This is a genomic window from Segetibacter aerophilus (assembly GCF_007991655.1).
GTDB classification, from domain to species: Bacteria; Bacteroidota; Bacteroidia; order Chitinophagales; family Chitinophagaceae; genus Segetibacter; species Segetibacter aerophilus.
Genome location: NZ_BJYT01000034.1, coordinates 1 through 43,335 on the forward strand (window position 1 = coordinate 1; position 43,335 = coordinate 43,335).

Below are 43,335 nucleotides of genomic sequence, written 5' to 3' on the forward strand. Positions count from 1 at the left end.
AATTAGGGTTTAGGGTTTAGGGTTTAGGGTTTAGGGTTTAGGGTTTAGGGTTTAGGGTTTAGGGTTTAGGGTTTAGGGTTTAGGGTTTAGGGTTTTGACTTTTGACTTTTGACTTTTGACTTTTGACTTTTGACTTTTGACTTTTGGTTAAAGTACAAGAGAGTGACACAACGATGTTGAATAACCTACAGAAGCCTGACCAAAAAAATAATAATTAATTAAGACTAGATGTTAGATAAACTTGATGCTATAAAAGGTCGTTTTGAACAGGTTGGAGTTGCATTAACCAACCCTGAGATTATTGGCAATCAAAAAGAATTTCAGCGGTTGAGTAAAGAATACCGTAGCCTCGAACGAATAATGCAACCGGCCGAGGAATATCGAAAGGTGCTGGCTGACTACGATTTGAGCCGTGAAGCTTTGAACAGTAATGATGAGGATATGAGAGAATTGGCAAAAATGGAAATGCCGGAGCTCGAAGAAAAGAAAGAGAAACTCGAAAAGGAATTAACAAAGCTGCTAATTCCAAAAGATCCGCAGGATGATAAAAATGCAATTCTTGAAATAAGAGCCGGCACCGGCGGAGACGAAGCAAGTTTGTTTGCTGGTGACTTATTAAACATGTACCTCCGCTATGCAAGCAAGCGTGGCTGGAAGACCTCTTTGGTTAGTGAAAATGAAGGTACTGCCGGGGGCTATAAAGAAGTTTTGGTAGAAGTACAGGGAGAAGATGTGTATGGGACAATGAAATTCGAAAGCGGTGTGCATCGCGTGCAACGAGTTCCAAATACAGAAACCCAAGGACGAGTACATACTTCCGCAGCCACGGTTGCAGTAATGCCGGAAGCGGAAGAGATTGATTTTGAACTAAAAGAGAGTGACGTAAAAATGGAAACTGCCCGAAGTGGCGGTGCCGGCGGACAAAACGTAAACAAAGTGGAAACGAAAGTTTTACTAACACATATTCCTACAGGTACAGTAGTGGTTTGCCAGACTGAGCGAAGCCAATTAGGTAATCGTGAAAAAGCTATGAATATGTTACGTACCCGGCTTTATGAGGAACAGGTCCGCAAACAAGAAGATGAAATCAGCCGTCATAGAAAAACGCTTGTTAGTACCGGAGATCGTAGCGCAAAAATTCGCACCTATAACTGGCCCCAGGGAAGGGTAACAGATCATCGAATTGGTTTAACTTCCTACAATCTAGATGCAGTCATAAATGGTGATATTGATGAATTTATCGAGCAGTTGCAAATGGCGGAGAATGCAGCGAAGATGACGAACCAGGAAGGTTAATTGTTGGATATGGGATTAAATTACCATGGCTCAATCTTTTCACTAATTATATAAAAATTGTTATGCTCGAAAATCTTCAAAACTTAATAAGGGAACATGCCGGTGATGCTATTATTAATAATCCTGCAATCCCCAACGAAAGAAACGAAGAAGCTGTTGCTGATGCTTCAAGCTCAATAATTAGCGGCTTAAAGACTGCAGTTGCAAACGGAAATACAGAGGAGGTACAAAGTCTTTTTAAAAATGGACCTGCGGCAGCATCTGCTTCACCGGTTGCTCAAAATATACAAACAGGCTTTGCACAAAACCTGATGCAGAAGTTTGGATTAGACTCAGGCAAAGCGGGGGGAATAGCAGCATCTTTGATTCCAATAGTTCTTCAGAAATTTGTACACAAGACAAATGATCCTAACGATAAAAGTTTTGATTTGTCTAGTGTGTTGGGAAGTTTAACCGGAGGCGGTGGGCTTGGTAGTATTATGAACGGACTGGGTGGGGGCGAAAAAGATGGCGGTGGAATAATGGGTAAAATAGGCGGCATGTTTAAATAAAAAAGCTTTTTTAGAATTCCTTTGACACTTAGAAACTGTTTTCCTGGCTTATTTTGTACTGTAATTATAAAACGATAAGCGGTATAATAGTTAACAATTAAACAGGCGAGGTTGGCATAGACTTTGTCTTAAACATATAAGATTACTATAAGAAAGTAGTCAAATTTTCTCATAAGCAGTTAGTTTTGGTTGCGGCCCCGATTTCTATTGGGGCCTATTTTTTTACTGTAGTATAGCGTTATTAAAGCCAGTCCGGCTAAACTTCCTAAAGTATCGAAAACAATGTCAATAAGGTCAAAAGAACGGCCGTATACCAAATACTTCTGAACAAACTCCATTGCAATCCCGTATAAAACAGCAAAACCTACTATTTTAAGAAACCACGATTTTATTACTGGCTCACTGAATGATGAGAAAATAAAAGGATAGCAGAATGCCGCAGTTAGCAATAGGAACATCGTTAAATGGACGTATTTATCAAAAAAAGGAATGTCGAAGAAATCGCTATGCGGAAGATCGCTTCCTGGAAGGGCAAGTAAAATAGCGGAAATGATAAACCAAATAATCCCAGGCAGAAATAAACTAAATCTCATAATCTTATAACCAGTTTTTTAAAAAATAACCGGCTAAAGTTAAAGGGATATTAGAGTAAAAATAAAAAAGTGAAGGAGCTATGTATTTCCAAGCACGAAAAGAGCTTTCAAATTCGGAATTTTGTTTCCGCCTTCTTTTTCGAGAGTAATAGCGAAGGCCTCAGCTTTTGGAATATTTTTCATTTTGCACACGCTTGTGCATGAGGGATCAAGAACTCCTGCATCTACAGGTTTTCCATCCACCATTGCCCAGAGTTGGTATTGCCTTCCAACTTTTGGTTCAGGTAGTCTATTTACCATCACGAAAACATCTTTGTTTCTACGATCCCAGAAGACTGTGGCAACGTCATCTTTTCCCTTTGGACTAACCATCTTTATCATGGCCATGCCGGTATCTGCAATCATTGCTGCAGCGGACTGCCACTCTTTTAATTGGGTTTGATATACATCGTTCTTAGCCTGGAGTATTTCCCTTTGTAACAAAAGCGCCTGGTAATCCTCTTCCTTATTGCTATACTTGTTATATAAATAAAAATTTAGCCCAGCGCTTACAACAAATAAAATAACTGAGGCAGCAGCAATCAATCTCCAATTTGACCCGCCCTGTAGCTGAACAACCTGTGCTCGCTCATTTGGCTCGGTAGGTGTAACAAGAGTTCTCTCTTTTTGAAGATCCTTAATAGCAGACAATACCTTCGACTTCAATTCGGGCGGCGGAGCAATAGCATGTTCAAAAGCACTTTCCTCAAGCGATTGAGAAAACTCTATGATAGCGTTCTCTACCTCGATGTATTCTTTGCGCCGTCTTTCGACTTCAGCAGTTTCGTCACTGCTTGTAAGTCCAAGTACGTAGCTTTCGATAATTCCACTTTGTATGTAAGCCTGTATATCCACTAAGGTTTAATCACTTGTTTTAATTGTAATAGAGCACTTCTAAGCCGCGTTTTTACTGTCCCCAATGGAATTTTCAGCATCTTGGAAATTTCGTCTTGCGTATAGCCTTCGAAATATGACAGCTCGACCAAGACCCTGTATTCTTCTTTTAATTTATGAACTATTTTGCGTAGCCCTATCCTGTCGGTATTCATCTGCACACTTCCACCCTCTTCATAGACATTCTCTGTCAACTCCCTGTTTTGTTGGCCTTGCTGGTAACTCTTACTTCTAACCGCATCAATGCTTGCATTTCTTGCAACATTCAACATCCAGGTAAATAACCGGCCTTTTTCATTATCGTAGCTTTCAATTTGACGCCAGATTTTTACAAAAACTTCCTGTAATAAATCATTAGCCAATTCCCGATCCGGAACAATACTGACAATTACAGAATACAAAGAGCCGGAATAATGGTCATACAAATAATTGAATGCATGCTCATGGCGCTGTTTGAGCAACGACACTAATTCGCTTTCATGATATAAATTGCCCGTGTTCAAATAGCAGCGGAGTTAGAAAAATAATGATGGGCGAAAGCGTACTAAAAAAATATACGGAAAGTAGTTCGCCACGGATTTTGTTTAGGAGACAAGTTTAGAATATGCTTCGGCAGTCATCAAAGATTCATAATCGCTAGCATTACTAATAGTCATTTTAATCATCCATCCATCGCCATATGGATCAGAGTTCACTAGTTCAGGTTGATTTGCCAATGCCGGATTAACCTGGTCAATTGTACCTGAAAGAGGTAAAAAAAGGTCACTAACTGTTTTCACAGCTTCAACGGTACCAAATATCTCTTCGGCGTTTACCGTTTTACCAACGCTATTGATGTCTACGTAAACAATATCTCCCAGCTCACTTTGCGCGAATTCGGTGATGCCGACCGTAGCAGTACTTCCTTCTAATTTAATCCACTCGTGATCTTTTGTATACCTCAAATTCTCTGGAAAAGTCATACTTTCAATTTTATATTTACAAATATTAAATTATTTTTCTCAATTGCGCCTAATTTAAAAGCCTGATTTTCATGCGTATATTCTGAATTGGTCGGTCTGTTGCGTCTTTTGGTGCTTTTGCAATTTTATCAATTACATCTAATCCGCTCACCACTTCTCCAAACACTGTATAGCTCTGATCTAAAAAAGGCGTTCCACCAATACGACTATACACCTCGCGTTGACTTGCTGTATAGCTAAATGATGGATTGGAGGTTTTTATCCGCTGATCGTATACGTTATCCAATTCTTGCTGACTCATGCTTTTCCCCTGTACGATATAGAATTGACAATTGCTGCTTGCCTTAGTTGGGTTCTCATCTCTTGCAGCAGCAAGTGCCCCTTTCTTATGGAAGAGAGACGTTTTGAATTCTGCAGGAATTCGATCACCACGGACAGAGCCGGCACCAAGACGAGCTCCCTCTGCTGCCGTTTTGCTTGTGGGGTCGCCCCCTTGTATCATAAACTGGTCGATGACGCGGTGAAACAGTAAACTGTCGTAAAACTTCTGTTGTACAAGCTTTACAAAATTGTCACGGTGCAAGGGCGTGCTGTCATAAAGTTTTGCAATCATGACCCCGTAGTCAGTAGTTATCTCTACCAACCTTTCTTTCGTTCCAAGTTTCCTCCATGGCTCATTCGCTCCTATCGATCCAGGATTTACTAAATTCGATTTCCCAACTACAGACTTCCTTACCTCGGCTTTACTCTTTGTTTGTGCAAGAGATCCTTCTGCTAAACCGGCAAAAACAATCGCTATAAGTAGTAGCTTCCTAAACAAATTATCCATTTACAATCCGTGTTTTTCAAAGTATAACAATACATGATCCTTCAAAAAATTCTCTTGTTCTATAACATGCAACGAAGGAATTTCTTTCAACTGCTTAAAGTGAGGCCACCCCTCCTCGTCTTTCCCCTCTACCAGGTAATAGCCGCTTTGACTAAGTAGAGTACAGACAGCCACGTGCATTAGGTCCTGCTTTTGTTCTTTTGTAATTTTAGACTGCACAAACCCTGTTTCCTGCATTCCAATTAAAAACAATATGGCCTCCATATCAGGCTTTTTTCCGAAACGTTCCACCAGCTTTGCTTCGAGACCCCACCAGCGACTTTGCAAATCATCACTTATATTCATAACGCTGCAAAAATACAGTTTACATTGTTTAGTTTTTGAAGGGTGATGATCTCTCTTCAGTTAGAATCTGTATTTGTGATATTTGAAAAGACCTGTGTTAATCTTCTAAACCTCTTCTCTTATGGTAAGATTTTTGTTTTCTCCTGTAAACTTTAATATTTGTAACTAAAATCGTTGATGAAACAATTAGCCATATTCCTGTTGTTGTTTGCTTACTCATTAATTTCTAAAGTCTCTAAAGCCCCGGTTACTAAACCTGAAAAGCAAGCCAAAGCAATAACAGAATATCCTAAAGGCTATTTTAGAAACCCCCTCGATATTCCTATTAAACTTGCTGCAAATTTTGGTGAACTGAGGCCTAACCATTTTCATATGGGTCTTGATATTCGCACCAATCAGCGGGAAAACCTGCCGGTATATGCAGCGGCCGAAGGATATGTTAGCAGAATAAAAATTGAGCAATTTGGCTTCGGACGTGCAATATATATAACTCACCCAAATGGCTACACCACGCTTTATGCTCATTTAAATGAATTTTACACTCCTTTAAATAATTACTTAAAAGAGAAGCAATATAGCGATCAACAATGGGAGCAAGAGGTAGAGTTCGAACCCAGCCAATTCCCTGTCACCAAAGGACAATTCATCGCTTTCAGCGGTAACACGGGTGGTTCGGCGGGACCCCATTTACACTTTGAAATCAGGGATACAAAAACGGGCAACAACCTAAACCCATGGCTTTTTGATTTAGGATTAACAGACAATATAAAACCAACTATTTTTAGGCTTTACTTATATGACAGAAGATATAGTACTTATCAAACCAGTCCTGTCTCAATCCCAATATCGGGGATCAATGGAAATTATTCTTCTGCAAGTGGCGTTGTAACACTTCGGTCACCTGAAGTGAGTTTTGGAATTTCTGCCGGAGATAAAATACATCCTGTGTCTAATTATTATGGCATTTATGAAGCTGATATTTCTGTAAACAATACCTTAAAGTCTGCATTCAAGTTAAACGACTTTTCGTATACCGATACAAGGTATATAAACGCAAGTATTGATTACAAGACAAGACTTTCGGGTGGCAGTTTCATTCAACACCTGAGCAGGCTTCCGGGCAACTATAGTTTGATCTTTTCACAAGACGGAGACGGTAAAATTCTCCTAACGGATACTTTAGTACACGGCGCAGAAATCGTAGTGAAAGACGTAGCAGGTAACACGTCAGTGCTAAAATTTAAGTTTCGATGGGATAGGTCAGCTACTAATGAGTTGACGCTTGCTGGTCAAAGCGTATCCATGACTCCGGAAAGGGAGAACACGTTTAAAACCGATGATATTGAAGCTGTTTTTTCCAGCAGGGCTTTTTATGATACTGTTCCTTTTGTTTACAAGTCAGCGCCTGCTACTGATAGTAAAGTTGTATCTCAGATTCATTATTTGCATAATCACACGGTACCTGTACATGACAGCTTTACTGTTCGAATAAAACCTTCTGCTTCCCTCGCTAAGGAAGACAAGGAAAAAGTTGTAATGCAATTGGTAAGTAATCGGAAAACAGAGGTGGTAAAGGGTACATGGGTCAATGATTGGATGGAAGCAAAATTCAGGGACTTGGGAATAGTAAGACTGCTTGTAGATAATGTTGCTCCCAGAATAACAGCCACAGGTTTTGTAAACGGAGGATCTGTACGCAACAAAAAGTCAATCTCGCTACTGGTAACAGATAATCTTGGTGAACTTAAAAGTTTCAAAGCTTTGCTTGATGGAAGCTGGTTATTGTTTAGCAGAAAAAATGACTCTTTCATTCATACGTTTGACGAACGAACATCTCCGGGACGGCACGAGTTGGTAGTAACCGCTGAAGACCTTGCCGGAAACGTCAGCGAGAAAACTTTTACTTTCAACAGGTGACCAGTTAGTATATAAAACTGCGTCGCTGAAATGCAGTGCGTGAACCAGCTTCAAGGTTTGGATCAAAATCGGCCGAATAAAAAAATGCAGCACAAGTGAGTGACACAACAATGCCCCATCTTTATTCACTGCTTGCAACCAAAGTCTTGCATTTTTCTTCTTTATGAATTCTTGTTCTAAAAAGATTGAAAGCTTAGGTACGCCAATTGTTAGGTTAAACAATTTGTAGACAACGCATGTTAGTTGCATTATCATTAAAACCTACAATTATGACACAGTTGACAGAAGGAAGTCAGGCGCCGGTTTTCGAGGGAGTTGATCAAAACGGTAAAAAAATATCACTTAACGATTTTAAAGGCAAAAAAGTGATTTTATATTTTTATCCGAAAGACGACACACCGGGATGTACGGCGCAAGCTTGTAATCTTAGAGACAATTACCAGGAATTAATTAGTAAAGGTTTCCAGGTAATCGGTATAAGTACAGACAGCGTGAAAAGCCATAAAAAGTTTGAAGACAAGTTTCAGCTACCCTTTCCTCTAATTGCCGATGAGGAAAAAAAGATCGTTGAAATGTATGATGTATGGGGAGAAAAAACTTTTATGGGCAATACCACAATAGGCACTATAAGAACAACTTTCTTAATTAATGAAGAGGGGAAAATAAAAAAAATCATCACTAAGCCTGACACAAAGAACCAAACGGAACAGGTTTTGGAAGCATGGAAATAACCGGGGCAAATGAAAGATTATAAGGGGTGAAAAAATGGTTGGGAGAAAATCTATTTGGTTTTGACATTATAATATTGATCATATATTCGTGGATCCCCTTTGTTTTTTGCAACCCCTGAAACATTTTAATAGTGACCAAAGTAAAAATTAAAGAAAATTCGTGGCTGGCAAAAATTGCTGCCAGAAAGTTAGAAAGCTCTTCTATGGCTATGGTAGTGGGCAAAACAATTCATCTACACAATTCGTCGAAGGAAGACTTTCTAAGAAACAAAAGGTGGGTGAGACATGAGGTTGCTCATGTAAAGCAATATGCTAAGCTGGGTATATTTCGTTTTATCTTTTTCTATCTTCTCGAAACCTTTAATAAAGGCTATGAGAACAATAGCTTCGAAGTTGATGCAAGGCAAAAGGAAAAAGACGTCTCAATACTTTCGGAAGTACATTTTAATTAAGGTAGTACCCAATTTACCGTACTATAAGATGTCGCGGCGTGGTTGTCTTGACTTATAAGAAGTTCACCGGTTTTTGTGACTCCTCTAATGATACCAGAAAAAAAATTGCCGTTTTTTTCAAAGTTTGCAGACTGGTTAAGTTTATAAAGATGAACACTGTATTCCTTTAGCAGATGGGAGGCTGGCAAAAGCAGAAGTTGTTGCCAACGAGTTTCCAAACTGATACATAACTCTTTTGCAAGTTTGATTATATCGTATGTCTTTCCTGTAATTTGCTTTAACGACACCGGGTTTCGCACCCCTACAGGAAACAAAGTTTGGTTAATATTTATTCCAATTCCTATGATCGAATACCTCCACCGTTCTCCGCTTAAAACGTTTTCAATTAACACCCCGCCTGCCTTTCTGTCCTCCCAATAAATATCGTTTGGCCATTTGATACTAGTCTTATCAACAGCGTATAGTTTAAAGAAGTCATGGCAAGCCAAAGCAACTGCAGCGTTTAAAAGAAACTGATTGTCAACTGAAAGCAGGGCTGGTTCAACTACGCAGCTCAACATTATGTTTTGACTAGGTTCGGCTTTCCATTCTTTTCCGCGCTGACCTTTTCCTGCTTTTTGAAAATGAGCAAACCATGTTGTTCCGTGTACTGCCAAATGGGCTTGTACCTTTTGCATGGCATAGTTGTTGGAGCTTTCTACTTCACTTAATTCAAAAAACGGCTCACCGATAGGATTATCACTTGGCAAAGAATTAGTATTTTTGGCAAAGATAGAATCTGGAGTTGTTTTCTGGATAAAACCCGGAACTGTTTCAAGTAGAGTGGAATTTGTTTCCGTTTGAACTTAAAGTATAAATCCTACGTTTTATCCTATATCAAACAGTATTATTAATTTAAAGATTTGCATTTATTGGAACCACTTTCATTATTATCCACCCGTAAAAAAAATACGGCTACAAAACTCACCCGAAGCTCCAGGCTTTTTAAGACGATTATAAAGGCTATGCAGGAGAAAAAAGGCGAACACATTGTTTCGCTTGATTTACGTAAAATTCATGAGGCTGTTGCTGATTTCTTTATTATCTGCGAGGCGAGCAATCCACAACAGATAAGAGCAATCGGAGAATTTATAGAGGAAGAAGTTAAGAAGAACTGCAATGAGGTAGCTTACAAACACGAAGGTTACCAGGCTTTGCAATGGGTATTGATAGACTACGTAAACATCGTCGTGCACGTTATGCTTCCTGAACCAAGGAAATTTTACCAGTTAGAGGAAATGTGGAGTGATGCACAGAGAGAAGAGCATGAGGGTTAAGATCACGATCAAAAATTTAAAAAAAGGAAGTTTCTACCTTACAGAGATGAAGAATTATGGCACAAGACGATAAAAAAGTAAAAAAAGATTTTAGAAATATCCCTGGTCTTCCTTCGTCGGGAGATGATAAGACCGGTCGTAAAGGTCCTAAGTTTAGCATTTATTGGATTTACGCTATAATAGCAGTTGTATTAATTGCAGCTAATCTATTTAACATGTCTGCTGATGCGGTCAAAACAAACGAGCTTGAGTTCAGGCAGCAGATGTTGGCTAAAGGAGATGTTGAAAAGCTTGAACTGATTAAAAATAAAGAGTCGGTTCGCGTATATATTAAACCCGAAAGTCTAGGTAAGCCTTTTTATGTAAGTAAATTGAAAAGGCCGGCAACCGGTAATAACAGTAAAGCCGGACCACACTTTGAGTTTACAGTTACTGACTGGGAAAGCTTTAATGCTACCCAAAATGCTTTTTTTAGAGATTCGGTAGCTAATCCGTTAGGCATACAAAAAGTCCCTGAAATCGTAACTAATGAAGGTGAGTGGTACGGACCTGTTTTAAACACGTTTGTAACGATAGCATTATTTGTGGGTTTATGGATTTTGTTAATGCGTAAGATGGGCGGACCAAGTGGCGGCGGCGGACCGGGCGGAATTTTCAATATTGGAAAATCAAAAGCTACTCTATTTGAAAAAGGTACGCGGGTAAACATAAATTTCGGCGACGTCGCCGGGTTGGACGAAGCCAAGGTGGAAGTAATGGAAATTGTTGATTTCCTTAAAAACCCCAAAAAATATACTGCACTAGGCGGAAAAATTCCAAAAGGTGCACTGTTGGTCGGACCTCCCGGTACAGGTAAAACTTTGCTTGCAAAAGCTATGGCCGGTGAGGCGCAAGTCCCTTTCTTTAGCTTAAGCGGTAGCGACTTTGTTGAGATGTTTGTGGGTGTTGGAGCAAGTCGTGTAAGAGATCTGTTTAAGCAAGCGAGAGAAAAAGCACCCTGTATAATTTTCATTGATGAGATCGACGCAATAGGTCGTGCAAGAGGCAGAAATGCTATAATGAGTAACGATGAAAGAGAGAATACTTTGAACCAGTTGTTGGTTGAAATGGATGGTTTTGGAACTGATATTGGTATTATCATACTTGCTGCTACTAACCGCCCTGATGTATTGGACACGGCTTTACTTCGCCCGGGTCGTTTCGACAGGCAGATTTCAATTGACAGACCGGATGTAAAAGGACGCGAGGCAATTTTCAAAGTACACCTTAAGCCAATTAAGATTTCTCAAACTTTAGATATTCATAAGCTTGCTGAGCAAACTCCAGGTTTCGCCGGTGCTGACATAGCCAACGTATGTAACGAAGCTGCCCTGATTGCAGCCCGTAAGAACAAGGACGCAGTTGATATGAGCGACTTCCAGGACGCGATTGATCGTGTAATTGGAGGTTTGGAGAAGAAAAACAAGATTATTCTTCCTGAAGAAAAAGAGATTATCGCTTACCATGAAGCCGGCCACGCTATTTGTGGATGGTTTTTAGAACATGCTTATCCATTGTTGAAAGTAACCATCGTTCCTCGCGGAACTGCTGCTCTTGGATACGCGCAGTACACACCGAGAGAGCAGTACTTGTACAATACAGATCAGCTTTCTGATCAGATTTGCATGACTTTAGGCGGCCGTGCTGCTGAGGAAATCATATTTGGAAAGATCTCTACTGGCGCAAGCAATGACTTGCAGCAGATTACCAAAATGGCCTACTCTATGGTGACTGTTTATGGAATGAACAATAAGATTGGCAACATCAGCTACTACGATCCTACGCAGGAAAACACGTTTACAAAACCTTTCAGCGAGGAAACAGGTAAGATGATTGACGAGGAAGTAAGAAACCTTATAGCGGAAGCTTATGTTAGAACTAAAAATCTGTTGACGGAAAAAAGAAGAGAGGTTGAAATATTGGCTAAAGAGCTTTTAGAAAAAGAGGTATTATTTCAAAGCGACGTAGAAACGTTGATAGGAAAAAGACCTTTTGAAGACAAAAAAATTCTTGATGTTCAACCGGAAGTAAACGCAGAACTTAGCGCGCCTCCGGAAAAAACAGTGGTAGATATGTAATTTTATCAAGTAGAATAATATGCAGATATCTTCTTCTAAAGAAAATGTTTTAAAAAAAATACGGCAGGCACTGGCAAATCCAGTGCCTGTTCCTTTTTCACAAAGTGAAGGAAATACAAGTGTTTTTCAACCTTCCACTAAAGAGCTGGAAATTGAGTTCGCCGAGAACTTCACAGGGCTTTTGGGCAAGTTCTCTTTCTGCATTAATGAAAAAGAATTGGCCCAACAACTACAGCAATTGGCTTTTGCAAAAAAGCTCAAATCGATTTATTGCAACGAAAAGGATATCAAGCAGAAGTTGGTAACCGCTGGGTTCGATAATTTTACAGCAACTGACGTGGCGGCTTGTGATGCAAGTATTACTGGCTGTGAGTTGCTGGTTGCAAGAACCGGTAGCCTTCTAATGAGTTCTGCACAAACAAGCGGAAGAACAGTAAGCGTATATGCGCCAATTCATATTTGTGTAGCTTATACAAGTCAATTGGTGTATGACATCAAAGAAGGCTTATTGCATTTAAAAGAAAAATATGCAAATAAACTTCCTTCTCTAATAACCCTTGCAACTGGACCTAGCCGCACGGCTGACATAGAAAAAACGTTGGTTGTTGGTGTTCACGGACCTGCTGAAGTGTATGTTTTTTTAGTTGAAGGATAGGTTAAGATAATTAATTCGTTATCTAAACTTGATACTTAAACTTTACTCCTACTAAAAGTTCTCAACCATTTTCAATTGATTATTATTGATCCCTTATTGAGGGGTTATAATAATTGTCACTTGCTTATTTACCTTTAGCACCATGAATAGTAACATCACACGGTTGTTTGTATATGGAACTTTGAGACGAGGGTTTCACAATCCGGCTTACAAGTATATTAGCAAGCACTTTGTAGAGGTTGGAGAAGCACAGGTAAAAGGGAAGTTATACGACTTAGGTGAGTACCCGGGTGCTGTAGCAACTGACGAAGAGTCTTTCGTTAAAGGAGAATTGTATGAATTGAAAGAAGCAGGCGAGTTTGAATGGGTTATTGAACAATTAGACGACTATGAAGGCTTGAACCCTGAGGAAGGTGAGGCGCCTTTATATAAACGGCAATCCGTAGAGGTTCGTTTTAACGACCAAAGATTTCAAGCCTGGATTTATTGGTACAATGGAAATATCTCTGAAAATGCTTTAATCCCTTCAGGCGATTATTTTGATTCTATTACAACCAAAAGCACTTAGTAAGGATGGAAGTACCCGCAGGAAAAAAAATTTACTTCTTATCCGACTTTCATCTTGGCGCGCCTGATCATGCAACTAGCCTACAGCGAGAAAAAAAAATTGTTGCTTTTCTCGAATCCGTCCGACCTGATGCTGCGTCCATTTTTATTGTTGGCGATATGTTTGATTTTTGGTTCGAATACGAACAGGTAACGCCCAAAGGATACGTTCGCTTACTTGGTAAACTTGCAGAAATAACTGACAGTGGTATTCCCGTTCACTTTTTTGTTGGCAATCACGATATGTGGATGCAGGGTTACTTTGAAAAAGAGTTAAACATCCCTGTCTACTGTGAGTCCAAAACCTTTGAATGGAATAATGTACGCTTCTTTATTGGTCATGGAGATGGCCTTGGCCCAGGTGATCACGGCTACAAAATGATGAAGAAAGTGTTTAGGAACAAGGTAAGTCAATTTCTGTTTGGCATGTTACACCCAAGTTGGGGTATTGGATTGGCGAACTTTTTTAGCCGTAAAAGCAGAAAGAAAACTGGCAGTTCGGATGAGGTATTTCTAGGCGAGGAAAAAGAATGGCTGGTAATTTTTTCGAGAGAGGTGTTAGCCAAAGAACATTATGACTACTTCATTTTTGGCCACCGCCATCTCCCTTTAGATATTAAGCTTTCTGAAAAGAGCCGGTATATCAACCTCGGCGATTGGATAAAATATTTCACTTATGCAGAATTTGACGGTAAAAGAACGGAACTAAAAACATGGACCAATTAGGTTGAGAAAAATCTTTACGATACTTACCTGCTTGTTTATTACCACGCTCTCTATGGGGCAGGACCGGGATGTTTTAAACGTGTCCCTAATACAAACGCTGAAGGAAAATGTGAAAGATTTTACTACCGACAACCTCGGAAACATTTACCTTCTAACTGGTACAAACCAAGTGAAAAAAGTGAATGAAAAAGGTGATTCAATTGCGGTGTATAACGACGTAAGAAGATATGGCAAGGTCTATTCGCTCGACGCAACCAACCCCTTGAAAATTTTAGTTTACTACAAAGATTTTTCTACAGTTGTTATTTTAGACAGGCTATTGAATGTTCGTGCGACTGTCAACCTCCGACAACAAAACATTTTACAGGCTACAGCAATTGCTACTAGTTACGATAGTAACATTTGGGTTTTTGATGAATTAGAAAACAAGCTAAAAAAGATTGATGAGTCGGGAAAAGTGTTGATGACTTCAACAGACTTCAGGCAAATATTTGACTCTGTTCCCACGCCAAATACGATGTATGATCGTGACGGGCAGTTGTACCTGTACGATCCATTAAAAGGGCTGCTTGTTTTTGATTACTACGGAGGCAAGAAAAACAACTTTCAACTGCTTCATTTTATCGACTTACAAGTCATCGACAAAAACACTATAACTGCCAGGGATAGTAATTACATCTTCTTATATAAACCTGCCAGTCTTCAGTTGTCCTCCTTTAAAGCGTTTAAAGATCAGGCGACGTATAAAAAAATAAACTTCAACGGTAGTTTGTTGTATTGCCTTACCAAAGATGGCGAACTGCAGATTTTTAAAGTCTTGAAATAGTAGAGAGTTTGAGCGAAGTAACCGTGGCGCTTACGGTTGCAGATTGGCCTTAAGGTCTAATAAAAATCCTCTAAACTTTTGTAGAGTATTTGTCAATTGTAATTGAATGTCTGCCTTTTTCTTGTTGGTCTTGATGTATTCTTTAGCTCCTTCAATTGTATATTTTCTTTGTCTAAGCAACTGATAAATGAGTTGTAAATTTTTTACATCTTCCGGTCTGAACAGGCGATCGCCCTTCCGGTTCTTTCGCGGTTTTAGTACATCAAATTCATTTTCCCAGAAACGCAGTAATGAGGTGTTTACCCGAAACCATTTGGCCACTTCACTTATGGGGTAATACTGTTTCTGAAATAAAATTTCGTCTTCAGGAATTTCAATCAAGTCTACTTCGGCATCAATTTCTTTGAAGGATTTTCTTCCTCGTTTTTGAAGCGCCTTTTTAATTTTTTCCTTTTTCTCTTTGATAAGCGGTGCAGGAAAAGGACTGGTATTTTTTATTTTGACAGTAATTTTTCCATCATCGAAAATGACTGAACCAGTTCGTTGAAGTTCGGGTACTGGCGGCTTTTTTTGTTTTGGTAATTCGTCCCTTCTTTTTAACTCTACCACGGGCTCGGCAACAATAGAAATCTCAGATGAAAGCTTGGGCTCATCTTCCAAAATCAGAACTTCGGGTATTTGAGAAACCGCTTCTAAAACATCTAAAGTGCTTGTTTCTTCTGCAATGTCTTCTAACTCCTTTCGCTCCTCAAAAGTGTTGGTTATCGTTTCAATTTCCGGTTCCTGAAAATCTTCTTCAATTACCTCCAAAGTAGTAGTGGCAGCATCTTGGGTTATTGCTGTAGGAGGAGCATCAAACAAAGAAAAAAGAGGTGTCGAATTAGGCTCTGAAGAGGGAACGCTAACCTCACCTGCTTCCTCCTCCCCTACTTGCTCCTTTGTTTTGGAGAGCATCGCTTTTTCTCGTGGGAGACGTTCACTGCGAAGGGCGTTTTTAGAATAGAGGGGTGATGGGCCGTTTGAAGCATTGGAACCCTTTTCTCCTTTTGGTGCAACAACCGCTTTTTCCGCAGGTTTGTCTTCCTGTGGCGATTTTTCTATCGGAGAACCAAACAAGTCAAGCTGCCGCATATTGTAAAAATAGTAAATGAAGCCGCAACAATAAACGGAGTTTTTCCACAGATTAGAAACAAAAACCTGATTTAATAATTTACTAACAACAGCAAAATTGTTGCAAAATAATATGCTGTAAAAGGGAGTGACACAACGATGTTGCCACAAAGTTTTAAAGCTCGTTACCTAATATTCATATTTTGAATTTTCTGCCATAAATCAATCAAAGCTTTGGTTAATGGTTGTGGCTAACTTAACGAGACGGTCGAATTGCTCAGGAGTTAGATCGTTGTAGAAGAAATAAATTGGGTTTACCTGGTCTCCGTTTTTGTGCACTTCATAATGACAATGAGGACCGGTACTCTTACCCGTGCTACCTACCCAGCCAATAACTTCGCCCCGTTTTACAGGTTTGCCCGAACGCGCTTTTATTTTAGCCATGTGGGCGTACAACGTCTCGTAACCATAGCCATGGTTTACGATTACATGGTTTCCATAACCACCTTCTTCGCGACCGGCACTCTTTACGCGGCCGTCGGCCGTGGCATAAATAGGGGTTCCAATGGGAGCGGCAAAATCGAGACCTGCATGAAACTTGGAAACTTTATAAACGGGGTCAATCCGCGAACCAAAGCCTGAAGCTATGCGCGTCAGTTCTTTATTACTCACAGGTTGAATTGCAGGGATCGAAGCCAGCAATTTCTCTTTATCATGCAGCATTACATCTATTTCCTGGTAGCTTTTATCCTGGTAAAATGCCCGCGCGTTTAAATTATTGAGTTGGTTAACGATGCTTCTGATAAGATCATTATCATTCATCTTTTGTATTACAGCTATCTCCTGCGACTTTTCAATTTGCTTTGCCCTGGCGCTATCAGGGATTGGGTTCGCTTCAAAGATTGCGCGGTAAACCTGGTTGTCTCTTTTTTCGAGTTCTGCTATTTTTTGCTGCAATTCCTGCACGCGTTTGTTTAAAAGGCTATAGTTATCCTGGTAGTCTTCTAATTGATGACGCAGTATTCGCTCGTTGGGAGACCCGATGTATTTAAAACCAACCCAAACAATTATAGCAGCAGAAACGAGGGAAGTTGCAATAAAGCCGAACACACGTAGCAGTTTGACCCGCAAGGGAACGGTAAGCTTTTCATAACGGAGGGTGTGCGTGTTGTAGAAATATTTAACTTTCTTCAAAAGACTGATTTTCCGTTTTAAAAAATACTATAGCAAACGAAGTTCAGCTAATAATTGCTTTAAAACAATTTGCCCCAGAAAGTATTGAAACCTCTACGCAAGGAAAGGCCTTTCATTTCCTACCTTTACGCCCCTCTATTTAAGGGGTTACAAATATAAATTTTGATTCTAAATAATTTTAGTCGGTTATGATGACGAGTGCAGAAATAAGGAAGCAGTTTTTAAATTTTTTTGCTCAAAAGGAACATCTCATTGTTGCCTCTGCGCCCATCGTTGTAAAAAACGATCCTACCCTGCTTTTTACCAATGCAGGTATGAACCAATTTAAGGACTATTTTCTCGGGAATAAAAAACCTGAAAGCAAGCGTGTTGCTGATACACAAAAGTGTTTGCGGGTAAGCGGTAAGCACAATGATTTGGAAGAAGTAGGCGTGGACACCTACCATCATACTATGTTTGAGATGTTGGGTAACTGGAGCTTCGGCGACTATTTTAAAGCAGAGGCAATTGCATGGAGTTGGGAGTTGCTGACCCAAGTTTACAAGCTCGAAAAGGACAGGTTATATGTTACCATATTTGAAGGAAGTGAAAAAGAAAACCTTCCAAAAGACGAGGAAGCTTTTAACGAATGGAGGAAGGTTATTGACGAAGACAGAATTATTTTAGGTAATAAAAAAGATAATTTTTGGGAGATGGGCGATACAGGTCCGTGTGGGCCTTGCACAGAAATACATGTTGATTGCAGAAGTGATGAAGAAAGAAAAGCGGTGCCGGGGAAGGGCTTGGTCAACAATGATCATCCACAGGTCATCGAAATCTGGAATAATGTATTTATTCAATTCAACCGGTTAAAGAACGGCGACCTTGAAGCTCTCCCTTCCCGGCATGTTGACACGGGCATGGGACTTGAGCGTCTGGTTCGCGTACTGCAGCAAAAGAGTAGTAACTACGATACTGATCTTTTTACAGGAACTATTGCTGAAGTAGAAAAACTAACCGGCAAGAAGTACACAAACACGGATGAGAAAAAAGATGTAGCATTTAGAGTAATAGCCGATCATATTCGGGCAATTGCTTTTTCGATTGCCGACGGCCAGCTTCCGTCTAATACTGGTGCCGGTTATGTTATCCGAAGAATTCTTCGGAGGGCCGTGCGGTATTATTATTCTTACCTCGACTATAAACAACCGCTGCTATTTGAATTAATGCCCGTGTTAGGTCTACAATTTCAAACCGTTTTTCCCGAGCTGTACTCCCAACTTGACTTTGTGACAAAGGTGGTTAAAGAAGAGGAAGAAGGATTTTTAAGAACCCTGGAAAAAGGGCTTAAAAAGATGGATGAGTTAATGAGTCAAACATCTAACAGGGTCATCGACGGAAAAGCAGCATTTGAATTATTCGATACTTATGGCTTCCCAATTGACCTAACACGTTTGATCGGATCTGAGAATAACTTACAAGTTGACGAAGAGGGATTTGAAAAGGAATTGCAACAGCAAAAGACCCGCAGCCGGGCAGCAACGGCAATAGATACTGAAGACTGGGTTGTCTTAGACGACACTTCCTCAACTGCTTTTGTTGGCTATGATAGCCTGGAAGCAAAAAGCAAAGTTGCGCGGTATCGCAAAGTAAAAGCAAAAGGCAAGGAAGCTTTTCAGCTCGTCTTAAATACTACTCCTTTTTATGCAGAAAGTGGCGGGCAGGTAGGTGATAAGGGATTGTTGATTTTTGGCCCAGAGACAATTGAGGTTATCGACACAAAAAAAGAAAACAACCTCACAATTCATTTCACAGAAAAGCTTCCGGGAGAAATTGACACAGAAGTTATTGCCCGTGTTGATAAGACCCTTCGTACTAATACTGAAGCAAACCACAGTGCAACCCATCTCTTGCATGCTGCCCTTAGAAAAGTTTTAGGAACACACGTAGCGCAAAAAGGTAGCCTTGTGAATAACGAACATTTGCGGTTTGACTTTTCCCATTTCTCGAAAGTTACAGACGCGGAGGTTGCAGAAATCGAAGCAATTGTAAATCAAAAAATAAGAGAAAATGTGCCTGTTGTAATCAAACAAATGAGCAAAGAAGAAGCTGTACGGCTGGGAGCGATGGCGCTATTTGGAGAAAAATATGGTAATGTAGTAAGAGTGGTAATAATTGATCCAAACTATTCAATTGAACTTTGTGGGGGAACACATGTAGGTAGCACAGGCGAACTAGGCTTTTTTAAAATTACACACGAAGCTGCAGTGGCGGCAGGTGTGCGACGGATAGAAGCAGTCAGCGGAAATGCTGCGGAACAGATAATAAATGAGCATTTTTCTTCTTTGCACGAAATCAAAGAATTACTTAAAAATCCGAAAGATGTAAAGAAGGCAGTTGAAAACTTACAGGCTGAAAACGCTGAACTAAAGAAAAAAATAGAAAGCCTGGAAGCAAAGCAACTTGCAGCCCTGAAACCAGGTTTATTGTTACAGATGGAGCAGGTAAATGGTATCAACTTTCTGGGTCAGACAGTTGAGGTTAGTAATACCGAAGGTTTAAAAAAATTATGTCTTGACCTTAAACAGGATTTACAGAACTACGTAGTAGTATTGGCCGCAAAAGCTGACGGAAAAGCCCACGTGGTAATTATGTTAGATGAAACTGTTGCAGCGACCAAAAACCTAGAAGCGCCAAAAATTATCAAGGAACATATAGCACCTTTAATTAAAGGCGGGGGGGGCGGACAAAAGACACTTGCAACTGCAGGTGGGCAAGACGTAAGCAACCTAATAAAAGTTATTGAGCGCGTAAAGGCATTGTTATAATAACGCTGCGTTTGTCTTACCAACCCTGCAATTGCAGGGTTTTTTGTTTATAGCCTGCATCCAATTACCATTCATCCAAACTGCTTATTTGGCCTTTTTATTTTATCACTGGTTTTAAGCTTTTTTGAATTTCTATCGAAAAAACAATCAAAGGCGCGCCAGGCTTGCTTCTTGGGCAACTTTTTTTGATTGCGCCATTACCGTTCATCAATTCATACTACCGCGAAGTCTTCTCTCATCCCATTTGCCTTCGTTAGCCTCTTCCCAACTTATACTTTTGACTAGTCAATCAAAAACAACTGACATAAATAATCAAAAAATAAAAAACAACATTATGAAAAAGTTATTCTTAGCCGCCTTACTTACGATTACAGTTGCCGCAAGCTCCTTTGCGAGAGATAACAAAAAAATTAGTAACCTGGTAATTAGAAGTTTCAGAGTTGAATACGCCCAGGCTTCTAATGTGAACTGGACTTCGACTAACAATTACTATAAAGCATCTTTCTATGTCGGCGATCAAAAAATGGAAGCTTTCTACAATGCTACCGGTGAAAAAGTGGCAACCAGCAGAGCAATAACAATAGATGAGCTGCCTGTAAAAGCAAAAAGAGCTTTCGCAAGAGATTTTAGCGATTATACTGTAAAAGAAGCTGTTGAAATGGACGGAACAGAAGATGCAGGATACTTCATATCTGCAGAAAACGAAAAAGAAACTGTCATACTGAAAGTAAACAGTACAGGGGGACTTTCAACTTTCAAAACAACAAAAAAATAAAAATAAACTCCTATGATTTTAAAAAAACCTGCGCTCCGCGTAGGTTTTTTTTATTTGATCCTATCGCATCAGAATACAGAAAAAAGATTTTCTTCTTTTCCTAAATTAACAATTCCGAAAACTTTCGTATTTAAAAATCTTTCTTACATTTGATGTACTAACACTTTCGTAAACCAATAAAAAATAAAACATTATGAAGAATTGGATAAAATATGTTGTACCGGCGGTGGCAACAGCATTTATCGGTAGCGCTGCTTTTCCCCAGGATCAAAAGGAAAAATCTTCGAAAGACAATGATGAGAAATCACAGGAGATTGTGATTCGCAAAAAAGGTGGTAAAACAGATAAAATGACAATAGTTGTCGATGGCGACAATGTTACTATTAATGGAAAGCCTGTTGATGAATTCAAGAACAATGATGTGACGATTTTTAAGAGAGATCCGTCGATGGCACTGGCTCCCAGGGTAAGAACTTTCACTAGTCCGAGGGGCTTGATAAATGCCGAAGGCCCCGATCGCTTTTTTGGTCCCGGTGCTTCTTCGAATAAAGCCATGTTAGGAGTAGTTACTTCAAGATCTGATGATGGAGTAAAAGTCACTGATGTAACAAAAGAAAGTGGTGCAGACAAAGCCGGATTAAAGAAAGACGATGTCATTACTAAAGTAGGTGACAAAAAAGTGGAAGAGCCTGCTGATCTCATTAAAGCTATTGCCGGCCTCAGCCCTAATGACAAGGTTGACATTACCTACAAACGCAATGGCAAAGAAAATAAGACCACAGCAGTCTTAGGTGAAAACAAGTCGCGCTCCTTTGCATACAACTTCAACAGAGACTTTAATTTTAGTATGCCTGAAGGGGTTATTCCTCCAATGGAAAACTTCAATTTCAACTTTAATAGAAAACCGAAAATTGGGTTACAAATTCAGGATGTAGAAGAAGGCAAAGGTGTTACAGTAAAGGATGTTGACGAAGACTCTCCGGCAGCAAAAGCTGGTCTTAAAGATGGTGATGTAATTACCGGGGTGAATGGTAAAGATGTTGCTGGTGTAGATGAATTGCGTACCGCCATCAAAGATTTAAAAGAAGGCGAAACTGTAAGGTTTTCCTACAAGAGAGGCGGAAAATCCCAAACTGCGGAAGTTAAAATGCCAAAGAGATTAAAGACAGCTGATCTGTAAATAAAAATATTTTTAGTAAGGCCGCTACCAACAGTAGCGGCTTTTTTATTTATGGGATGGCTGCAAAGATTTGTAACAAGGCTTAAACAAGGCTTTATCGTAATTCTAATACCTTTACAGCATAACACGAGGTTTTATTCTATACTATGGATGTAAATGGAAAATACGAAGCTGTAATAGGACTTGAAGTTCATGCACAGCTACAAACTCAAAGTAAATTATTTAGTGGGGATAGCGCTTCATTTGGTGCAGAGCCCAATACGCACATCAGTCCGATTACTTTGGCGCATCCTGGTACTTTGCCAAAGACAAATAAGAAAGCTGTTGAATACGCAATTATGATGGGCCTTGCCTGCAATTGCGAAATTGAACGCTACAATTACTTTGCACGTAAAAACTACTTTTATCCTGATTTGCCTAAAGGCTACCAGGTGTCTCAGCATACAACCCCAATATGTAAAGGGGGATACGTCTCTATCAAAACAAAAGATGCAGAAAGAAACGTTCAATTGAACCGCATTCACCTGGAGGAAGATGCGGGCAAGAGCATTCACGATGCGGATGATAATTACACTTGTATTGATCTTAACAGGGCCGGAGTTCCGCTAATTGAAATCGTTACAGAACCTGATATGCATTCTGCTGAAGAGGCATTTCAGTACGTGACAGAGATAAGAAAATTGGTTAGATGGATTGGAGTTTGCGATGGCAATATGGAGGAAGGGAGTTTGCGTTGTGATGCCAATGTTTCGATAAGATTAAAAGGAGAAACTACACTTGGAACTAAAGTCGAAGTAAAAAACCTTAACTCAATACGAAACGTCAAAAAAGCGATCGAATACGAAATTGACCGGATGATAGGGATGGTTGAAAAAGGTGAAACCATTATTCAACAAACAAGAAGCTTTGACGCTGATAATGATACCACCTTTGCCATTCGCGACAAAGAGGAAGCAAATGACTACCGCTATTTTCCCGAGCCCGATTTAACTCCGTTTCTTTTAACCGAAGAATTTATAGCTGGTATACAAGCAAGGCTGCCTGCATTGCCACAAGTACTGTTTGCGAAATATAAATTGTTGGGTTTAAGTGAATATGACGCTCACCAAATGTGTGATGACAAAGCAACGGCTGCATATTTTGAGCAAGCAATTGCATACTCGAAAAACTACAAAGCAATTGTAAATTGGATGACGGGTCCGTTAAGGCAAGTCGTTAATGAACAAAATATTTCTTTTAACGAACTTTCTATTACGCCAAAAACCTTGGCTGATTTAGTGACTATTGTTGAAGAAGGGAAAGTGAATTTCTCTGTAGCTTCTTTAAAGGTTTTACCGGTATTATTGTCAAATCCAGTAAAAGGACCTTTACAGGTTGCCGAAGAACTCAACCTTATACAGGTTAGCGGAAGTGCAGATATAGAAAACTGGGTGAACGAAGTATTGGCCAAAATGCCTGATAAAGTCGTCGAATACAAGAAAGGTAAAAAAGGATTGATAGGACTGTTTGTAGGTGAAATAAAAAAAGTTAGTAAGGGCAAAGCTGATCCTAAAAAGGCAACACAACTGTTGGAAGAAAAATTAAGATAACAAATAAAAGTAGCATTGAAAGATTGCTATACAGAACATGAAAAAGATAATATACCTGGTACTGTTGATAGCTACCATTACTTCTTGCGAGCAAAAAAAGCACGGGGCTTTTGTGGTAACGGGAGTCATAGAAAACGCACCTGGCAAGAAAGTAACACTTATGGAAACGCCGTATGCAAACGCACAACCGGTGGTTCTTGACTCTGCAATACTTAAGGATAAAGGCTCATTTACACTGAGAGGCAGAGCAAACGAAGAAGGTATTTACAGGCTGGTTATAGACAACGGACCAGACGTAATTGTGATTAACGACAACAATAATATTAAGGTTCATCTTGACGTGAACGATTATAGAAGTTATACGGTAGAAGGTTCACCTGCATCAGAAAGCTTACATAATTTGTTTGAAGATTACAGGTCAAAAGACTCGGCAATTTTTGCCACCTTTAAAGTGATTGACAGCATTAAAGCGACCCCCGGTCAGGATAGTTTATCAGAAATACTGCAAACCAAGAACGACCAGCAGGTGGCTGGACTTAATAACCTGCTGAAGAAATTTATCGACGGCTCTCCCAGTCCTGCAGCTTCGTTATACGCTCTTGGAATCGCCAGCCAGACAATACCAAATGAAGAAATTATTGCGATGGTAAATGCAACTGCGCAAAAATTTCCGGAGCATACAGGTTTAGCTAAAATCAAAAGTTTACTAGCTGTTAAAACACCAACACCTTCTACAAGCGACAATACTAATACGAGCTACGCTTTATTAAATAAACAGGCGCCCGATTTAACCATGAAGGATGTAAATGGTAAGGCTGTAAGCATCAGTAGCTTTAAAGGAAAATACGTGTTAATTGATTTTTGGGCAAGTTGGTGTGGACCGTGCCGTGCGGAAAATCCAAACGTAGTTGCTGCCTATAACCAATTCAAAAATAAAAATTTCACTATCCTTGGAGTGTCGCTTGACCAGGACAAGGCTGCATGGCAGAAAGCGATCGCTAAAGACCAGCTAACATGGACACACATGAGCGACCTCAAGCAATGGGAAAGCGCTGCTGTCGCCGCTTATGGTTTTGATGGAATTCCATTCAACGTACTGGTGGATCCAACCGGAAAGATTATCGCCAGCTCTCTCCGGGGGGAAGAATTAGTAAGGAAGTTAGGAGAGGTGTTAAAGTAGAAGATTTCACGTCAGCGAAAATAGCTGAGCAATTCATTGCTAAAGTGTGTTATAAAACTCGATCACTTTAATTAAATCCTTTTCATTTTTAAAGGAAAGTTTTTCTTTTGAAAGATAATCTTTCACCATCTCTTGCTTGTCAGATAAGGCTTCCAAAACTTGCTTCTTATCCAATTCGAAATGTTTCACACTTGTCGGATTGGATAGGTAGTACTTAACAACGCTTGCAAATCTTTTTACAATTCCGACGTTTATTTCATTTAATTCTCTTACAACCTTTGTATGCAGTTTATATAACTCATGTTTGCCTCCCACTAATTTTTCGACGAACTGTTTAGACGTCAATCCGCTAGCTACAATACCTTTTGTAAAATTCCTGTAGCTATTACTATCAGTGACAACAGGCATTAAAGTAAACGTCTTAATGTCATCCGAAATCTCTAAAGCCTCTCCATCTTTATTTAGAAAAAGGCTGTTAGTGAAAAGATTAAATTTCAGCTTGGTATTGAAGCGTAAACCTGTTGATGTAATCACACTTCCAGCTAACCATTCATCCTCAAGAAAAGGAGTTCCTTTAAAATCCGCATATGCTGAAGCAGAAAAATACTTGCCTGTAGCGGGATCTTTAATTGATAAATCCTGGCTATATGCAAGTGTGCAGGTCAACAACAACATGTAAACCAGAAAGTAAAATTTCTTAACCATTTTATTCTATTATTAAGGAAAAATAAACAATGTTCGAGGTATAAAAAAAGAGTCGCTTATTGGCGACTCTCTTTTTATAAGTTAGAGACAGATTAATAACCACTATTCTGCTGTGTTCTAATATTAGGATTTGCATCAAGTTCTGCTTGAGGAATAGGCAATATTCTTCTGTAATTAGAATAAGGAATAGCTCTCGCAGCAGCCGGGTAATTCGAACTTCTTACAACATCCCGCTTTAAGCGTTGCAAGTCTAAATACCTTTGTCCTTCAAAAGCAAGCTCTTTCCTTCTTTCTGTTATGATGTCTTCAAATAGCTGCGCTCCAACCGAAGCGATAGGTAAAGCATTTCTTCTGCTTGTTATTGCATTTACATAGGTAAGGGCATCTACAGGATTAGTAGTAACAGATGCTTCTGCAGCTATAAGATAAATTTCACTTAAGCGAAGAATTTTAGTATCGCTAAGCTCAGATCCAAAAGTTCCTGGAAATTTACCATTCATTGCCACACCTGCAAGACCTCCCCGGGTTATTGTAGTATAAAGCGTTTTTCTTGAGTCAGTGGCTGAATAAAGTGAATACAATTCATCAGAAGCTAGCAAATCACCATAACCTGATTGGTTGTAAATATTCGGTAAAGCATCAAAACCATTATTAGCGTTAGCATCAGAAGAAGCCTCCAATAATGTTTCTAGCTTGTCAGTTCTTGGAGTTAAGGTATTCCAATAAGTGGCTTGGTTTGTTGCCGTTACAAGAGTAAAGCCGCTGTTATTAATTACATCTAAAGCCGCAGTTCTTGCGTTAGCATAATCACCCATTGTTAGGTACACCTTTGCTTGCAATCCTTTAGCAGCATATTTGCTGAATTGGGTTGAGTTTGTAAACTGGGTGATATTAGTGTAAGCTGCATTAAGATCGCTAATAATTTGAGTATACACTTCACTTACTTTAGCCCTTGGAGGTGTAGCGTTAGCATCAAAAGTGAGCACAATAGGTACTCCTAAAGCGTCAGGACTTTCAGTATAAGGTTTAGCAAAATATTGAATCAAATAAAAATAGCTCAAGGCCCTAAGTGCATAAGCTTCTCCCTTGTACTGGTTTGTATTAGTAGTAGAAGGAAGAGAAGAGTTAATAATATTATTAGCTCTTAAAATAGTAGCATAAGCAGAGCGCCAGAAACCTAGCACATTCGCGTCTGCAACTGTAAAGTTGTTGAGATTGAAGTTGGTGTACCTGTTTGAATTAGTTAGAGATTGATATGCATTATCAGACATTACATCACCCAGTACAGGTACAGTCCGTCCAAAATAATCCACCGCTCTTAAGCTTGCGTAAGCACCTCTGAGTGCTGTAAGAAGATCAGGTTCAGATATTAGGGCCTGTTCGGGGGTTACGGACGTCTCGGGCAATAATTCTATAAAATCTTTTTTACATGCCCCAAGTAGCATCACACCTAATAAAAAAGTAGGTAGTAGCGCACGTTTATATTTTAGTATCATTCTAATATTTTTTTTTAATTAAAAGCCTAGGTTTATTCCTATTGTCAAAGTTTTAGGGATGAACACATCAAGATTGGTTTGACTTGAAACACCTTGTTCAGGATCAAAGCCTAAATTTTTATCTTTCACCCATGTAAAAAGATTAGTTCCTCTTACATACAAGAAAGCATTTGTTATGTGTGCACTTGCTAGCAAACTTTTAGGCAATGTATACCCAACCTGAAGATTTCTTAATCTGATAAAATCTCCTTTATTTAAATAAAAGCTTGAAAAACTTTGAAAGCTTTTGTTACCACCATAGATATATTTTGGCATATCAGTTACATCACCTGGATTTTTCCAACGGTCCAAAACTCTTGCTACTTTGTTGAAAGTGGCATTTGCTCCAGCACCTATAACAAAAGAACCCCAAGCATCTTGTATATAATTGCCTGTTTGATAGTTAAACTGTGCTTCTACACTAAAACCTTTGTAGTTGAAAGTATTGGTAAATGCACCAAAGAACTTAGGTGAAGCTGAACCATACCCTGTTCTAACAGCTGAAGAATAAGTATTTGTAGTTTTCGTTTGCGCAGAGTCTAAATACCACAAAGGGTCTCCATTAGCTGGATCTACACCTGCATAAACCCTAGTATAGAAAGTTTGCACATCAAGACCTTCTTTGATAATAAAGGTTCCTATGATTGGGGCAGGAATACTTAAAACTTTATTTTTATTATAAGCGATATTAAAGTTAGTAGTCCATGTGAAGTCTCTTGTTTGTACCGGTGTACCACTTACAGTAAACTCAAATCCTTTATTCTCCATACTTCCCACATTCCTCCTTTGAGAAGTAAAACCAGTGGTAGATGATAAGGGCACATCTAATAACAATCTATCTGACACTCTTCTATACCAGTCTATTGTAACTCCTAAACGACCTTTTAGCAAACCCAAATCAACGCCGATGTTTAGTGGTTTATTCAACTCCCAGGTTAAATCCAAGTTACCCACGTTTGATGGAGCACTACCAGGAGCGCTGTTATAACTTGAACCAGTAGTAACACCATAGCTAGGGAAGAAGTCATAGTTGCCAATACCAGCATTACCATTTACTCCATAAGATGCTCTAAGTTTCAGTTGGCTTATTTTCTCAAATGATGCCATAAAAGCTTCTTTGTCTATATTCCATGATCCTCCTATTGCCCAAAAATTTCCGTATTTATCATTTGATCCAAATCTTGAAGAACCATCACGTCTAAAACTTCCGGAAAGGATATACCTGTCTTTGAAATTAAAATCTGCCGAAACGAATTCTGAAAGGAATGAATAGTCAGATACACTTGCCTGGGAAGTTGTAGGAGTAGATGCAGAAACGGGGTATTGCAAATACAATGTTGGAGACAATACAAAGCCACGGCCTTGTGCAGAGATAGTGTATTGTTTGTTCTTCTGTGCTTCGTACCCTAATAATACATTTAATGATATATCCCCAGAAGTAGTGAAGTCATGACGATAATTTAATGTATTAGTCCAAACCCAGTTGAAGTAACGGGTGTAATATGCGTATGCTCTTCCGGTTGTTGTGGCATTATAAACGACATTAGGGCCAAAAGCAGGACTTCCTGCAGCTAAAACTGCACCATCTCCGTACAATGGGTTATTGTATTGATCTTCTTCCAGGTTGCTTAAATCACCGCCAATCTGCGTTTTAAATTTCAAGTTGTCCAAAATGTTGTACTCTGCATAAGCACTACCCCTAAGACTGAGTTCTCTTAAATTTCTTTTATCCATTCCTGCCAGAGCAATGGTATTGAACGAAGATGTATTAGGAAATTCCGCCGTCAGGTAATTCAATTTTCCATCAGGTAAGTAAGCCGACCGGGTAGGCAAAAGAAAGTAAGCTGACAATACAGGGTTTGCAAAAGCGCCGCCGGAACTTGGTGTTGACTGCTGTACTAAACCAGCATTGATATTCGCACCCAAGTTTAGCCTTTCGCTCGCTTTGTTAGTAACTCTAACAGCTCCGTTATATCTCTTTAAACCTGTTGCTATAGTAGTTCCGTCCTGGCTAAAATACCCTCCAGAAACATAGAAAGTAGTATTGTTGTTACCACCACTTGCACTTAAATTGTACTGCTGCTGCTTTCCTGTTCTGGTTACTGCATCTAACCAATTGAAGTTAGCATTTGTATTTCCACCAAGAGAAGCAATTTGAGCATCGACTGTCGCTTGTGGGTTACCCGCATTTACTAGTCCTTCTCTAGTTATTGCCAGGTATTCATCACCGGTCAATGGTCTGTACTTATCATTATTATACGCCCTGCTGCTTTGACCAACTTCAGTATCGAACCTAAACTTTGTTTGTCCTGCTCTACCTTTCTTAGTAGTAACAAGAATAACCCCGTTTGCTGCACGGCTACCATAGATAGACGCAGAGGCAGCATCTTTTAATACTGTAATAGTTTCAATATCATTAGGGTTTAACGTGCTTAGGATATTTGCAGAAGTAGTTAAACGCGATAAGTCGTTTGTATTAGCCGGAACTCCGTCTATTACAAACAAAGGAGCATTACTAGCGTTGATACTACTAATACCTCTAATCCTAATTTGTTGATTAGACCCTGGCGCGCCGGAAGCAGCCACCGATTGCAAACCAGCTACCTGCCCTTGCAGCGCTTTATCCACTGAAGTAAATGGCTGATTTTCAATATCCGAGCCTTTAATAGTCGCCACAGAACCAGTTAATCCTGCTCTTTTCTGGGTACCATAGGCAACCACTACCACTTCGGACAAGTTTCCGGAGGATGCTTTTAGTTGAACCGATACCTCACCTGAAGTTACAGCAACGTCTTGTGCCGTATAATTTACAGATGAAATGGTTAGAGACCTGGAATTTGCTGGTAATTGAAGTGAAAAATTGCCTGCTGCATCCGTAGTTGTACCGCCTTTGCTACCTTTAGGTTGCACTGAAGCTCCTACTACTGGGTTTCCAGCTTCGTCAGTAACCTTCCCGGTCACTGTTCTTGTTTGTGCAAACACTTGCGTGGCAGCAAATGACAGGCACAACAGCATAAACAATAAAATTTTTCTCATGTTTTTTTAAGTTTAGAAAATAAAACCCATTAATAATAAAGGCAAAAAAATAATTAGCAAGCGGGAAACCAGAGTTGCTGCTTCAAGCAGCATTTATAGAAAATCAAATATTCTGTTTAGTAGACCAAGCAGTCCAAGCAGGATAAGCAATCAAATTTTGGATATAATAAGAATAGCTACGGGAACTAACAGCACAAATCATAAAAAAACTATCTATATCTTTTGAATATGGTGCAATTTAAGTACAGAATTAATAATTAAAAAAAAGATTTTGCTCCTTCTATTGCATTTTTTTAAATTTTATCGTATAAGAAGGGATTAATTAAGGATGTGTAAATACTATTGACGAGCTATAGTTAAAAAACCTTTTCTTATAACTACCTAGAAACAGGTCTATTACAAGAACTATCGAGGATGTATGTATCACTCTACGAGCCAAGTCAAAAAAAAGTTTTATGAGTAGTAGAATAAATTGGAAAACTCTATCTTTTTTAAGACTGTTACAATCTGTTTATAATTTTTGATTTTGCTCTAGCAATAAAAGAATAGCTCCTTCAATTCATTGCAACTGCAGTCCTTATTGAAACCTCAATACAAACACTTCTTCAGTTATAAATAACTTGTTAGATCTTCTTATATCTTCGCTTTATGGAAGCATTGCTCGAACAAATTGAATCTTATAGACAAGAAATGTCAAGCTACCAGGTAGCAAATGCAGAGAATCTGGAAGCATTTCGAATAAAGTTTTTAGGAACAAAAGGCATTGTCAAAAACGTGATGGCGGAAATGAAAAACGTGCCTTCTGAAAGAAAAAAAGAGTTTGGACAAATATTGAATGCTTTTAAAATATTTGCAGAAGAACGCTTCGAAACATTAAAAGAGAGCCTTACTTCTACTTCCCAACAAACTTACCCTGACATTGACTGGTCACTTCCGGGTGATCCTATTCCTGTTGGGACGAGGCACCCGTTAAGTATTGTTCGCAATCAGATGGCTTCAATTTTTAAACGTTTGGGATTTGCAATTGCCGAAGGACCAGAGATGGAAGATGACTGGCACAATTTCACCGCGTTAAACCTTCCAGAAAATCATCCTGCCCGGGACATGCAGGATACCTTTTACCTCAACCAAAATCCTGATTACCTGTTACGTACCCATACGAGTAGTGTGCAGGCAAGAATTATGGAGAAACAAAAACCTCCAATTCGTATAATTTGTCCGGGTCGCGTTTATCGCAATGAAACCATTAGTGCACGGGCTCATTGTTTCTTTCACCAGCTGGAAGGGTTGTACGTAGATGAGCATGTGAGTTTTGCTGACCTTAAGCAAACATTGTACTTTTTTGTTCAGGAAATGTTTGGTAAAGATGTCAAGCTTCGCTTTCGTCCAAGTTATTTTCCTTTCACTGAACCTAGCGCAGAAATGGATATTAGCTGTACCGTTTGTGGCGGTCACGGCTGTAGTTTGTGTAAATATACTGGTTGGGTAGAAATTCTTGGTTGCGGTATGGTACACCCTAAAATGCTTGATAACTTCAACATCGACTCCAATAAATTTACAGGTTTTGCTTTTGGAATGGGAGTGGAACGTATATGTCAGCTAAAATTCAGAGTCAACGACTTACGTCTCTATTCGCAGAATGATGTTAGATTTCTACGTCAGTTTACGGGTGCTGTTTAAGGAGGATTTTGACGACTAATAATTCTTTCAAATAAACATCTTTAGGCAGCATTGGTGCTGCCATCCCTTGGTTTCCCCGAAGTGTTACAACTGTGACTCAAAGTAGTTTGGCACTAAATTGGCAACAAGGCGAGGAGTAACATCAACCCTGTTTTAACAATCCTTAGCTAAACACTTAAACCATCTCTGGCGTTAATCTGTTACATTTGCGCCCTCAATATTTTAATTATTTTTTTGATGTTAGCTATCCTTACATTCTTCTTCGCACATTGGTTTTTATCCTTATTTTTTCACACTTTTTTCCTGCATCGTTACGCATCTCACCAAATGTATACAACCAGCAAAACGTGGGAGAAAGTCTTTTATTTTCTTACCTGGTTTACCCAGGGATCATCTTTTTTAGTACCAAGAGCTTATGGAGTAATGCATAGAATGCATCACGAGTATAGCGATACAGAGCAGGATCCGCATTCTCCGCACTTCTTTAAAGATGTTTGGCATATGATGCTTCATACTGCTAAGATCTATCACGCCTTTCTTACTAAAGAAAGACTACCTGAAGAGAAGTTTACCAGGGAATACCTGCCGGTTTGGGAAAAATTAGATCGTATTGGTTACAGCTGGACGTCAAGACTGCTTTTTTCAGCAGCCTACATAGCTTTCTATATTTATTTTGCTCCATCGATTTTCTGGTTCCTCTTGTTGCCTTTTCACTTTCTAATGGGGCCAATACAAGGAGCCATTGTAAATTGGTTCGGACATAAGTTAGGTTATCAGAATTTCAAAAATGGTGATCATTCTAGAAACTCAACTCCGTTTGGTTTTCTTCTTATGGGCGAGTTGTTTCAAAACAATCATCACTACGCAAAAGACAGTGCAAACTTTGCCAAGAAGTGGTTTGAATTTGATATGACTTACTTAATCATGCGTGTTTTGCATACCGTTCGCATCATCCGCTTGAAGCCTGCTTCTATTGCTAGTAATAATACTTCTTTTCAGACCCAATTGTAATACTGGTTAAATTATTAGTTTTGTTTCCTGTTTTACCCTTTCACAAGGAAGGATAAAACAGGATTTTTTTTATCCTGCATTTGCCTAGCTACTATTAATGAGTGAAACATCAGACGAAACTCTCCCGGAAGCGACTAAGGTCGGCCAATCAAAGCGCCTGACAGATTCGATATTGGTTACAGGAGGATCTGGCCTGGTTGGATCGCATCTCATACAACAACTTATTAAAGAAGGTAGAAATGTAAAAGGATTGTACCGGTCCCAAATACCAGACATTCCAGGAAAAGAAAAAGTATCCTGGGTAAAAGGAGACATTCTTGATGTGGTAGCACTCGATGAAGCCTTTGAAGGAGTAGAACAAGTGTTCCATTGCGCAGCTATAGTTTCTTTTAGCGAAAAACGAAAACAAGAACTATTTCTTACAAACATAGAAGGAACGGCTAACGTCGTAAATGCTGCTCTACAGGCAGGCGTTAAAAAAATGTGTTTTGTAAGTTCTGTCGCGGCCTTGGGAAAAATTAAAAGTGGTGGCGTAACAAATGAGGACACGGCATGGGATGAAAAAAACAATGACAGCAACTACGGTAAAAGCAAATACCTAGCAGAAGTCGAAGTCTGGAGGGGAATTGCCGAAGGACTTGAGGCTGTTATCGTTAACCCGGCCATTATTTTGGGAGCGGGAAATTGGGACGAAGGCTCAACCAAAATATTTAAAACCGTTTATGAGGAGTTTCCTTGGTATACGGACGGGAGTACGGGTTTTGTAGACGTAAAAGATGTGGCTAACGCAATGATACAGCTAATGGACACTGACGTTACCGCTCAGCGCTTTATTTTAAGTACAGAGAACAAACAATTTAAAGATGTATTTACAATAGCAGCAAATGCGTTTGGAAAGAAACCTCCATACAAAAAGGTGAATAAGTTTATGGCGAATATGGTTTGGCGGGCTGCAGCCGTAAAATCAATGTTTTCCGGAGAACAACCTCTTCTTACAAAAGAAACAGCAGACGCTGCTCAACGAACTGTTCGGTTCGATAACACTAAGCTTAAACATTACCTGCCTTCCTTTGCTTATACACCCTTGGAAGAAACTATCCAACGGGTATGCGCCGAACTCAAAAAAAAATATAAGCTGGAGTACTAAACTGTCTCTGTGCGGCAAATAATGTCGCTTAGCTACAAGCGTCTTCCACACTTGATTATGGCATAGTTGTTATAACTTTTTTACATATGTCAAAGTCTCCAAAATTCATCGTTGTTGCGGGTACTTCTGCAGGAGGTATTCGTGCGGTAGAAGAGTTAGTGATGCAGTTGACGCCCGGTATGGATGCTGCTTTTTTTGTCGTACTTCATCTGTCAAGAAAGGGTATCGGCGAATTCCTTTTTCAGCGATTGCAAAAAAGCACCTCATTAATATGCAAAGTAGCTAACGACGGAGAGGCTATTGAAAAAGGGGTTATCTACCTCGCTCGTCCGGATAATCATTTGCTTGTTTCTCAAGGCCGCGTAATTGTAGGAAGAGGTGCCCGCGAAAATGGATGGCGCCCATCTATCAATAACCTGTTTAGATCAGCTGCCGCATCTTATAACTCCAGGGTGATTGCCATTATTTTAACCGGTATGCTGGATGACGGTGCTACCGGAATGAGATCAGTTAAAAGATGCGGCGGTACCTGTATCGTGCAGGATCCAAATGAAGCGGATTATCCTGACATGCCATTATCGGTGTTGAATACGATGGAGGTTGACCATGTGGTGTCATTGTCAAAAATGGGCGCTTTGTTATTCGACATTATGGATAATACTGATGATATCATCCAAACTATTGTGCCGGCAGATGTACAGTCAGAGGCATTGATCGATGAAAGAGTGTCCACAAGGATTGATGACATAAGCCAGTTTGAGAAGATTAGTGTCAATTGCCCTGACTGTGGTGGGGGCCTTTATGTCACCCAGAAAGAACCTCCAACTCATTACCGTTGCCATGTTGGTCATTCTTATTCGGAACGCGAACTTCTGATAAGAGTTTCTGAAGTAATGGAAAATACGTTTTGGACATCACTGCGAATGATGGAAGAAAGAAGAACGATTTTAATGAACTTACACAAAAAGGATCTCGAACGCGGGTATTTAAAAACGTCTGAACGTCACCTTCGCCTGGCCAAGGAGATGGAAGTACATATAGAAAATCTAAAAAGAATTTTGTTTACAGCCACAGAGGTCGACTAGTCTTACCCTCAAATGAATGCCCAAAAAAGCCGTTGTTTTAGTTTAAGACTATAGTAAGTTGTTCTTGTAACTGCTCGAACCAACTTTACTGATATTTTTATGTGGGCCTATTAATAAATCTAACTATCAAGACACTCTCATTACTCTATGGATCATTATTGATGCTAGGCCCCTATATACTTTTACTTCTACTCTTAAACTTTTCGATGGCAGCTTTGCTATGTTCGCTTAAGATCAGCCTGCCACTAATACTGGCCCTTTCTTTCAGCAATTCATCCCAGTCCTCGGTGCCGGCCCAGAACTCTCGCTTCAACTCTTTCATTGCTTCTGGGTTGCTGTGAGACAATGTGAAAGACAACCTTTCAATCGACTCTTCCATGCCAGACAATTCAGGGTGCAGCTCTGCATATAAACCTTTTCGTTTTGCCCAGTCAGCAGAACGCCAGGTATTCGAGTCAATTGTAAGTTGAGAAAAAGATGAAAGGCCAATCCTTCGTTGCACTGGGGGCCCAATGACAAATGGACCAATACCAAGTGCCAACTCAGTCAACTTGATGTCTGCACCTTCTACAGCAATAGCGTAATCAGCTGCGGCTACTATTCCTACGCCACCTCCGAGACACTTTCCATGAATCCGGGCAATAACAAATTGCGGTGTTTTTCGCATTGCATTTATAACCTTTGCAACGCCGCCAAAATAAAGAGCACCTTCTTGCGGAGTGGTAATCTTTTCGAGCTCGCCAAAAGAGGCCCCTGAACAAAACGCCCTGTCGCCGGCCGATTTTAGAATGATCACTTTTGTACTTGAATTCACCCCTTCGCTATGTATCGCTTGGGCAAGTGCTTCCAACAGTTTACCAGGCATCGAGTTGCTTTGCTCATGGTAAAATTCTATCGTTGTAATGCCGTGTTCCTTTTCTGTTTTTACGTACCCGCCATTTAATTCTGTGATCATAGTTTTAATTTTTTTCAGGTTGCAGGTAAGGAAAGCCTTTTCGTTACAACTTTCAAAATGAGACACTTTTTTTATGCCTCGGTTTAGATTGATACCAACTTCAATTTATATGCCTGCCAATTAAAGCGCTAGGAAACATCAACCAACAAAAAAGCCTTCCTAAAAAAGGAAGGCGTGCAGTTGGTATTGGTGCGATATAAAGTTATTGTTTTCTTTTATCTATTTCAGCGCAAAGGCTATCAAAAATTTCATCTACAGAACCTTCACCAGGTATGTCAATCACTTTATTAAACCTACGATAATAATCTGCTACCACCGAAGTTTTTTTATGATATTCTATAATTCTTGCCCTTATTACTGCTTCATTATTATCATCGCTTCTTCCACTGGTAAGGCCACGATTAAGCAGGCGCTTTACGAGTTCTTCCTCACTTACCTTTAAAGCCAGTACTACGGCAATTTCTGTTTGTTTTAGTTTGAGCAAGTTATCCAGCGCTTCAGATTGTGCCTCAGTGCGAGGGAAGCCGTCAAAAAGAAAACCAGCAACTTCGGGATTATTCTCGAGCGCTGAACGAATCATTCCTATCACAACCTCGTCCGGCACAAGTTCTCCCTTATCCATGAAGTTTTTTGCTTCCAGGCCTAAGGGTGTCTGGCCTGCAATTTCGCTGCGTAAAATATCGCCAGTGGAAAGATGTTTTAAACCATATTTAGAAATAAGCCTTTCACTTTGTGTACCTTTACCGCTGCCTGGAGGACCAAACAAAATAATATTGAACATTATCGAACTTACCTTGAATGAGCAGCAAATATAAGGGTTGACTATTAAAATTCCTTTAACAGTTTGCGCTCTTTTTTTTATAGTTTTTTGCTAATATTTCTGTAAAAGACGCCTCCAAAGATTTTAATTAAAGCCTTATAGTAGCTTTAATCGTTCCTATTAAAACGAACAGCCGTTATGAAAAATTTGATTTTTATTATCCTCACAACCTTTGCTACATACGGTTGTTATTCTCAAACAGAAAAAAAAATTACTATGGATTCTACTAAAAAAGATAATCCCGTTTCTTCGCCAACAGACAGTACCAGGGCTATATTAACTGATGAAGAATATAAGAAAGTTCTTTCGCCGGAAGTGTTTTATGTAGCACGTCAAAAAGGAACTGAAAGGCCGGGGACAAGTAAGTTTGAAAATTTTAAAGAGATTGGTACGTACTACTGCGCTGTGTGTGGTAATGCCCTTTTTAAAAGCGATACTAAGTTCGACAGTGGTTGCGGTTGGCCAAGTTTCTACGAACCTATCAGTAAAGGTTCAATCATATACTTGCCCGACAACTCTCATGGAATGAATCGGACCGAAGTTGAGTGCGGAAAGTGCAAGTCTCATCTTGGACATGTATTTGAAGACGGTCCTCCCCCAACAGGTTTAAGATATTGTATCAACGGAGTAGTGCTTGATTTTGAGAAAGCGAAAGTCGCTGAGAAAACCTACAACGACCAGCAAGCAAAGCCGACAGATAAACACTAATTAAGAAGAGTAATTTTTACAAATGCTGCTATAAGGTTTACATCTTTTAGCAGCATTTTTTGTTTCTACGTGAATTCTTTTATTCGAGGGTAACCACAATATGTAAGCTCAGTTTTAAGCGGGCAGCGTTCCGCTACTCAACATCCTTGTGTCACTCCCTTGTACGCTGTCTAAACATCTGTCATTTATTTTCGGGTAGTTAAACCGCTTTCTACGCTTAGCTATTTATCACCTGCAACTGCTAATTTTGCGCAATGAAATTAAGCAACCTAGCTGAAACCCTTATCGGTTCAGAAATAGTAAAACTTGGAAACGCGATTAGTGAGCGAAAACGACAGGGAGAAAAAATTTACAACTTCACTATTGGTGATTTTGACCCTACTATATTTCCCATCCCAAAAGAACTGGAAGATGAAATTATAGAAGCTTATAAGAGTCATTACACTAACTACCCTCCAGCTGATGGAATAGTAGAATTGAGAAATGCCGTTTCTTCTTTTTTGAAAGACTGGGAAGGCCTTGATTATAGCAACAACGAAATTCTTATTGCAGCTGGCGGCCGTCCGCTTATTTATACCATTTTTAAAACAATTGTTGATAAAGGCGATAAAGTAATTTATGCAACTCCGTCGTGGAATAACAACCACTACGTGCATATGACCGAAGGCGTTCATTGTATGATTGATGCGAAGCCTGAAAACAACTTTATGCCGTTAGCAGCTGACATCGCTCTTCATATTAATGGAGCTACGTTGCTCTGTCTTTGTTCACCACAAAATCCTACAGGCACCACATTACGCAAAGAAGAACTTGAAAAAATTTGCAACTTGGTGATAAAAGAAAATAAGAGACGTAGTGAAGGCGAAAAAAAATTATATGTGCTGTACGACCAGATGTATTGGACTCTTACTTATGGAGATACTGTTCATTACAACCCGGTTTCTTTAAACCCTGCAATGAAGGATTATACCATTTTTGTTGACGGTATTTCTAAAGTTTTTGCTGCTACCGGTGTTCGCGTCGGGTGGTCTTTAGGGCCGGCATTTATCATTGCAAAAATGAAAGCTATCCTAAGCCATCTTGGTGCATGGAGCCCGATGCCAGAGCAAAAAGCTACAGCGAAATACCTGTTACAAAAAGAAAACATTCAACGATACCTTGTTCATTTTAAGGCTGAGGTTGAAGAAAGACTGAGAAGAATTTACGAAGGATTTATCAAACTGAAAGAAGAAGGATTTGATGTAGACGCAGTTTCACCGCAGGCTGCAATTTATCTCACCATCAAACTAGACCTCGCAGGAAAGACTGTCAAAAACGGAAAGTTGTTAGAGAGCCAATCAGACGTAACAGATTATTTACTAAGTGAAGCGAAACTAGCTGTCGTTCCCTTTTATGCATTTGGGGCTGAAAAAAATTCTCCATGGTACCGGTTGAGTGTGGGCACTTGCAAAAAAGAGGAAATAAATGAAATGATAGGAAAGCTAAGAGAAGCACTTACAAAACTGGTGTAATTATAAATTACATAAAATAAAAAAGGGACCTGAAAAGGTCCCTTTCTATTGTATAGATATCAAGTCAATTTTTATTGTTGATAAATTGGAATGGCTGCAACTTATTACTGCTGATTAGCCTTCTAATCTTTATCGGATTTTCGATAATCTTGTATTTATTCAGGTCGATGATTTCATTGGCAATGCAGAAATTATCCATCGATTCAACATGAAACAATAAATCGTGCAACTTCTCTACCTCCAACTGCAATTCTTTTTCGTTGATAGATACTTTTTTTGTCAACACTAACAAATCCCTTTTTGCAGATTTCATACTTATAAAATTGTCTGAGCTATTGAAATCAAATTCTTGTTACCTCTACCCTACAGATTTTTTATTTACCATTGGACAACCACAACCTTTAGCCGACCTGCTTGCGCCACACCCGCTAAGAATTAAGGCCAGGCTAAAAAACAATAATGCGGATATTTGATTTATCTTTTTCATAATCATTCTCTTTTTTACTTTACAAAAAGCGGGCAGGTTTGTCGATAACACCGAAAATTAACATTAAAATTCTTGTTGCACCACTTGATTGGGGTTTAGGACATGCTACAAGATGTATTCCTCTTATTACCGAATTACTAAAATTAGGTTGCAAAGTAATTATTGCTGCAGAAGGCGTACAGGAAAATTTGTTAAAACAAGAGTTCCCAGATCTTGCTTTTGTACACCTGCCAGGCTACCGTATCAAATATTCTAGTACTGAACGTTTTTTTTCATCAAAAATTATCCTTCAACTTCCGAAAATTTTTCGTGTTATTACAAAAGAGAAAAGGTGGCTAAAAAGGTTCTTAGCTCATACGCCGGTTGATGCTGTTATTTCTGACAACCGTTATGGTTTCCAACACGGTGGAATACCATGCATTTTTATAACTCATCAACTATTAATTAAAGCGCCATTTGCTCTGGCTGAAAGGATTTTGCAGCAACTGAATTACTCGCTCATACAGAATTTTACTGCTTGTTGGATTCCGGATGAAAAGGGGCAGGTTAATCTTGGAGGTGAATTGTCCCATCCGAAATACCCTCCGAAACTACCTGTTGAATATCTAGGCGGATTAAGCCGGCTGAGAAAACAGGCTGATTATGTTACAAAGTATGATCTTCTGGTCATCCTATCAGGACCTGAACCGCAAAGAACCTTACTTGAAAAAAAAATGCTTGCAGAACTGGATGCTTTTTCGGGCGTTGTGCTGTTTGTGAGGGGATTACCTGGGCATGAGAAACTTCCAACCGTAAGAGGAAATGTGACTGTAAAAAATCACTTAGCTTCTAAAGAACTTGAAGCGGCTTTTTCTTCTAGTGATCTGATCATAAGCCGCAGCGGCTATACCACTTTAATGGACATTTGTAAACTTCAAAAAAGGTCAATCTTAATTCCCACGCCGGGCCAAACCGAGCAAGAGTATTTGGCTAAACATTTTGAACAACAGAGATGGGCGGTCTCTGTATCTCAACAAGATTTCTCATTACAAAAACTGCTGGATCGGGCGGAGCGTTTTGAGTATAAGCTTCCTCAACTGGAAATGCTGTCTTACAAAGCTGTGGTGGAGGATTTTGTACGCACACTCAATCCCAATTTATGACTCTCCTTCATGGAAAGTTTTTATGTGGCGCAATTATTAATAAAAATGCACATATTAAAACAAGATAAACAACAGTAGTTTTCATGATTAAAAGTCCCGCCAGGTTTGAATAGTAATGTTAAGGCTCATGTTGCCGCTATGTCTGCCAATCTCATTTTTGCAGCAAACTACAGTATTGTAAAACTGGTAACTCCTTCTATTATAAAACCTTTTGGTTTGAATGTCTTGCGTGCATTAGTAAGTGTTACCATGTTTTGGGGACTTTATTTAATGAAACCTTCAACACCAGGTATTCGCAAAAAAGACCTTGGTCGTTTTGTTATTTGTGCTGCAACCGGTATCGTTATCAACCAGCTGCTTTTTATTAAAGGGCTATCGCTTACGACTTCTATTCACGCTTCGCTATTGAGTCTCGGAACACCTGTTTTTATAACCATTATTGCAGCGTGGCTTTTGAGGGAGCAGCTTACTAGAAATAAAATTGCGGGATTGATCTTAGCTATTGCGGGTGGCACTTTACTGATCAGTACAAAAGAGTCGACAGGCAATGGAAGCGATATCATGCTCGGGGATACGTTGGTTCTGATAAACGCCATCTCGTACGGATTCTTTCTTGTGTTGGTGAGGCCGCTGATGAAATCTTATTCTCCCATTCATGTATTGCGTTGGGTCTTTACGCTTGGCACGGTGATGATCCTTCTTTTTGGGTGGAACCAATTTCTTGAAGTAAAATGGGACACGGTTAATTCCTCTCAATGGATAGCCCTGGCATTTATTGCGATAGGGGCAACTTTCTTTGCTTACCTCCTAAACATTTATAGCATCAAAGTACTTGGCTCTTCAGCAACCGGTACCTACATCTACACTCAGCCGGTCTTTGCTGCTGTAATTGCTGCATTGTTTTTTGGAGAAGGCATAACGGTTATAAAAATCATGTTGGCACTATTGATTTTTGCAGGAGTGTCTCTTGTGAATGTCAATATGAAGGATCAAGCGGAAGTGGAAACAAATCAGGAATAAAACGTTTGAATAATTATGAAACAAAGAATAGAGGATGAAGCGACAGACAATAAGAAAGGTTGAGACATTATTTGCAGTCCAAGAGAGTGACACAACAATGTTGAGCTTGTTTAAATGCTGGCAAACTCATTCCTCCAATTTTAAAGCAAGCGGGTTATTTGGTAACAAGAGTATTTACAAACCATGATGGACACAGATCAAAAGTCTCTTACAGCAAGACGGGTTAGAATAAGTTTATTTTTCTTTTTTTACGGGTTCATCTTTGCTTCGTGGGCATCGCGTATTCCGAATATACAGCAGCAACTGGGCCTGTCGGAAACTACACTCGGAGCTGTTCTATTGGCCATGCCGGTCGGCTCTTTTATCACCCTGCCTTTTTCTGGCTACCTCACCTCGACGATAGGAAGCCGCAAAGTAGTTATGGGTGCGTCGACGTTGTATTGTTTTATTTTTCTAGGGATAGGATTTTCACAATTCGTGTGGCAATTAACGATCTGTCTTTTCCTCTTTGGCTCTGCGGGAAACATGATGAACATAGCTATCAACACTCAGGCATTGGAGCTGGAGAAACTGTATAGCAAAACAATCATTTCCTCTTTTCATGGGATGTGGAGCATTGCCGGCCTGGGAGCTGCTTCGCTAGGCACCTATCTCATTGGAAAAGACTTTCCTGTCCCATCACACTTTTTACTAATTGCAGGAATAGCTCTTTTTAGTTTTATACTTTGCTCGCCTTACCTGTTGAGAGAAACTTTGAAGAAACAGGAAAACCGTCCTTTTTTTACCAAACCTGACAGGGCTTTTTGGGGGTTGGGTATTATTGCCTTTTGCTCTATGATTTGCCAGGGAGCAATGTTTGATTGGAGCGGAATTTACTTTAAGAAAGTTGTTGTAGCCGAACCAGCATTTATTGGAATTGGCTACACTGCTTTTATGATCTCGATGACTGCCATCCGCTTTATTACAGATTGGCTCACAGAAAGTATTGGGTTTAAAAAGATCATTATTTGGTGTGGCGTTTTTACAACAGCGGGCTTGTTAACGACCGTTTTCTTTCCCTATTTGTTGCCGGCAACATTAGGATTACTATTGGTTGGAATGGGCGTATCGCCGGGAGTTCCGCTTGTTTTTAGTGCTGCAAGTAAATCCAAAATTCTGCCGCCGCCTGTGGCCATTGCTGCCGTTTCTTCCATCGGTATGATTGGCCTGTTAATTGGCCCGCCTATCATTGGTTTCATTGCAGGCTTCACCAGCTTGAAAACCTCTTTTTTAATTCTTTCTTTTTTTGGCGCAGCCATTATTGTTACTGCACTAAGTTTAAAGAAACAGGAATAATTATGGCAAAAAGGTTTAAAGTAAGATCTCGAGATACAGCGGTACAAAAGCATTATTGAAATACCAATTCCGAAAACAGGCCCTCTCGTCTCGGAGGCCTTTTTTTGTTTTGGGGGCAAGCAAAAAAAAATATTCTAAAGAAAATTAAAGTACAAATGCTTGCATATTTACTTATGTCAATTCGATTCCCTTTTTTCCGAAAAGTTCCATGTGCAGCTTGTCACTTTTTTTGTCTTGAAACAAAGAAAGTAACCAAAAAAAATTCAAGAAAGGAACGATAACGCCCCGTTCCTTTCATTATTCACTGATTGAGCTAAGTACTACTGTGGCTTCAACAGTTGTATTTCATGCTTATTCTTTTTTGTCGGGCGAAATGAAACAGAGCCGAAAAACACTCAAAGCATAGAGGCTCCGCTGTCCTTCAACACAGTAGTACAAAAGTCTAATTGAAATACTAATTCCGAAAAC

At 39.6% G+C, this 43,335-nt stretch carries 40 protein-coding genes; 25 read left to right on the plus strand and 15 right to left on the minus strand.

Going from position 1 to position 43,335, the window contains the following annotated elements; genetic code table 11:
- Positions 1-228: 228 nt before the first annotated feature.
- Positions 229-1,296: a peptide chain release factor 1 gene (gene prfA, locus SAE01_RS22400; protein WP_147206069.1), complete on the plus strand. Its 1,068-nt coding sequence runs from the start codon at positions 229-231 to the stop codon at positions 1,294-1,296.
- A 62-nt stretch (positions 1,297-1,358) separates the two neighbouring features.
- Positions 1,359-1,847, plus strand: a complete 489-nt coding sequence (locus SAE01_RS22405; RefSeq protein ID WP_147206070.1) for a hypothetical protein — start codon at positions 1,359-1,361, stop codon at positions 1,845-1,847.
- A gap of 179 nt (positions 1,848-2,026) precedes the next feature.
- Here the strand turns inward: SAE01_RS22405 and SAE01_RS22410 are convergent, their stop codons facing one another.
- From SAE01_RS22410 to SAE01_RS22435, 6 genes are all read right to left on the minus strand, one after another.
- Entirely contained in the window at positions 2,027-2,440 is a 414-nt protein-coding gene (locus SAE01_RS22410; RefSeq protein WP_147206071.1) for a VanZ family protein, read from the minus strand.
- A 78-nt stretch (positions 2,441-2,518) separates the two neighbouring features.
- The gene (locus SAE01_RS22415) at positions 2,519-3,334 is read right to left on the minus strand and encodes an anti-sigma factor (RefSeq protein ID WP_147206072.1); all 816 of its coding nucleotides are present in this window, start codon (positions 3,332-3,334) and stop codon (positions 2,519-2,521) included.
- Complete coding sequence (locus tag SAE01_RS22420) at positions 3,334-3,840, minus strand: RNA polymerase sigma factor (RefSeq protein WP_246113308.1); 507 nt, start codon at positions 3,838-3,840, stop codon at positions 3,334-3,336. The genes SAE01_RS22415 and SAE01_RS22420 overlap by 1 nt, the downstream gene beginning before the upstream one ends.
- A 117-nt stretch (positions 3,841-3,957) precedes the next feature.
- Positions 3,958-4,335 carry a glycine cleavage system protein GcvH gene (gcvH, locus tag SAE01_RS22425; RefSeq protein WP_147206073.1) on the minus strand — a complete coding sequence of 126 codons (378 nt, stop codon included), beginning with the start codon at positions 4,333-4,335 and terminating at the stop codon, positions 3,958-3,960.
- A 49-nt stretch (positions 4,336-4,384) separates the two neighbouring features.
- A complete protein-coding gene (locus SAE01_RS22430) occupies positions 4,385-5,164 on the minus strand; it encodes a peptidylprolyl isomerase (protein ID WP_147206074.1) in 780 nt (259 codons plus the stop codon).
- Positions 5,165-5,509 (minus strand): hypothetical protein, encoded by a 345-nt coding sequence (locus SAE01_RS22435; protein WP_147206075.1) that lies wholly within the window; start codon positions 5,507-5,509, stop codon positions 5,165-5,167.
- Positions 5,510-5,686: 177 nt separating this feature from the next.
- Between SAE01_RS22435 and SAE01_RS22440 the strand changes: the two genes are divergently transcribed.
- From SAE01_RS22440 to SAE01_RS22450, 3 genes are all read left to right on the plus strand, one after another.
- Entirely contained in the window at positions 5,687-7,426 is a 1,740-nt protein-coding gene (locus SAE01_RS22440) for a M23 family metallopeptidase (protein WP_147206076.1), read from the plus strand.
- A gap of 269 nt (positions 7,427-7,695) precedes the next feature.
- Entirely contained in the window at positions 7,696-8,157 is a 462-nt protein-coding gene (gene bcp, locus SAE01_RS22445) for a thioredoxin-dependent thiol peroxidase (protein ID WP_147206077.1), read from the plus strand.
- A gap of 131 nt (positions 8,158-8,288) precedes the next feature.
- Positions 8,289-8,609, plus strand: coding sequence for an eCIS core domain-containing protein (locus SAE01_RS22450; protein ID WP_147206078.1), 321 nt, complete (start codon positions 8,289-8,291; stop codon positions 8,607-8,609).
- Here the strand turns inward: SAE01_RS22450 and SAE01_RS22455 are convergent.
- Positions 8,606-9,358, minus strand: coding sequence for a biotin--[acetyl-CoA-carboxylase] ligase (locus SAE01_RS22455; protein WP_147206079.1), 753 nt, complete (start codon positions 9,356-9,358; stop codon positions 8,606-8,608). The genes SAE01_RS22450 and SAE01_RS22455 overlap by 4 nt on opposite strands.
- Positions 9,359-9,511: 153 nt before the next feature.
- Here SAE01_RS22455 and rsfS point away from each other — a divergent pair, with 153 nt between their 5' ends.
- The 6 genes from rsfS to SAE01_RS22485 all read left to right on the plus strand — a co-directional run bounded on the left by rsfS (position 9,512) and on the right by SAE01_RS22485 (position 14,855).
- Positions 9,512-9,925 (plus strand): ribosome silencing factor, encoded by a 414-nt coding sequence (gene rsfS / locus SAE01_RS22460; RefSeq protein WP_246113309.1) that lies wholly within the window; start codon positions 9,512-9,514, stop codon positions 9,923-9,925.
- A gap of 56 nt (positions 9,926-9,981) precedes the next feature.
- Positions 9,982-12,042, plus strand: coding sequence for an ATP-dependent zinc metalloprotease FtsH (ftsH, locus tag SAE01_RS22465; RefSeq protein ID WP_147206081.1), 2,061 nt, complete (start codon positions 9,982-9,984; stop codon positions 12,040-12,042).
- 19 nt (positions 12,043-12,061) lie between these two features.
- Positions 12,062-12,697, plus strand: coding sequence for a LutC/YkgG family protein (locus SAE01_RS22470; RefSeq protein ID WP_147206082.1), 636 nt, complete (start codon positions 12,062-12,064; stop codon positions 12,695-12,697).
- A 142-nt stretch (positions 12,698-12,839) separates the two neighbouring features.
- Entirely contained in the window at positions 12,840-13,265 is a 426-nt protein-coding gene (locus tag SAE01_RS22475; protein WP_147206083.1) for a gamma-glutamylcyclotransferase family protein, read from the plus strand.
- 5 nt (positions 13,266-13,270) lie between these two features.
- Positions 13,271-14,029, plus strand: a complete 759-nt coding sequence (locus SAE01_RS22480) for a UDP-2,3-diacylglucosamine diphosphatase (protein WP_147206084.1) — start codon at positions 13,271-13,273, stop codon at positions 14,027-14,029.
- A 1-nt stretch (position 14,030) separates the two neighbouring features.
- Positions 14,031-14,855, plus strand: coding sequence for a hypothetical protein (locus SAE01_RS22485; RefSeq protein ID WP_147206085.1), 825 nt, complete (start codon positions 14,031-14,033; stop codon positions 14,853-14,855).
- A gap of 30 nt (positions 14,856-14,885) precedes the next feature.
- Here SAE01_RS22485 and SAE01_RS22490 read toward each other — a convergent pair whose 3' ends face one another.
- Positions 14,886-15,986: a MerR family transcriptional regulator gene (locus SAE01_RS22490; protein ID WP_246113310.1), complete on the minus strand. Its 1,101-nt coding sequence runs from the start codon at positions 15,984-15,986 to the stop codon at positions 14,886-14,888.
- A gap of 201 nt (positions 15,987-16,187) precedes the next feature.
- A complete protein-coding gene (locus tag SAE01_RS22495) occupies positions 16,188-17,159 on the minus strand; it encodes a M23 family metallopeptidase (RefSeq protein WP_147206086.1) in 972 nt (323 codons plus the stop codon).
- Positions 17,160-17,347: 188 nt separating this feature from the next.
- Here SAE01_RS22495 and alaS point away from each other — a divergent pair, with 188 nt between their 5' ends.
- The 5 genes from alaS to SAE01_RS22520 all read left to right on the plus strand — a co-directional run bounded on the left by alaS (position 17,348) and on the right by SAE01_RS22520 (position 24,690).
- Positions 17,348-19,966, plus strand: a complete 2,619-nt coding sequence (gene alaS, locus SAE01_RS22500) for an alanine--tRNA ligase (protein WP_218029228.1) — start codon at positions 17,348-17,350, stop codon at positions 19,964-19,966.
- 334 nt (positions 19,967-20,300) lie between these two features.
- Positions 20,301-20,741, plus strand: a complete 441-nt coding sequence (locus SAE01_RS22505) for a hypothetical protein (protein WP_147206087.1) — start codon at positions 20,301-20,303, stop codon at positions 20,739-20,741.
- Positions 20,742-20,934: 193 nt separating this feature from the next.
- Positions 20,935-21,921, plus strand: a complete 987-nt coding sequence (locus SAE01_RS22510; RefSeq protein WP_147206088.1) for a PDZ domain-containing protein — start codon at positions 20,935-20,937, stop codon at positions 21,919-21,921.
- A gap of 146 nt (positions 21,922-22,067) precedes the next feature.
- Entirely contained in the window at positions 22,068-23,510 is a 1,443-nt protein-coding gene (gatB, locus tag SAE01_RS22515; protein WP_147206089.1) for an Asp-tRNA(Asn)/Glu-tRNA(Gln) amidotransferase subunit GatB, read from the plus strand.
- A 37-nt stretch (positions 23,511-23,547) separates the two neighbouring features.
- On the plus strand, positions 23,548-24,690 hold the full coding sequence (locus SAE01_RS22520; protein WP_147206090.1) for a TlpA disulfide reductase family protein: 1,143 nt from the start codon (positions 23,548-23,550) through the stop codon (positions 24,688-24,690).
- A 39-nt stretch (positions 24,691-24,729) separates the two neighbouring features.
- On the opposite strand, the gene SAE01_RS22525 is transcribed toward SAE01_RS22520, so the two are convergent.
- The 3 genes from SAE01_RS22525 to SAE01_RS22535 form a co-directional block, all read right to left on the minus strand.
- Entirely contained in the window at positions 24,730-25,395 is a 666-nt protein-coding gene (locus SAE01_RS22525) for a hypothetical protein (RefSeq protein ID WP_147206091.1), read from the minus strand.
- A 92-nt stretch (positions 25,396-25,487) separates the two neighbouring features.
- On the minus strand, positions 25,488-26,891 hold the full coding sequence (locus tag SAE01_RS22530) for a RagB/SusD family nutrient uptake outer membrane protein (protein ID WP_147206092.1): 1,404 nt from the start codon (positions 26,889-26,891) through the stop codon (positions 25,488-25,490).
- A gap of 18 nt (positions 26,892-26,909) precedes the next feature.
- Entirely contained in the window at positions 26,910-29,966 is a 3,057-nt protein-coding gene (locus tag SAE01_RS22535) for a SusC/RagA family TonB-linked outer membrane protein (protein ID WP_147206093.1), read from the minus strand.
- A 648-nt stretch (positions 29,967-30,614) separates the two neighbouring features.
- On the opposite strand from SAE01_RS22535, the gene pheS reads away from it, so the two are divergent.
- The 4 genes from pheS to SAE01_RS22555 all read left to right on the plus strand — a co-directional run bounded on the left by pheS (position 30,615) and on the right by SAE01_RS22555 (position 34,889).
- Positions 30,615-31,646 (plus strand): phenylalanine--tRNA ligase subunit alpha, encoded by a 1,032-nt coding sequence (pheS, locus tag SAE01_RS22540; RefSeq protein WP_147206094.1) that lies wholly within the window; start codon positions 30,615-30,617, stop codon positions 31,644-31,646.
- A 237-nt stretch (positions 31,647-31,883) separates the two neighbouring features.
- Positions 31,884-32,657: an acyl-CoA desaturase gene (locus SAE01_RS22545; RefSeq protein ID WP_147206095.1), complete on the plus strand. Its 774-nt coding sequence runs from the start codon at positions 31,884-31,886 to the stop codon at positions 32,655-32,657.
- Positions 32,658-32,754: 97 nt separating this feature from the next.
- Complete coding sequence (locus SAE01_RS22550) at positions 32,755-33,804, plus strand: NAD-dependent epimerase/dehydratase family protein (RefSeq protein WP_147206096.1); 1,050 nt, start codon at positions 32,755-32,757, stop codon at positions 33,802-33,804.
- Between the two features lie 86 nt (positions 33,805-33,890).
- Entirely contained in the window at positions 33,891-34,889 is a 999-nt protein-coding gene (locus tag SAE01_RS22555) for a chemotaxis protein CheB (protein ID WP_147206097.1), read from the plus strand.
- 172 nt (positions 34,890-35,061) lie between these two features.
- On the opposite strand, the gene SAE01_RS22560 is transcribed toward SAE01_RS22555, so the two are convergent.
- Both SAE01_RS22560 and SAE01_RS22565 read right to left on the minus strand, forming a co-directional pair.
- The gene (locus tag SAE01_RS22560) at positions 35,062-35,844 is read right to left on the minus strand and encodes an enoyl-CoA hydratase/isomerase family protein (RefSeq protein ID WP_147206098.1); all 783 of its coding nucleotides are present in this window, start codon (positions 35,842-35,844) and stop codon (positions 35,062-35,064) included.
- Between the two features lie 202 nt (positions 35,845-36,046).
- On the minus strand, positions 36,047-36,625 hold the full coding sequence (locus tag SAE01_RS22565) for an adenylate kinase (RefSeq protein WP_147206099.1): 579 nt from the start codon (positions 36,623-36,625) through the stop codon (positions 36,047-36,049).
- Between the two features lie 255 nt (positions 36,626-36,880).
- On the opposite strand from SAE01_RS22565, the gene msrB reads away from it, so the two are divergent.
- Together msrB and SAE01_RS22575 are read left to right on the plus strand one after the other, a co-directional pair.
- Positions 36,881-37,372: a peptide-methionine (R)-S-oxide reductase MsrB gene (gene msrB / locus SAE01_RS22570; protein WP_246113311.1), complete on the plus strand. Its 492-nt coding sequence runs from the start codon at positions 36,881-36,883 to the stop codon at positions 37,370-37,372.
- Positions 37,373-37,626: 254 nt separating this feature from the next.
- Positions 37,627-38,883, plus strand: coding sequence for a pyridoxal phosphate-dependent aminotransferase (locus tag SAE01_RS22575; protein ID WP_147206101.1), 1,257 nt, complete (start codon positions 37,627-37,629; stop codon positions 38,881-38,883).
- Positions 38,884-38,947: 64 nt separating this feature from the next.
- On the opposite strand, the gene SAE01_RS22580 is transcribed toward SAE01_RS22575, so the two are convergent.
- Positions 38,948-39,196: a hypothetical protein gene (locus SAE01_RS22580; protein ID WP_147206102.1), complete on the minus strand. Its 249-nt coding sequence runs from the start codon at positions 39,194-39,196 to the stop codon at positions 38,948-38,950.
- Positions 39,197-39,408: 212 nt separating this feature from the next.
- Between SAE01_RS22580 and SAE01_RS22585 the strand changes: the two genes are divergently transcribed.
- From SAE01_RS22585 to SAE01_RS22595, 3 genes are all read left to right on the plus strand, one after another.
- Positions 39,409-40,512 (plus strand): glycosyltransferase, encoded by a 1,104-nt coding sequence (locus SAE01_RS22585; protein WP_147206103.1) that lies wholly within the window; start codon positions 39,409-39,411, stop codon positions 40,510-40,512.
- Between the two features lie 105 nt (positions 40,513-40,617).
- Complete coding sequence (locus SAE01_RS22590; RefSeq protein ID WP_147206104.1) at positions 40,618-41,532, plus strand: DMT family transporter; 915 nt, start codon at positions 40,618-40,620, stop codon at positions 41,530-41,532.
- 183 nt (positions 41,533-41,715) lie between these two features.
- The gene (locus SAE01_RS22595; RefSeq protein ID WP_246113312.1) at positions 41,716-42,867 is read left to right on the plus strand and encodes an MFS transporter; all 1,152 of its coding nucleotides are present in this window, start codon (positions 41,716-41,718) and stop codon (positions 42,865-42,867) included.
- Positions 42,868-43,335: the final 468 nt, after the last annotated feature.

Coding starts and splice junctions, on each gene's coding strand:
- SAE01_RS22470 (WP_147206082.1), top strand. CDS start 12,062: ATGCAGATATCTTCTTCTAAAGAAAATGTTTTAAAAAAAATACGGCAG.
- SAE01_RS22430 (WP_147206074.1), bottom strand. CDS start 5,164: ATGGATAATTTGTTTAGGAAGCTACTACTTATAGCGATTGTTTTTGCC.
- SAE01_RS22580 (WP_147206102.1), bottom strand. CDS start 39,196: ATGAAATCTGCAAAAAGGGATTTGTTAGTGTTGACAAAAAAAGTATCT.
- SAE01_RS22530 (WP_147206092.1), bottom strand. CDS start 26,891: ATGATACTAAAATATAAACGTGCGCTACTACCTACTTTTTTATTAGGT.
- SAE01_RS22575 (WP_147206101.1), top strand. CDS start 37,627: ATGAAATTAAGCAACCTAGCTGAAACCCTTATCGGTTCAGAAATAGTA.
- SAE01_RS22545 (WP_147206095.1), top strand. CDS start 31,884: ATGTTAGCTATCCTTACATTCTTCTTCGCACATTGGTTTTTATCCTTA.
- SAE01_RS22435 (WP_147206075.1), bottom strand. CDS start 5,509: ATGAATATAAGTGATGATTTGCAAAGTCGCTGGTGGGGTCTCGAAGCA.
- alaS (WP_218029228.1), top strand. CDS start 17,348: ATGATGACGAGTGCAGAAATAAGGAAGCAGTTTTTAAATTTTTTTGCT.
- SAE01_RS22405 (WP_147206070.1), top strand. CDS start 1,359: ATGCTCGAAAATCTTCAAAACTTAATAAGGGAACATGCCGGTGATGCT.
- gatB (WP_147206089.1), top strand. CDS start 22,068: ATGGATGTAAATGGAAAATACGAAGCTGTAATAGGACTTGAAGTTCAT.
- SAE01_RS22525 (WP_147206091.1), bottom strand. CDS start 25,395: ATGGTTAAGAAATTTTACTTTCTGGTTTACATGTTGTTGTTGACCTGC.
- SAE01_RS22595 (WP_246113312.1), top strand. CDS start 41,716: ATGATGGACACAGATCAAAAGTCTCTTACAGCAAGACGGGTTAGAATA.
- SAE01_RS22475 (WP_147206083.1), top strand. CDS start 12,840: ATGAATAGTAACATCACACGGTTGTTTGTATATGGAACTTTGAGACGA.
- msrB (WP_246113311.1), top strand. CDS start 36,881: ATGGATTCTACTAAAAAAGATAATCCCGTTTCTTCGCCAACAGACAGT.
- gcvH (WP_147206073.1), bottom strand. CDS start 4,335: ATGACTTTTCCAGAGAATTTGAGGTATACAAAAGATCACGAGTGGATT.
- bcp (WP_147206077.1), top strand. CDS start 7,696: ATGACACAGTTGACAGAAGGAAGTCAGGCGCCGGTTTTCGAGGGAGTT.
- SAE01_RS22510 (WP_147206088.1), top strand. CDS start 20,935: ATGAAGAATTGGATAAAATATGTTGTACCGGCGGTGGCAACAGCATTT.
- SAE01_RS22440 (WP_147206076.1), top strand. CDS start 5,687: ATGAAACAATTAGCCATATTCCTGTTGTTGTTTGCTTACTCATTAATT.
- SAE01_RS22410 (WP_147206071.1), bottom strand. CDS start 2,440: ATGAGATTTAGTTTATTTCTGCCTGGGATTATTTGGTTTATCATTTCC.
- SAE01_RS22560 (WP_147206098.1), bottom strand. CDS start 35,844: ATGATCACAGAATTAAATGGCGGGTACGTAAAAACAGAAAAGGAACAC.
- SAE01_RS22490 (WP_246113310.1), bottom strand. CDS start 15,986: ATGCGGCAGCTTGACTTGTTTGGTTCTCCGATAGAAAAATCGCCACAG.
- SAE01_RS22565 (WP_147206099.1), bottom strand. CDS start 36,625: ATGTTCAATATTATTTTGTTTGGTCCTCCAGGCAGCGGTAAAGGTACA.
- SAE01_RS22505 (WP_147206087.1), top strand. CDS start 20,301: ATGAAAAAGTTATTCTTAGCCGCCTTACTTACGATTACAGTTGCCGCA.
- ftsH (WP_147206081.1), top strand. CDS start 9,982: ATGGCACAAGACGATAAAAAAGTAAAAAAAGATTTTAGAAATATCCCT.
- pheS (WP_147206094.1), top strand. CDS start 30,615: ATGGAAGCATTGCTCGAACAAATTGAATCTTATAGACAAGAAATGTCA.
- SAE01_RS22520 (WP_147206090.1), top strand. CDS start 23,548: ATGAAAAAGATAATATACCTGGTACTGTTGATAGCTACCATTACTTCT.
- SAE01_RS22480 (WP_147206084.1), top strand. CDS start 13,271: ATGGAAGTACCCGCAGGAAAAAAAATTTACTTCTTATCCGACTTTCAT.
- prfA (WP_147206069.1), top strand. CDS start 229: ATGTTAGATAAACTTGATGCTATAAAAGGTCGTTTTGAACAGGTTGGA.
- SAE01_RS22555 (WP_147206097.1), top strand. CDS start 33,891: ATGTCAAAGTCTCCAAAATTCATCGTTGTTGCGGGTACTTCTGCAGGA.
- SAE01_RS22535 (WP_147206093.1), bottom strand. CDS start 29,966: ATGAGAAAAATTTTATTGTTTATGCTGTTGTGCCTGTCATTTGCTGCC.
- SAE01_RS22550 (WP_147206096.1), top strand. CDS start 32,755: ATGAGTGAAACATCAGACGAAACTCTCCCGGAAGCGACTAAGGTCGGC.